The organism is Deinococcus marmoris (genome assembly GCF_001949125.1).
Taxonomy (GTDB): domain Bacteria; phylum Deinococcota; class Deinococci; order Deinococcales; family Deinococcaceae; genus Deinococcus; species Deinococcus marmoris_A.
Genome location: NZ_MSTI01000057.1, coordinates 1 through 53997 on the forward strand (window position 1 = coordinate 1; position 53997 = coordinate 53997).

Genomic DNA, 53997 nt, shown 5'->3' on the forward strand with positions numbered 1-53997 from the left:
GGGGGGGAGGGTGGGTTGATTCATGGAATGAAGATCAGCGTAGCAAATGTGAAGTACTTTTCACTGTCACACACGTTGGGAGAACTTTATTGATCGGGGGCGCTGGGGTGAAAAACCCTGTCTCAGGCTTCCACGCTCCGGGGAGGGGTCACGGCGGCGGCGTTGATCGGGGCGGCAGCCACCTGGGCGGCGGGCTGGGCCACGGTCACGGGCTGCTGAACCACGGGCGTGGCGACGATGTTCGCGCCGTCCAGTTCGTCCTTGAGACCCTGGGTACTCTTGCGGAATTCGCGCAGGCCGTGGCCCAGGCTCTTGCCCAGTTCAGGCAGTTTGCGGGGGCCGAAGACCACCAGGGCAACCAGTAAAATCACGATCAGTTCTGCGGGGCCGATGTTGGGCATGGTGAAAACCTCCATTCAGGTGAGCGGGCGGGGGAACAGAACAGGGGACGGGCCGCCCAAAGGCTGACCTGCGTCCCCTGAGGACGAAGATATTGAAATGGTGGGTTTAGATCACTTGACGATCAGCGGTGCAACGATTTCCAAGACCTCTGCCATGCTCAGCGGTTCCCACAGGGCGGTGGGCATGGGGGAGAAGTCGGGGTCGAAGTCGCCCACGTTGGTGCTGTTGGGCTTGGCATCGCTCTGGGGCGTGCGGGCAAACATCCGGGTAGGCTTCTTGTTGTAACCCAGGAAGACGCGGAGCTGCTGGATGCCGCTCACATGGTTGGCTTCCACGGCCAGGACGCTGGCAGCGGCGGTCAGCACGTCGGCGTTCATGATGCTGGTGGCCTGGCCCAGGTAGGCGCGGGTGCCCACCGGCTCAAAGGTCACGGCCAGTTGCAAGAACACTTCGTCGTTCAACTTGCTGGGATCGGGAATCAGAGGAGCAAAGGTCAGGTTGGGTTTGGCAACCGGAGTGCCGCCCAGGCTCTTGATCGTGGAAATCAGGTAGTCAACGTGGCCCTGTTCCTGCGAAGCCAGTTCCTTGGCGTATTCCTTGACGCGGGCATTGCTGAGCTTGCTGGCGTATGCGCCGCCCACATCAAACGCAGCGTAGAACGCAGCTTCGATGTATTCCAGGGTGAGGGCGTAGTTCAGAATCGCGAGATCCTGGGCAGCGCTCTTGGTGGTGGGGCTGGTGTCGGCGGCGAAGGCGGACAGGTGCAGTCCACCGAGCATCATTGCGCCCGTACCAACTCCGGCGTATTTCAGGAAAGAACGGCGATCAGGGGTAGTCATGTGAAATTCTCCTCTCGTGTCTTGGTTGGATAGCTCTGGGCAAAAGCTCAGCCCAGCTTCAGAAACTCTGTAACGGCACTGTGTTGCTATATCTCAGGAACACTGCGCGCGTTTCAGACCTTACTTGACGATCAGTGGCCCAACGATCGCCAGGGTCTGGGCCATCGTCAATGGCTTCCACAACAAGGTGGGCGTCGGGGAGAAGTTGGGATCGAACGAGGACGCAGCGGTGTTGTTGATATCCGTTTGCGGCGCAATGTCGGTCATGCGGGTGGGCTTGGTGTTCAGACCCATGTCGGTGCGGAGTTCCTGAATGGCCGAAACGTGGTTGGCTTCCACGGCCAGGATGGCGGCAGCGGCGGCCAGCAAGGCAGGGTTGGTCAGTCTGTTCGCCTGGCCCAGGTAGGCGCGGGTGCCGACTGGCTCGAAGGTCACGGCCAACTGCAAGAAGAATGCATCATTCAGCTTGCTGGGATCGGGAATCAACGAGGAGTAGTCGAACTTGGGCAGGGCAACGGGCGTAGCGCCCAGGCTCTTAATGGTGCTGATCAGAGCGTCGACATGTGCCTGCTCCTGCACGGCCAGTTCCTTGGCGAATTCTTTGACTCTGGCGTCGCTGAGCGTGCCCTTGAGGTCACCCGTATCAAAGCGGCGGTAGAAATCGGCTTCCAGATACTCCAGGGTCAGCGCGTAGTTCAGGATGTCGAGATCCTGCGCCGCAGCCTTTTCGGCAGGGGTCAGACCCTTGGGCGGGGCGGGCTGATCCTGGGGGCTGCACGCCACCAGCGCTGCGCCTGCACCAGCAAGACCGATATAGCCCATGAACTTGCGGCGTGACGTTGCCTGGCCTCCACTGATCTCTGCGTTCGTCATTTCCACTTTCTCTGGCATGAAAATCCTCCCTTGAGCGGCGTTGGTCGCCTCTTCGTCCTTCCAGACCTTGGCAATCTGAAAGGGGTCCAGTTCTCGCGGATGACCGCTGGGATCGTCCGCATGAACATTGCTCAATGGGGTATATGCACGCCTGCGGGGATTGGATCACCCCTGCCCGGACCCTAAAGGCCACATGAAGACCCACCCGGCAATCCAGAGCGAAATCCAGGGCAGCGCCTAGAATGCCCGGCGTGAACGCTTTCCCCCCCCCTTCCCCGCTGCATCTGGAGGCCACGCCTGGGCGTCTGGACGCCGTGCTGGCCGCACTCACCGACCACAGCCGCTCGCAGGTGGCGGGCTGGATCGCGGGCGGCCATGTGCAGGTGGACGGCGGCGCGGCCCTCAAATCCAGCCTGAAACTGCGCGGCGGCGAACAACTGACGGTGCAGGTGCCGCCCCCGCCCGAAGCGGCAGTCGAGGCCGAACAGGTGCCGCTGGACGTGCTGTTCGAGGACGACACCCTGATCGCCGTCAACAAGCCCCCCGGTATGATCACCCACCCCGCGCCAGGGGTCCGCAGCGGCACGCTGGTCAACGCCCTGCTGGGCCGCATGGAATTGCCCCGGCAACTGGACTTCGACGGCGAGGGCGGCTACCGCCCCGGCATCGTCCACCGGCTGGACAAGGACACCAGCGGCGTGATCGTGGTGGCCAAGACGGTGGAAGCCCACGCCCGGCTGGCCGCCGCCTTCAAGGACCGCGACACCCGCAAGAGCTATCTGGCGATTGCCGCCGGAAGCTGGAAGGCTGCTGGGCCGATCCAGGTGGACGCGCCCGTGGGCCGCCACCCGGTACAGCGCCAGCGCATGACCGTGGGTGGTGGGGGCGCCCGCGATGCCCAGACCCTGTTCACGCCGCTCTCGGCCCACCCGGACGGGCATGGGCGCACGCTGGCGCTGGTCCGTGCCCAGCCGCGCACAGGGCGCACCCACCAGCTCCGGGTGCATCTGGCGCACCTGGGCAGCCCGATCCTGGGCGATACCGTCTATGGCCGCGCCAGCGAGGTGATCTCCCGGCAGGCCCTGCACGCGCAGTTCCTGGAATTGCCGCACCCGATGACGGGCGAAACGCTGCATCTGCACGCGCCCGCGCCGGACGATCTGCTGAGCGCCTGGATAGCACTGGGCGGAGTCTTGCCGGACAACCTCGAAACGCTGGACTGAACTGGGTTTCGATGATCCTGTCGGCCAGCGGCAGAATTCGGGGCAGCGCCGCTTCCTGCACCCCAAGCCCAGAACCCGTTTTTCTTCCTGGCAGGCTGATCTGCTGTCGGGTCAATGCCCTCTGGGCAGATCCAACTGAACACATCAAAAAGAGAGGGAGAGAGGACATCGCTGCCCGCCTCTCCCCCCCTTTCTACTGGGTCTGCGCTCAGTGACTCTGCGCTTCGGTCAGGGTGCCCGAGGGGTAGCGCACGCTTTCCACCAGATCCTGCACATGCTGGCTGGGGGCGGGGGTCAGGCGGCTGACCGCAAAGGCCACCACGAAGTTGATCACCATGCCCACCGTACCGATGCCGGTGGTGCTGATGCCCAGGAACAGGTCGGCGGGTGCGCCGCGTCCGCCCAGGCTGGGCGTGAAGTTGATGATGTAGATCAGCGTGAAACCCAGGCCCAACAGCAGCCCGGACATCGCGCCCTGCCAGTTCATCCGCTTGTCGAAGATGCCCAGCACCAGCAGCGGGAAGAAGGACGCGGCGGCCAGTCCGAAGGCCAGGGCGACGACCTGCGCCACGAAGCCCGGCGGATTGATGCCGAAATACCCGGCGGCAATGGCGGCCACCCCCACCGTGATTCGCCCGGCCAGCAGCCGCGCGCCCTCGCTGGCGTTGGGATTGATCAGCTTGTAATAGATGTCGTGCGCCACCGCCCCGGAAACTGTGATCAGCAGTCCCGAGGCTGTGGAGAGTGCGGCGGCCAGTCCCCCGGCGGCGACTAGCGCAATCAGGAAGGGGCTGAGATTGGCGACTTCAGGCGTGGCCAGCACCAGAATGTCGTTGTCGATGTACAGCTCGTTGGCGTTGGCCGGGTCCGGCTTGGCAAAGTCGTTGCCGCCCGTCGGGGTCTTGAGGAAGGCGGCCCCCGGCTTGTACTGCATCAGGCCGTCGCCGTTCTTGTCGGTGAAGACCACCAGCTTGGTTTTTTCCCAGTTTTTGAACCATGCCGGGGCGCTGGCGTAGGGCTTGTTTTCCAGGCTGTTGATCAGGTTGGTCTTGGCGAAGATCGCCAGGGCAGGCACGGTGGTGTACAGGATGGCGATGAAAACGATGGCCCAGATGGCGCTGGTGCGCGCGCCCTGCACGGTGGGCGTGGTGTAAAAGCGCGTGATGACGTGCGGCAGCCCCGCCGTGCCGACCATCAGGGCCATGGTGATGGCGAAGATATCGGTGTTGGTCTTGTTCTGCGCCGTGTAGGCCGCGAAGCCCAGATCCCGTTGCAGGCTGTCCAGATCACCCACGATGTTCAGGAAGCCCAGTTGCGGAATCGGGTTGCCGCTGAGTTGCAGGCTGATGGCGGCGGCAGGAATGATGAAGGCCAGGATCAGCACGATGTACTGCGAGACCTGCGTCCAGGTGATGCCCTTCATGCCCGACAGGCTGGCGTACAGGAAGACCAGGAACACGCCGATGATCACCCCGGTGGTGATGTCGGTGTTCAGGAAGCGGCTGAAAACCACGCCCACACCGCGCATCTGCCCGGCCACGTACACGAACGAGATCAGGATGGCGGTCAGTGCGGCCAGCGCCCGCAGCGCCTGCGAGCCGTAGCGGTCCCCCACGAAATCCGGCACCGTGAATTTGCCGAAACGGCGCAGGAAGGGCGCGATCAGCAGGGCCAGCAGCACGTAGCCGCCGGTCCAGCCCATCAGGTACACCGAGCCGTCATAGCCGCTGAAGGCGATGATGCCCGTGATCGACAGGAAACTGGCCGCGCTCATCCAGTCGGCGGCGATGGCCATGCCGTTCCACAGCGGCGGAATGCCCTGCCCGGCGATGTAGAAACTGCGCGTGTCGCGCACCCGCGTGGCCAGCGCGATGCCGATATACAGACTGAAGGTGATGGCCACCAGAATGTAGGTCCAGACCTGAACCGACATCAGCCGTCCACGCCGGTGGCCCGGTCCAGTGCATTCATGCGGAAGGCGTAAATGGCGATCAGGATAATAAAGACGTAGATCGATCCCTGCTGCGCGATCCAGAAGCCCAGCGGAGCCTGCACCAGCTTGACGGCGTTCAGATTGGTGGAAAAGATGATGCCGAACAGGTAAGGAACGACGAACCAGACCGCCAGCAGCGACAGGGTCAGGGTCAGGTTGCTGCGCCAGTACCCCAGGCGCTGCTCAGCCGTGAGGCCGCTGTGGGCGGGGCCGGGTGGGGCGGTAGACGTGGAACCGGGCGGCTGGGTCATGTCTTTCTCCTCTTGGGGCGTTTCGGACCTCAGGGGAACGGACGGCAATAGAAATAGAAAAGTCTTCCGCACGCTGGGTCAGACGCTCGCCGTCTCCTGTGCAAACGGGCCAGAACCCGACCGCCGACGCTTCACCAATCCTTCGTTTTGTCCGTGGCGACACAATACCTGTTTTTTACTAATGGTCAGGGCTGTCACTGGTCAGGGGACGCATTGCCTGGAGTGGGTCTATTTTGATGTGCAAAGTCCCGTGCTGCTCGCCGTAGCGGATGACAGGCCAGCAGGACCGGGCCTGACCCATCTGCTAGACTGGGTCACCACATGACATCCCAGCCCACCCCCCGTTGGCCGTCCCTGCTGCCGCTGTTGCGTTTCTGGCTGGGTCTGAACGTCGTGCTTCTGGCATTCACGTTACTCTCACGCGCTTTCACGCCGGGTGCGGACTCGCTGTCGCCGGGCGGCGTCCTGCTGTGTTTGCTGCTGACCGCGCTGGGCTTCGCGCTGGGCCTGATGTACACCCGCTACTGGCCGCTGCCCGAGGCGTCCTTTCAGCGGCTGGTCCGCATGGCGCTGCTGGCGATTCCGGCGATGGGGCTGGCGATGGCGCTGGGCCTGCTGCTGCGCCCGGACATCTCGGCGCTGGTGCTGGCGCTGGCGGCTTTTCTGGGGGCGCAGTGGCGGTTCGGCACGGCGCAGCCTAGAACAGTACAGCCTGGAACGGTGCAGCCTGCTGCTCCAAAGTCCACGCCCGCACGGGCAACGCCCCGGCCAGCCGTCTCCAGGCAGGTCATCAGGCAGGCGGCCCGCAGCAAGCGCTGACCCCTGCAACTTAAACTCTGCAACTTAAACCGGGTCCAGTCCTGCCCCGGTGACAGTTTCCCGGCCCAGTCGGCATGCGGCGCTACAGTGGACGGCAGCCACAACCCACAGCACTGCCCGCCCTGCCGGGCCACGTTCCCGCATTTTTTTTGCCCCGGAGGTTTTTCCCGATGACGCACCCCACATCCAGCGACCACATCGACAACGTGCTGCACGAAACCCGAGTGATCCAGCCGCCCGCCGATTTCGCGGCCCAGGCGAAGGTCACGCGCGAGGAATATGACCGCCGCTACCGCCAGAGCCTGGATGACCCCGATACGTTCTGGGGCGAGGTGGCCGGGGAACTGACGTGGATGAAGCCCTGGGATCAGGTGCTGGACTGGCAGGAGCCGCACGCCCGCTGGTTCGTGGGCGGCCAGACCAACCTGGCCTACAACGCGCTGGACCGTCAGGTGGAGCGCGGCCTGGGGAACAAGCGCGCCTTTATCTGGGAGGGCGAGGACGGCGAGGTCCGCACCTTCACCTATTGGGAATTGCTCTCGCAGGTTAAGCGGGCTGCCAACGCCCTGCTGGCGCTGGACGTGCAGAGCGGGGACCGCGTGACGCTGTACCTGCCGCTGATCCCGGAGGCCGCGATTGCCATGCTGGCCTGCGCCCGGATCGGGGCCGTGCATAGCGTGGTCTTCGGGGGCTTCAGCGTTTCGGCGCTGGCGGACCGCATCAACGACTGCCAGAGCAAGCTGCTGATCACCGCCGACGCGGGGCTGCGGCGCGGCGGGCTGGTGAATCTCAAGGCCAATGCCGATGACGCTGCCGCAAAGGCTCCCGGACTGGAACACATGCTGGTGGTCAACCGCGCGGGCAGCAATCCGCCCATGAAACAGGGCCGCGACGTGTGGTGGTCTGAAGCGCTGACCGCCGCCAGTGACGAACACGAGGCCGTGGCGCTGGACAGCGAACACCCGCTGTTCGTGCTCTACACCTCCGGCAGCACGGGCAAACCCAAGGGCGTGCTGCACACCACGGGCGGTTACATGGTCAGCACCTACCTGACGATGGAGACGGTCTTCGACCTGAAAGACGACGACGTGTTCTGGTGTACCGCCGACGTGGGCTGGGTCACCGGCCACAGCTACAGCGTGTACGGCCCGCTGCTGAACGGCGCGACGGTGGTGCTGTACGAGGGCGCACCCAACCACCCCGACTGGGGCCGCTTCTGGGACATCGTGCAGAAGCACAAGGTCACGATTCTATACACCGCGCCCACCGCCATCCGCGCGCTGATGCGCCAGGGCGACGAGATTCCCGGCAGGTACGACCTGAGCAGCCTGCGCCTGCTGGGTTCGGTGGGCGAGCCGATCAACCCGGAGGCGTGGATGTGGTACGCCCGCGTGATCGGCGGGGACCGCTGCCCGGTGATCGATACGTGGTGGCAGACCGAGACCGGCTCGATCATGCTGACCACCCTGCCGGGGGCGCACGCCGCCAAACCCGGCAGCGCGGGCCTGCCGATGTACGGCATCGAACCCGCCATCATGACCCGCGACGGCCAGGAACTGGGGCCGGACGACGGCGGCCTGCTGGTCATCAAGCGCCCGTGGCCCAGCATGCTGCGAACGGTCTACGGCGACGACGAGCGCTACCGCAAGAGCTACTGGGGCGAGATTCCGCACGTCTATTTTGCTGGGGACGGCGCACGCCGCGACGCCGACGGCTACATCACCGTGATGGGCCGCGTGGACGACGTGCTGAACGTGTCGGGGCACCGCCTGGGCACGATGGAGATTGAATCCGCGTTGGTGGCCCATCCCAGCGTCTCCGAGGCCGCCGTGGTGGGCCGCCCCGACGACATCAAGGGCGAGTGCGTGGTGGCCTTCGTGCTGCCGCAGGGCGATCAGACCATCGATCCCAAAGAACTGCGCGCCTATGTGACCCGCGAGATCGGCGCGCTGGCCCGCCCGGACGCCATCTACATCGCCGACGCGCTGCCCAAGACCCGCAGCGGCAAGATCATGCGCCGCTTTCTGCGCCAGATCGCGGCAGGCAAGGCCATCGAGGGCGACACCAGCACCCTGGAAGACCCTGGCGTGCTGGAGCGTCTGGCCGAGACGGACGCCGTTTAAGCGGGCTGAAGATGGCCCCCTCCTTTCTGCTGGCCGCGCTGCCGCCCCCCCAACTGGCCGCGCGAATCCAGACCTTTCGCGCTGCCCACCAGCTCAGGGACGCCGCTGCCGTGCCGCACATCACCGTCAAGGCCCGCAGCGGCCTCCTAACGGAACTGGACTGGCAGGAAAAGTTGCGGGAGGTGGTGGCCCGGCACACGCCCCTGCCTATAGCTGTCGGCGGGCCACGCCTGTTCAGCAACGGGACCGCCGTGTATCTGGAGGCAGGCAGTTCGGAGGCCGTACAACTTCATCTGGCCCTGCTGGACGCCCTGAAGCCTGCACGTTTCTTCGGCTACGAGGGGCCGGGGCTTCAGCTTCACCTCTCGCTGGTCCTGCAACGGCGGGGGGTGGAGTTGTCGGAACTGCTGACGGCGGCCCAGACCGAATTCGCCGATCTGAAGCGCAAACCGCTGGCCTTCACAGTACGAAGCATCACCCTGATGCGAAAGCCGGGGCCAGGGGGCATTTACGCACCTCTGGAAGAGTGGCCGCTGCTGGGCTGAGGGCCGCGAACGTGCCCTGAACACTTCATCCCGCCCCGCGCGCACAGAAGTGTCCGACAATGGGGCATGCAAGAGAACGGCATGCCAGAAATCAGAGTGAACGGCCTGAGCATCCGTCCCAGACGGAAAAGGATGGCGCTGCCGGACCTGGGCGGGTTTTTCATGTTCTTTGGGGTTTCCGGCACCGATCATGGCCGTGCGGCCTGGCTGGAACGCCGCTTCGAGCTGGAACACTTCTCGAATGTGGTCACGCTGGACCTCGCCTCGCCGCTGGGGCCAGGGCACTACCAATTGCACGGCCTGCCCCACGAGGCCAACAAGCGCGGCTGGACGGTGGAAGGGGGCGGCTCGGCCACCGGCCACCTGAGTGACGATGGGCTGGAGGAACTGCGGGCCTGGATGGGTCAGGGAAACCGGCGGGTGCAGGCCGAGGCCATCGCTCCGCCATCCTGAGCAGCCCCCGCGTTCTGGGCCGCGCATCCGTACCGCCCCGTACCGACAGGCACGCCCGCCTCGGCTAGTGTGAGGTATGAACACTCTGATTCTGGGAGCCACCGGCGGCATCGGCGCGGCGACGGCGCGGGCACTGGCTGGGGCCGACACCACCCTGACCCTCAGCGGGCGCGACGAGGAAAAACTCTCGGCCCTGGCGGCCGAACTGGGCGCGGCCTCCAAAGTCGCGGACCTGGGGTACGAGAGCCACGTCAAGGCGCTGTTCGACGGTCTGGAGAATCTGGACACGCTGGTCTACGCGGCGGGGGCGGCCATGCCCGAACCCCTCAAGGACGCGGACCCCGGCAAGGTGCGGGCCGTGTGGAACGCTAACTACTTTGGGGCGCTGTGGGTGCTGAAGCACGGGCTGGGGCGCATGAACAAGGGCGGGCGGGTCTACCTGCTGGGCGCACGACCGGAACTGGTCACGGCGCGCGGCTTCTCGCAGTACGCCGCCAGCAAGGCCGCCCTGGCCCGCGCCGCCGAGATCGCCCGCATGGAGGCGCGCGGCGTCACGGTGGCGCTGGTTCTGCCCCCGGCCGTGGACACCGAACTGTGGGCGCAGGTGGGCAAAGCTCCCAAAGGTTCCATCTCGCCGGAAGAGGTGGCCAAGGCCATCGCCGCAGACCGCGCCGGAGCGGGCGAACTGGAAATTCGCGTCTCGGGCTGAGCGTTTTTCTGCGATAGAACGCCGGGCGCAGGCTGCTTTACTCTGAGCGAATGTCCCTCACTTTCCTGCGTCCAGCCCGCCTTCCTCCCGGCTCCCGTATCGCGGCCCTGAGCCTGTCCAGCGGTTTCGTGACCGAGGTGATGGGCCGTTACCACGCTGGAGTGCGTCAGGTGGCCGACGAATTCGGCTGGGAGGTGGTGCCCGCGCCGAATGCGCTGCGTGGCGCGGAGTACCTGTACGCCCACCCGCAGGCCCGCGCCGATGACTTGCACTGGGCGCTGGAAAATCCAGAGATAGATGGCCTGCTGAGCATGATCGGCGGCGACGACAGCGTGCGCCTGCTGCCCTTCCTCGATCTGAACCTGATTCGCGCCCATCCTAAGCCGTTTCTGGGCTTCAGCGACAGCACCGTCACGCTGCTGGCCTTTCTGCGCGCTGGGGTGATGGCCTACCACGGTCCCGCCCTGCTGGCCGATCTGGCTGAAAACGGTGGAATGCATCCCTTCACGGTGCAGGGCATTCGCCGGGCGCTGGTAGACAAGCCGCAGCCCTTTGATCTCTCCCCCGCCCCGGAGTGGAGCGAACATTTCAGCGATTGGGCCGACGAAGGCTTGCAGGAGATTCGCCGTCCCTTTCAACCCGGTGATGGCTGGCAGTGGCTTCAGGGCGACGCGCCCGCGCAGGGCCACCTGATCGGCGGCTGCCTGGAAGTGTTGGACATGCTGAACGGCACCCCTGGCTGGCCTGCCCCGCAGTTGTGGCACGGCGCGGTGCTGGCGCTGGCGCTGGAAACCAGCGAGGATATTCCCGCGCCGAATCAGGTGGGCTACTGGCTCAGAAACTACGCCGCGCAGGGCATGTTGACCCACGCCGCCGGGCTGATGCTGGCCCGTCCCAGGGGCTACACGCCCCAGATGGTGCAGGACCTGTACGGCTGGGTCCGCCGCGTGCTGCACGAGACCGGGCGTGAGGACCTACCCGTGGTGGCGAACGTGGACTTCGGCCACACCAGCCCGCAACTGACATTGCCACTGGGCGCGCAGGTGCGGCTGGACCCGGCGGCAGGGCGGATCACGGTCCTGCCCTGAGATTCAGTCTCCCAGCGCCAGTTCTGCCGTCTGCACATTCAACCCTTCGAGCGGCAGGGCCAGCCCCAGCATCGCGTGGACCGAGGCCGTCCACCCCCCGTTGTCCAGCGTGCGGTAATGGTGCGCCCACTGCCAGCGGCGGTAGGCGTCGGCGGCACGGGCCATGTGGGCCTCGTCTGCGGTGGCGTCGGCCAGCGGGTTGGCGGGGGGGGCACTCAGGTGGTGGCGGGTCAACGCGCCCTCCAGCTCGGAGAGGGTCTTCGGCCCTAGTGCGAAAGCCACTGCTCCGCCTGTCAGCAGCCAGCGGCACAGATCGTCCTCGGTGGGCAGGGCGTAGAGGATCAGTTCTTCCCCAGACCAGAGTTCGCCCGCCTCTACCAGCCGCACGCCCGGCACGTTGTCGCGCAGATAATCGGCTACCGCTGGCGTGGCGTAGGCGCTGGCTCCGGCAGTCAGGCGCTGCATGGCGTCTTTGGGGTTCAGGCGGGGCAGGTCCAGCCCATCAGGCACGGGAAGGTCCAGCGATACCTGGGCGGGCGGGCGCAATGCCTGCGCGTGGTATTCCAGCCGGGTCTGTCCGCGCCACTCGCTGACCACCAACCCCGTGGCCAGATCACGTTCCCCCGGCGTGGCGTCGTGTTCGCCGTATTTGATGCCGCGCAGCGCCCCCACGCGAAATTGCAGACTGTCGCCGCGTTTGCCCACCAGCCGCGTCTCGGTCAGTTCGTCCCGCACATGCCACAGCGGGGGCAGATGGCCCTCACCGAACGGTTCAAAGGTACTGGCCCCGTCCACCAGTTCCAGCGTGGCCCCCAGTGTGGGCAGCGCCGCGTCCAGCCGCACACGCGGCACGGGCGACGGAAACTGCTGCACGTAGGCGTGGATGCGCTCACGGAAGGCCCCGAACTGTGATTCGTCCAGCGAGAACCCCGCCGCCCCGGTGTGACCGCCGTAGCGCTTGAGCAGATCCCTGCTGTAGGTCAGCCCATTCACCGCGCTGATGCCAGGGGTGCTGCGGACCGAACCCTTGCCCTGCGCGACGATAAACACGGGCTTGTGGTAGGTCTCCACCAGCTTGCTGGCCACGATGCCCATCACGCCCGCGTGCCACTCCGGGTGCGTGACCACCAGGGCAGGGTCACTGGGATCGGCGATCTGCAACGCCTGCGCGAACATCTCGTCCTGCAATTTGCGCCGCTCCACGTTGCGGATTTCCAGGTACTCGGCCAGCCTCGTGGCCTCGTGGCGGCTGGGCGTGGTCAGCAGGTCCAGCGCGACATCCGCCTCGCCCAGCCGCCCGGCAGCGTTGATTCTGGGGGCGAGGACAAAGGCCACATCCCGCGCTGTGGGCCGCTGCACCCGCCCGGAATCCAGCAGGGCACGCAGACCGGGCAGTTCCGTCTCCCGCAATGCCTCCAGGCCAGCGCGCACCAGAGCGCGGTTTTCACCGATCAGCGGGGCCACGTCCGCCACGGTGCCCAGCGTCGCCAGGGCGGACAGCGCTCTCGGCTCGTCCAGGCCCAGGTCGGCATGGATGGCCCACAGCAGGTGGTAGGCCACCCCCGCGCCGGTCAGGTTGTGCAGGGCCGGGTCATAGTCGCCCGTGAGGCTGGGGTGAACCACCAGCGCCGCCGGGAAGTTGTCGCCCGGCGTGTGGTGATCGGTGACAATCACCTCGGTTCCCAGACCCAGCAGGGCGGCCACCTCGTCCACATTGCTGACGCCGCAGTCCACCGTGACCAGCAGGTCGCAGCTCTCGGCATGTTCCGTGACCTTGTCGGGATGGACGCCGTAACCCTCGTTCAGGCGGTGGGGAATAAAGCCGTGGACATTCGCGCCCAGCGCCCGCAGCCCCAGCACCAGCACGGCGGTGGCGCTCACGCCGTCCGCATCGTAGTCCCCGTGGATGCGGATGCGCTTCTTGCCGCGCACCGCGCCCACGATGCGACGGGCCGCCTCACGCAAAGCCGGATTGGGCGTCAGGACCAGCGGCGGGTCCAGCAGCGCCGGGGTCAGGCCGCGCCCATGCAGCACCTGTGCCAGCGGCGGCGACACGCGCCACTGCCGCATGGTCGAGAGCAGTTCCTCGCGGCTGGCAGGGGGGGCCAGCAGCCAGCGGGCAGCAGGCACGGCAGTCGGGGAAACGGCCTTCATAGAGGCTGCCTCTCGTCCGAACCGGGCGCAGGAGTGGTGGCCAGAAGTGCCGCTGGCATGGCCCCCAGCCGCGCTTGCAGGGTGGCGGTCAGCCGCTCTTCCACCGCGCGGCGCTCCCGGCGTTCATGGCGGCGGCGCAGCCGCTCCTGCCAGACCGGGGGGACCAGCAACAGAGCCGCGTAGGCCGCCCCGATCAGCGCGAACAGGGCCACCGTCACACCCACCGACAACGACAACTCGCCCCGTCCAAACGGCAGCGGCAGACGCACCAGCGCCGGGTTTTCCAGCGTGAACAGGGTCAGGTAAGCCAGGATTGCCAGCAGCAGCAGCACCTGAAGAAAGGAGACGAGGCGCATGGGAAACAGTCTAGCGCTGCCGGTGGGAATGAATGGGCATGGGCAGGCGGCACCGCCATGCCGATACACAGGCACGAAAAAATAAACACGAAAAAACTGGCCCCCACATGGGAGGCCAGCTTCAGGAACTCAGGGAGAGGTTTAGAAGTAGAACTTCAGGCCGGCCTTGACCGCGCCGCCAAAGCCCTTGGTGGTCTTGGCCGCGTCGGTGCTGCCGTTGTTGAAATCAGTGCCGGAGCCGTCGTTACGGACGTTGCTCAGACCCGTGCCGAAGCCCTTGTTGGTCAGGTAGTAGCGCCCGTTGCCTTCCACGAAAGCAGCAATGCTGTCGGTGACGCGGAAGTCCACACCCACCAGCGCGTTGATGTAGGTATCGGTCGCGTTGGTGTTGCTGACGGTGGTGCGCGACTTGCTGCTCGTCAGACCCAGGCCCGCGCCCACGTAGGGGTGCAGGTTGCCCGCGCTCAGGTTGTAGGTCGCGTTCACGTCAGCGTGAATGGCGTTGTAGCCGGGCTGGTACTGGGCCGCCACACGCGCGCCGACCGGGCCGATCACGCTGGTGGAGCCGATCATCGCGCCGGCGGTGACGCACAGGTTGATCTGGGAGTTGGTCTTCTGCAACTTGTTGATGCAGTTGCTGGAACCGTCCACGAAGTTCGCACCGCCGCTGATCCCGGCGTACAGGGTCTTGGCGCTGGCCATGCTCATGTCGGTGCTGGGTTCGCCGATCACGACGGTGGTGCCGGGAGCAGGCGTGGGGGTGGGCGCAGGGGTGACCGTGGTGGTCGTGCCCGCAGCGCCAGCAGTTCCGGCAGGACCCGCAGGACCGGCGGGGCCAGCAGGACCCGCAGGACCGGTTGCGCCAGCAGGACCGGCAGGAATGTTCTGCACAGCGGCTTCAAGCGCGTCGATGCGGGCGGTCAGGGCGGCGGTGTCGGCACCGGCGCTCATGTTGCCCATCTCGTTGATCTTGGCTTCCAGCGCGTCGATGCGGGCCTGCTGGTCAGCGTTCAGCTTTTCTAGGTCGGTCACGCGGCCAGCGATGGCGGCCATCTCGGTGCTGACTTCCTGCATGCCGTTGGCCACAGCAGCCATGCCTTCCTGATCCATGCCGCAGTTGCTCAGCGCGCCGGTCTGGAGGAGACGGTAGAAAATCAGGGCGGCCTGGTAGCGCGTCAGGTTCTCGTTGCCACGGAAGGTGCCGTCGGGGAAGCCCTGGATCAGGCCACACTGCACGATACGGTCCACGGCGTCCTTGGCCCAGTGCCCGGCGGGCACGTCGGTGATGGTCACGGGGACAGGGCTGGTGGCGGGCGCGGCGGTCTGCGCGCCGGCAACGCCGAGGCTCAGGGCGAGGGTGGTGATCAAAATAAGGGGTTTACGCATGTGAAGATCTCCTTGAAACTGGGCAGAGCTGAGGTTCTGAATACAGAGCAGTCCTCCTGTTTCCTACGACCACCGTAGGCACAGGACGTGAGTAGATTGTGAAATTGGCAACTTTCCCTCTTGCCATTTCCATCAGAAGTGAGTTAGATAAGGATTCTAACATCATAGATGAGTACTGAGTAAGCAATCAATCACCGTTCATATCTGCCAGGAACGCCGTCTCACACTCTTCTTGAGAACTTTGCGCCCGATCCCAATAGACCAGCCAGAATACAGAAACAGAATCCATCTCATGAGAGAATGCTGGTACGTAATAATGAGATTCGGCACGTCAAACCTCAGTTCCTGGCACGGTGAAGACGTCCCCCCAGGATGACCGTCATTTCAGGCTTCTGGTTCTCCATCAACTCTTCAGATTTCCCACAACTTTCCAGATCGCAGCCCCTTCCCCAGCCGCTTCCGTCAGGAAAAGCAGACCTGAAGCGCGGTCTTCACCCGGCCTGCCGTGTCAAAGTGGGGCCATGACGCAGCCGGATACGCAGTTGGATGAAATGGAATTCGAGAATGTACAGATCGACCGCCACGGCCCGATTGCGGTTCTGACGGTTAACCGGCCCAGGGCGCTGAATGCCCTGAACGCCGAGACCCTGGGCGAGATCAGCGCGGCGGTGGATCTGATCGTGGAGGACGCCGAGGTCGGTGCGCTGATCATCACCGGCGGCGGGGACCGCGCCTTTGTCGCAGGGGCCGATATCGCCGAGTTCAAGACGCTGGACGGTGTGTACGCGGGCCGCGAGCTTTCGCTGGCCGGGCAGGACGTGATGCACCAGATCGCCACCCTGCCCATCCCGGTGATCGCGGCCATCAACGGCTTTGCGCTGGGCGGCGGGCTGGAACTGGCGCTGGCCTGCGACATCCGCGTGGCCTCCACCCACGCCAAGATGGGGCTGCCCGAAGTGACGCTGGGCCTGCTGCCCGGTTTCGGCGGCACGCAGCGTCTGGCCCGCCTGATCGGAGCGGGGCGCGCCCTGGACATGATGCTCACGGCGCGTCAGGTGGAGGCCGCCGAGGCTTTTGGCATGGGCCTGGTCAACTACGTGGCCGACGACGCCCTGAGCAAGGCGCGCGAGGTGGCCGAACAGATCCTGAAGAACGCGCCGATTGCCCTGTCGCTGGTCAAGGAAGCGGTGCGCCGGGGGCTGGACACCACGCTGGAAGCCGGGCTGGAGGTCGAGGCGGATCTGTTTGGTCTGCTGGTGGCCACCAAAGACTTTGGCGAGGGCGTGGACGCCTTCCTGAACAAGCGCAAGGCAGATTTCCAGGGTGAGTGACAACACCCGGCCCAACCAGAAACTGTCACGCAGGCCCGATCAGAAGTTCAAGCTGAGCGTGCAGGCAGGCAACGTGCAGGACGTGGCCGGCGTGCAGACCGAGCCTCCAATCGTCGCTGGGCAGACGGGCCGCGTCGTCGAGTTCACCACCCCGCGCTCCAAGATCATTCAGGAGGCCGACGCCGCCATCCGTGACGATCTGGAGCATTTTCCGCGTGCGCTGGCCGCCTACACCGCCCTGGCCACCGATCCTGAAGCGCTGGCCTGCTGGGACATGGCGAACTACATCACCATGCGCAAGCTGGGCTACAACGATCACGGGCGGGTGCATTCGTTTATTACCGGAGCCGCCAGCCTCGCCATCACCGAATTGCTGCTGGAAGGCGGCGTCAAGCCCGACATCATGGATTCGGGCATAGGCGACGCCGACGACGTATATCTGGCCGTGATCCTGGGCACCATGCTGCACGACATCGGCAACCAGATTCACCGCGTCAGCCACGAGCAGCACGGCGTGGCGCTGGCGCTGCCGATTCTGGACCGGATCATGGGACCGCTGTACGCCGATCCGTTCAAGCGGGCCAAGGTGCGCTCGTTCATCCTGGGGTCCATCAACTGTCACGATCTGAACCCACCGCCGCTGACTCTGGAAGGCGGCATCACCGCCGTGGCCGACGGCACCGACATCACCAAGGGGCGTGGGCGCAAGGCCTTTAGCCTGGGCAGCGTGGACATCCACTCGATCAGCGCGCTGGCCGTGGATGAGGTCGTGATCGAGCGGGGCCGCAACGCCCCGGTGCTGATCAGCGTGACCATGAACAATTCCGGCGGCATCTTTCAGGTGGAAGAAATTCTGGCCCCCAAGGTCATCCGCACGCCGATGCGCCGCTACGTGGAACTGCGCGCCGCCACCCGCCCGGAAGGCGAGGAACAGATCCTGTCGCGCGTGCGGCTGGACGGGGACCATTTCGTGATGGACCTGGAAAACGGCCAGCAGGTGGCCGTGGAGGTAGACGACAGCCAGAAGCGGGCGCAGGAGGCGCTGGCCTCCGCGCTGGATACCGGGGTGGAGCGGCGCTGACTGGGTTGTGGGCTGTGGGTTGTAGGAGGTGGGAAAAGCAGGAGAGGCGGCCCCGATCAACCTTGCGGGGCCGCTTCTTTTCTGATCTCTACTTCTTGTCGCCCGGCAGCGGTTTGCTGCGCGCCGGGCCGCCGTCCACGCCGCCGCTGTGGGCCGTGCCCTCGCCGCCGCGCTCATCGCCTTCCAGATCGCCGCCAGTCAGGTTGTTGGGATCGCCCTGGCGCACCTCGCCGTCCCAGTCACCCTGGATGCCGTCCATGAAGCCGGGCTGGTCGTTGGGGTTGCGGCGGTCCGCCTTGGTGTCCTGCCTCAGCACGTCCTCGGCCACCATCTTGTCTTGCAGGATCTCGCGGTCCACGCCCTCGTCCTGCACCTCGCCTCTAATTTCGCGGTCATCGTCGTATCGGGTCATGTCCGGCAGCCTAGGCGCGTGGGGCGGCCCGGCGCTGAACTGGGCCTTTACGAAACACTGGCGAACCCTGATGGCGGGATTTGACCACAACGCCGTATAGTGGAAGTTCTATGACTCAGGAACGTATCACCATGACCCAGCGCGGCTACGACAAGCTGGCCGAAACCCTGCACCAACTGAAGACCGTGCGCCGCGAGCAGATTTCGGAGTACATGGGCATCGCCATCGCCGACGGGGACCTGAGCGAGAGCGCGGCCTACGACGAGGCCCGCATGCAGCAGAGTGAGAACGAGACCCGTATCGTCGAGATCGAGAACCAACTGGAACGCGCCGAGATCATCGCGGGCGACGCCAGCAAGGGCGCGGGCCTGGGTGCAAAGATCAAGGTGCGCGACGAGAAGGGCAACGAGCGCCAGTTCGAGCTTGTCGGCACCTACGAGGTGGACGTGCCCAAAGGCCGCGTCAGCGACGCCAGCCCCTTTGGTCAGGCCCTGGCGGGCAAGCGTGAGGGCGACAAGGTAACGGTGCAACTGCCCAAGGGAACGGCCAAGTTTGAAGTGCTGTCGGTGGAATACGACTGAAGATTGGGCTATGGGGTGTGGGTTGTAGGAAAAGATGGAGGGCGTTGCGCGGGACGCGATGAACTCCTTTAGCCCTGTCCCAGCACCAGATCCAGCGTCGCCACCCGCAGCATTCCCTCGCCCGTGTAATGCACGCCCGCTGGGCCGGGAATGAGGTTGATAGGCCGCGCGAAATCCGGGCCGTCCACCAGAACGGTGTGATACTCGCCGTTCTCGCCGCAGGCATCGGCCCCCAGACCCTCGATCTCGGCCACCAGTTCGGCGTTCAGCGCCCTGCCCAGCAACCGTGCGGGCAGGGCGTCTTCCTTGACGGCAACGATCAGGGCGCAGAAGCCCAGGCCCAGCAGTTCGTCCACCAGCGTGCGGCGCGGTTCGAGCCACAGGGGCAAACTGACCCGCAGGCCCGCTGACTCACAGACCTTTTCCTCCCATTCGCGGTGGGCGGCCAGATCGATATCACCGAAGACGGCAGCGGTTGCGCCGTCCACCACCGCACCAGCCAGCAGCGCCGTGAACTCGCTTTCGTAGGTGGCCCAGGAGGCGTGCGCCGTTCTGAGTGGCACACCCAGCGCCGAAGCCTGCGCCGCCAGGACTTCCGGGCGCAGGCCATGCGAGCGCGAACGCTGCCCCGCCTCGTCCAGCATGTTGATGACGGCGAGGGGAACGCCCCCGCCCCGTTTGGCGCGGTGAAACGCCAGGGCGCTGTCCTTGCCGCCGCTCCAGGAGGTGACGAACTTCTCTGTGTCCACGGGCAAGTTATGGTTCACGGGCGAGGCTTCAGGGCGGGAATCCGCAGGCCGCCGCGTCCGTCCCAGCCCTTGAAAGCGTAAAAGCGGCCCGGCTCCCCGGTTTTCAGGAAGTCGCTGAGGGGTTCGCGCATGGGCGGGGATTCCAGCTTTTCCAGCGCCTCCTCGGTGGTGCAGAAGCGGGCCTCGACGATGAAGCCGTCGGGATCGGCGGGATTCAGCAGACCTTCCCAGGTGGCCTCGAACGCCACGGCGATGGCGCGTTCGCCCCGGCGCTCGTCCTCGATATGCACGGTGTAGGCCATGTGCAGGATGCCGGTCAGGCGCAGCCCGGTTTCCTCCAAGATTTCGCGGTACAGGGCCTCGGGCAGCGTTTCGCCGTTCTCCACGACGCCGCCGGGCAGGGTGTGGCGCACGCGCCCGTGGCCCTGCCAGTCGTTGCCGACCAGCAACACCCGCCCGAACCGGTCCCGCAGGATGCCTGCCGCCACCAGCAGGTCACGCCGCGCCATACTGCCCGCCCCGGCCCGTGCCCTCGTCCTGATCGGTCCCGTCCTGATCTGCCATCTCCATCAACTGCCGTTCCTTCTCGGCGCGGGCCAGTCCCGCCACCACGGGCACGAGCGCGCCGTTGATCACGCTGTCCAGCGGGTGGTTCTTATCTTCGCCCTCCAGCCGGTGATCGGTGACACGGTTCTGGGGGTAGTTGTAGGTGCGGATCTTCTCGCTGCGGTCCCCGCTGCCCACCTGCGAGGCGCGCTCGGTGCGCTCCAGCTCGTCACGCGCGGCGCGTTCGCGTTCGGCCAGACGCGAGGCCAGGACCACCAGCGCCTTCTCACGGTTCTTGATCTGCGAACGCCCGTCCTGACAGATCACCATGATCTCGTCCGGGGTTCCGGCGCGGTACACGGCGCGCACAGCGCTGTCGGTGGTGTTCACGCTCTGCCCACCCGCACCCTGCGAACGGTACACGTCGATGCGAACTTCCGAGAGGTCCAGATGAATCTCGTCCTGCTCGACTTCCGGCAGCACGGCCACCGTTACGGTACTGGTGTGGATGCGGCCCGCCGACTCGGTGGCAGGCACGCGCTGGACACGGTGAACACCCCGTTCCCACTTGAAGGCGCGGAAGGCGGAGTCGCCCGTCACTTCCGCCACCACCTTGCTGGCCCCGCCCAGATCGCTCTCGTTGGCGTCCATAACATTGACTTTGAGGTTGAGTCCCTCGGCGTAACGGGTGTACATCCGCAGCAGATCGGTGACGAACAGCCCGGCCTCCGCGCCGCCCGCGCCCGCGCGCAGTTCCAGAATCACATCTTTGGCGTCATCGGGATCGGTGGGCAGCAGCAGGACTTCCAGCTCGGACTCGATTTCTGCGAGGCGGGCGTTGATGGTCTTGACCTCGCCTGTCGCCAGCTCTTTCATGTCGGGGTCAGCAAGGAGTTCACGCGCTCCGGCCAGATCGGTTTCCAGGCCGTCTCGCTCGCGCAGCAGGGTGACGAGTGGGAGGAGTTCGCGGTGACGGCGGGTCAGCTTGCCGTATTCGCGGCCATTGGCCAGGGCCGCCGGATCACCCAGGCGACGCTCCACCAGCCCAAATTCAGACTGGAGTTCTCGCAGACGCGAACTCATACCGACTCCGATTGAAAGGTGTTGGAGACACCTGGAAATCCGAACGAAGTGAGTGGGAGAAAAACGGGTTCCGGGCATGTAGTGCGGGAATCGGCGCTGTCCCGATTTCTGCACGAAATAGACGGAATCCGTCTCATAAGACAGACGCAGCACGCGGCGCACAGGGGCGCGGCGGACTTTCAGCCGTTGGACAATCCAACAACAGACAGAATTTAGACACAGGTAACATGCGGCGCAGTCTAGCGTTCCCCCGGCTAGACGACTTGGAGCGAGGTCACAGGGCTGCGTTCTTCCCATGCCCGGCCCCACACCTAACCCGGCCCGGCCCCGCCCGCACGCCCCGCGTTAAGGTTGGAAGCATGAGAACTGTTACCGTGGGCGTTCTGGGCAGCGGCACTGTCGGCCAGGACGTGCTGAACCTGATCGAACGCCGGGAAAGCGTGTTTAGCGATCTGGGCGTGAAGATCGAGATTTCGGGCGTGCTGGTGCGCGACGTGAACAAGGTGCGCGACGTGCCGCCAGGAACGCGCGTGACCACCGATCCGGGCTTTTTGCAGGAGTGCGGGGTGGTCATCGAGGCGATGGGCGGGGTGGACCGCCCGCTGGAAATGCTGCTGCCGTACCTGCGCTCGGGCCGCCCGGTCATTACTGCCAACAAGGCGCTGCTGGCCGAACGCTGGGACGTGCTGCGCGAGTACGCCTTGGCCGGATCTCTGTATTACGAGGCCAGCGTGATGGCCGGAACCCCGGTGATCGGCCCGATGAGTACCGTCCTGCGTGCCAGCACCTTCACCCGCCTGCAAGCCGTGCTGAACGGAACGTGCCTGTACATCCTGAACCAGATGGAAGAGGGTAGAGACTACGCCGACGCGCTGGCCGGAGCGCAGGCGCTGGGCTACGCCGAGACCCCGCCCACGCTGGATGTCGGCGGCTTCGACACCGCGCACAAGCTGGCGGTCCTGGCCCGCTTCTGCGCCGACGGCAATTTCCCGTACAGCGCCGTGGAGGTGCAGGGCATCGAGAACATCACCCAGAAAGACATTCAGGACGCCCGCGCGGCAGGCGAGCGCATCAAGCTGGTGGCCGAGCTGGAGCGTCAGGGCGGCGCAGGACAGACCGGGCAATGGAAGGCCACGGTCGCGCCCCAGCGCCTGCCCGAGAGCCATCCGCTGTGTACCGCTGGCGCTGGCCGCAACGCGCTGGTGTACGAGGGTGAGGAATGCGGAATGCTGATCTTTGCCGGGGGCGGCGCGGGCGGCATGATCACCGCCAGCGCGATGGTGGGCGATCTGCTGGACTGGGTGATCGGTTTCCCCGGCCACGTTCCCCTGCACTGAGGGGTCATCACGAGGCGTTGTGATGTTCAAGTCAAAAGTGGACTTAAGTCCACTTTTGACTGATTTGCAGTTTGAGCCTGGACTGTTTGGAAAGTCAGGAGATGAGTGCGGCCGAGTAAACCTGCAAATCTTGTCATTTTCTGTTTGAGCCCAGTCCGGGTTTGAAATGAAAACGGGTGATGAAGTCCGCTTTCAAACTGAAAAAAATCCGCTTTCAAACTGAAAAAAGAGGCCGTGGCCTCGTGTTCCAGTCCGCTTTTAGTTTGAACGTCACAGGCGTTTAAAAATCGGACCCTCTGACCACAGAAGACTCGAAAATCTTCTGCGGTCAGAGGGTTGAACCTTCAGACGATCAGTAGCCCACCGTGTAATACGCCGTATCGCTGATCCAGTCGGTCTGGGCCACGGGCTGCGTCACGGGGCTGGGCACCGGGTCCACCACGATGCTCAGCGCCTGCGCCAGACCCTGGCTGGTTTTGGGCTTGACCACGGCGAAGTTGCCACCGTTCTGATAGCTGCTCAGTTCATTCAGGTTCAGGGCGCGGCGGCTGGCGATGACCAGCACCCGGTTCAGGCCGTAAGGACCAGCCACATCGAAGGTGAACTGATCGCCGCTGGCGGGAAAGGCGCGGGTCTGCCCGGCGCGCACATAGTTGCTGGAGCTGATGCGGTTGGGCAGAATCTGATCGGTGCTGCCGTCCGGGTTGACGTTGAACAGGTAGACGTAGGCGTTCTCGTTGACGCTGGTGTACAGCGTGATGTGTTCGCCGATGCGGTAGCTGGGATTCTGCGTGCCGCTGCGGTCACGGTCCACCCACACGCGGGCGCTGAGGTTGGTGGCCACCGGATTGACGATGATGCTCTGAGCGCTGATCTTCGGCGCGGCGAAAGCGGGCGCGGCCAGTCCCAGCAGGGCGGCGGAAACGGCGAGCAGCAGAGCGGGCTTCTTGAAGGATGCTGTTTTGGAGAATGCAGTCATGTTGGAGCCTCCGGGGATAAGCAGCCGTCATCCGTCACGCCCACAGAGTTCCCTGGGCGCGTTCGCGGTGCGTCTCTGCTTGTGTCCCCACGCTACGCCCCCGCATCTGACGCCCGGTGAACGCAGGCTGACTGAAGGTGAGGAAGCTGACGTTCAGTTTCATGAGGCGTGCCCGCCACGGAACAAATGAAAAAGCAGCCTCCCGGTGACGCGGGGGCTGCCTCTCTTTGCTGTTCTCTTCTTTACTGTGGCAGGGATACCAGGATTCGAACCTGAACAAACAGATCCAAAATCTGTTGTGCTGCCATTACACCATATCCCTAGAGTTGTTCCGCCTTTGCAGTGCGGCGGTCAAGAGTATAACGGTGGCGGGCACGGGGGGTCAACTGCCGTCTGCACGGCTGGACGGCCTTCACCCGGCCTCCACACTGTAGGGACGGCAACGGGCGGCGCGTCTGACGGATGCCACGCTGGCAGCATGACCTTCAACAAGGGCGATCAGGTGAAATGGAGCAGCCACAGCGGCGAGGCCAGTGGCAGGGTGGTCCGCGTGGCCCACGAGGACGGCGAGGTCAGCGGCTTTCAGTACCGTGCCACTCAGGACGATCCCCGTTACATCATCGAGGTGGAGGGCGGCAAGCATGTCGCGCATACGGCGGACGCCCTGTCGAAAGCCTGAGCCGGGGCCGTTTGCCGTAGCATGGCGGGCGTGAGTATTCTGCCCGACTGGCGTATCCGCGAACTGGCCCTCGCGGGCATGATCGACCCCTTCGAGGACCGCTTGGTCCGCACCGCCGAGAACCAGCAGGTGATCAGCTACGGCCTCAGCAGCTTCGGCTATGACCTGCGCTGCGCCAACGAGTGGAAGATCTTTACCAACGTCAACAGCGCCATCGTCGATCCTAAGCACTTCGACGAGCGCAGTTTCGTGGACATCACGGCCAGCGAGATCATCATTCCGCCGAACTCGTTTGCGCTGGCCCGCAGCCTGGAATACCTGAAAATTCCCGATAACGTGATGGTGGTGGCGCTGGGAAAATCGACGTATGCACGTTGCGGATTGGTCGCAAACGTAACTCCTCTGGAACCCGGCTGGGAGGGACACGTCACTCTCGAATTCTCCAACACCACGCCGCTGCCCGCCAAGATGTACGCCTTCGAGGGCTGTGTTCAGCTTCTCTTCTTTGAAGGCGAACGCCCCGAAGTGACTTACGGGGACCGCAAGGGCAAGTACCAGGGCCAGCGGGGCGTGACGCTGCCCAAACTTTGAGCGCCGTGGACATTCGCCCGCGCACCGATGCCGACTTCCCCGCGCTGGCAGAAGCCCTGCGCGGAACACACCGCGCCGACGCCTACCCCTCGGTGTGGCCTGCCGATCCCGCCGCCTTCCTTGCGCCGCCACTGACGCTGGGGGCCTGGGTGGCCGAGGTCAGGGGCGTGCCCGTGGGTCAGGTGGTCCTGCGGGCCGCGCCGGAGCCGGTGCCGGAATGGATCGCGGCCACCGGATTGCCAGCGCGGAAAGTCGCCTTCCTCTCACGGCTGCTCGTCGCACCGGAATCTCAGGGACAGGGGCTGGCACGTCAACTCTTCCGCGCCGCCTGGGGAGAGGCGCGGCGGCTGAATCGGCGGGCCATTCTGGATGTTCAGGCCGACGCCCCTGCCCCCATTGCCTTGTACGACAGCGAGGGCTGGGTGCGGGTGGCCACCCTGCCCGCACCCTGGACCGGGGCCGATGGCCGTCATCCGCAGATTTATGTCTACGTCTCGCCCGCCTGAGTCTGCTTAGTCCCGTCTTCATCTCTGAACGCGGCTTGAGACTTCTCTCTCCCCAGTAGGCCAATGAGCTGTCAGCCTTGCTCCATGCCAGACAAAGACGACAAGAACAGCGGCCACACCAGCCTGCCCGAGCAGTACGAGCGCAGCAAGGACGAGGTCAAGGAAATTGAAGACGGCCACAAGCCCTCTTTCAAGGGCAACAATGACCGCGAGGCGACTGCGGGCCGCAACACCGAACACGACAGCCTGAAGGAAAAGAAGGACGTGGAGGAAGCGCGTTCGGTGCCAGCCACCAAGCAGGGCTGAACACAGCAGAAAGAGAACACAGCAAAAAGAGCGGGGCCAGGAGGCGAGACTTCCTGGCCCCTTGTCATGCCTGCGCCGCTACAGTGGGCCATGTCCGAAACCGCCCGCCCTACCCTCAGCGTCATTGTGCTGGCCGCCGTGTTCACCGCCGCAGGTATCACGCATTTCGTCGCGCCGCAATTCTTTGATCGGATCGTACCGCCGGGCCTGCCCATGTCGGCGCGCACGGCCACGCTGATCAGCGGCGCGGCAGAGTTGGCAGGCGGGCTGGGTCTGCTGCACCCCGCCACCCGGCCTGCCGCCCGCCTGGGCCTGCTGGCGCTGCTGCTGGCGGTCTTCCCCGCCAACATCTACATGGCGCAGGAGCCGCAGAAATTTGGCGTGCCAGCGTGGGTGGCCTGGGGCAGATTGCCGCTCCAGCCGCTGCTGATGTGGCTGGTCTGGCGGGCGGGGCGCGGAAGAGACTGATCTCTCTGCCGACCAGGACACGTATACTCCGCAGGTAAACAAATTCTAAAGGAGCGGTTCTGGCACGAGTCGCAAGGCAGACCGTTCAAAGAGAGGTAGGGATGCCAGCACTGCTGGGACTTGCACGCGCAATAGACCGTTTTTCATCCTGGCTGGGCATCCTGATCGGCGGAGTGACGCTGCTGATGATCGGCGTCGGCCTCTTCAACGTGTTCGGGCGTTTTGCGGACCGGTATCTGGGCACCGCGTTTTCCAGCAATTCCCTGCTGGAACTCCAGTGGTACCTGTTCAGCGTGATCTTTCTGCTGGGCGGCGCGTACGTGCTGAGCCTGGACGAGCATGTGCGGGTGGACGTGCTGTACGGGCGGCTGGCCCCCAAACGCCGGGCGCTGATCAACCTGCTGGGCACGCTGCTGTTTCTGCTGCCGTTCTGCGTGATCGTGCTGTGGGTGGCGATTCCGTGGTTCCAGCTCAGTTACGGCATTCAGGAAACCAGCTCCGATCCGGGTGGGCTGCTGCGCTGGCCGATCAAGCTGTTGCTGCCCATCGGCTTCGTGTTTCTGTTTATTCAGGGCATCAGCGAGGCCATTAAGGCGGCAGGCGCGCTGACTGGCCACTACGAATACCGCACCCAGGACGAGTTGGACGAGGTGGCTGCCCTGGCCGCCGACGTGCAGTTGGACCGCGCCGGACTGGACGGCCTGCTGGTGGGCATCCCCGACGAGGCAGAAGAACAGATGAAGAACAACCAGAGGAAGAAATAGTGGACGCCATCGGCCTGTGGATGTTTTTCGGGGCGTTCATTCTCATTTTCAGCGGTTTCCCTGTGGCCTTCTCGCTGGCTGGAACCGCCATTATTTTTGGCCTGATCGGGCTGAGTACCGGGCACTTTGACGCCCTGCTGCTACGTGCCATTCCAGACCGCATTTTCGGCACCATGAGCAATTTCACGCTGCTGGCGATCCCGTATTTCGTGTTCATGGGCGGCATCCTGGGCAAGAGCGGGCTGGCCGAGGACCTGCTGCGGACGGCGGGCCTGCTGTTCGGGCGGCTGCGCGGCGGCATCGCGGTGGCCGTGGTGCTGGTGGGCCTGCTGCTGGCCGCCACGACGGGTGTGGTGGCCGCCACGGTGGTCACGATGGGCCTGATCAGCCTGCCGATCATGCTGCGCTACGGCTACGACAAGGGCCTCGCCAGCGGCGTGATCGCGGCGTCGGGCACGCTGGGACAGGTGATTCCGCCCAGCGTGGTGCTGGTGGTGCTGGGCAGCGAACTGGGCGTATCGGTGGGCGATCTATTTCTGGGATCGCTCGTGCCGGGGCTGATGCTGGCGGCGCTGTACATCGTGTACGTGATCGTGCGCTCGGCCATGAATCCCAAGCTGGCCCCGGCCATGCCTGCCGCCGAACTGAACATCAAGCCCGCCGCGATGGCCCTTCAGGTGTTGCGGGCCATGATTCCGCCGCTGCTGCTGATCTTCGCGGTGCTGGGGTCCATCTTCTTCGGTCTCGCCACCGCCACCGAAGCCGGGGCCGTCGGGGCGCTGGGCGCGGTGCTGCTGGCCCTCGCCAACCGCAAGATGACGCGCGCGGCGTTGTGGGAAGTGACCCTCTCCACCGCCCGCCTGACCACCTTCGTCATCTTCATCCTGATCGGCTCCACGTCGTTCTCGCTGGTGTTCCGGGCGCTGGACGGCGATCTGTACATGCAGAATATCCTGGCCAACCTGCCAGGCGGGGTGCTGGGCTTCCTGATCGTGACCAATCTGGCCATCTTCATCCTGGGCTTCTTTCTGGATTTCTTTGAAATCGCCTTTATCCTGCTGCCGATCTTCGCGCCCGTTGCCCGTGATCTGGGCGTGGACATGATCTGGTACGGCATCCTGCTGGGGATCAACCTCCAGACCAGTTTCCTGACGCCGCCGTTTGGGTTCTCGCTGTTCTACCTGCGCGGTATCGCGGGCAAATATCTGGCCACCACCGACATTTACCGGGGGGTGGTGCCGTTCATCTTCATCCAGATTTTCGTACTGGTGCTGTGCGTGGCCTTCCCCGGCCTGACAGGACTGCGGGCAGCGGGGCCGTGAAAAAATGGCAGAGGTGGAGCGCACAAAAGGCTCCACCTCTTTCCCAGATTGCCTCGCTTCCAGATTGCTATAGAACAGAGGCCCGCACAAATTCAGTGCGGGCCTCTGTTCTGTTGAGGGGCTTTAGCTGGTGAAGTCAATCATGGGGCGGTCATTGACCTGATGCCAGGCGCGCACATCGCGGCGGAAGGCGTTCCAGGGCGTGTACACCTTCTTGTAATCGGCATTCTTGGCCGAGTTCTCGGCGTGCAGTTCCTGGGTGGCCTTGTTGCCCGCCTTGAGGATGTCGCTGGAGTAACGGCGGATCAGGGTGCCGCCCTTCTTGAGGCGTTGCAGCGCAGCCTGGTTCTTGGCGTCGTAGTCGGCGGCGACGGCCAGGTTGGCCTCGGCACAGGCACTCGCCAGGATTTCCTTGTACGCCTTGGGCAGCGCGGCGTAGGCCTTCTTGCCCACCATCAGATCAAAGGCCGCGCTGGGTTCCCACCAGCCGGGGGCGTAGTAGAACTTGGCGGCTTTTTGCAGCCCCAGCTTCTCGTCGTCGTATGGCCCGACCCACTCGGCGGCGTCAATCGCGCCACGGTCCAGCGCCAGATAGATCTCGCCGCCGGGCAGCACCTGCACGTTCACGCCCAGCTTGGCCATGACCTGCCCGCCGATGCCGGGAATCCGCATCTTGAGGCCCTTGAAGTCCGCCGCTGTCTTGACTTCCTTCTTGAACCAGCCGCCCATCTGCGCGGTGGTGTTGCCCGCTGGAAACTGGATGATCCCGAAGTCGTCATAGACGGCGCGCATCAGCTCCAGGCCGCCCGCGCTGTAAATCCAGGCGTTCTGCTCGGAGGCGGTCAGGCCGAAGGGAACGCCAGTGGCAAAACCCAGGGTGGGGTTCTTGCCCACGTAGTAGTACCCGGCGCTGTGGCCGCACTCCACGGTGCCCTGCTGCACGGCGTCCAGCACCTGCAAGCCGGGGACCAGTTCGCCCGCCTCGTAGGCCCGGATGGTGAACTTGCCGTCGGTCATGGCGCTCACGCGGTCCGCGATCATCTGCGCGCCGCCGAACAGCACGTCCAGGCTCTTGGGCCAGCTCGTGGCGCATTTCCAGCGCACGTTGCCGGTCTGGGCAAAGCTGTGGGGCGAGAAGACGGTGCTGGCCGCAGCGGTGGCGGCGGCTCCTTTCAAGAACTTACGGCGGTCAATTCCCATGAATACCCTCCTGTGAACGCCCGTGAACCTTATGGCACACGACGTTTTTTCCGGTTGAAGATGGGAGCAGTATAACGGGCAATCTTGATCTGGTCTTCACACAGAAGAATCAGCCCAGTCTCATACGGATTCCGTCTGTTTCGCGCAGAAATCGGGACAGCGCCGATTCCTGCACTCCACGCCCGGAACCCGTTTTGCTCATGCTCACTCCGTTCGGATTTCCAGGTGTTTCCAACACCTTTCAATCGAATTCAGTATCAGCCGATCTTCAGGGATTCCAGCGCCACCCGCAGAACCGGGGGCAGATCCACCGGACGCCGCGAGGCCCGGTCCACGTAGACATGCACGAAATGGCCCTGTGCGGCAGCTTCCTCTGCCCCCTCCTGAAACACCGCCAGCTCGTAGCGCACGCTGCTGCGGCCCAGCTTTGCCACACGCACACCCACGCTCAAGGCTTCGGGAAAGGCGACGGGCGCGAAGAAGGCGCAGCCTGTTTCCACCACCAGACCGATCACCTCTCCCCCACGGATGTCCAGCGCGCCCTGAGCGGACAGGTAGGCATTGACCGCCGTATCAAAGTAGGCGTAATAGGTCACATTGTTGACATGGCCGTACACGTCGTTGTCGGCCCAGCGGGTCTGGATCGGGTGGTGGTATGGGTAGGCCGCGCGGGGCTGGGGCGTGGGACGGGGCGCAGAGCTGACGTTCACAGAGCCGGAGTTCATAGAGTCAGAGTAGAGCCGCCCGCTACACTCGTGCCATGACTCAAAACGCAGCTCAGAACAGCGCAAAAATCGTGATCGTGGCGGCGCGGCGCACGCCGATTGGCAGTTTTATGGGCGGACTGAAGAACGTATCCGCCGCTGAACTGGGCGTGGTGGCGGCGCGGGCGGTGGCCGAAGGGCTGCCTGGCGGCGATATTGCCGACGTGATCGTGGGTAACGTGCTTCAGGCGGGCAACGGAATGAACGTGGCGCGTCAGGTGGCGCTGGGCGCGAGACTGGCGGACCATGTGCCGGGATTGACGGTTAACCGCGTGTGCGGCAGCGGTCTCCAGGCGGTCATCAGTGCCGCGCAGGGGTTGAAGTCGGGGGACGGCAGGCTGTATCTGGCAGGCGGCACCGAGTCCATGAGCCGCGCCCCGTACCTGTTGCCGCGCGCCCGCGAGGGCTACCGCCTGGGCCACGCGACGGCGCTGGACAGCATTCTCAGTGAGGGGCTGACCGATGTGTTCAACGATTACCACATGGGCATCACGGCGGAGAACATTGCTGCCCAGTGGGGCATCACGCGCGACGAGCAGGACGCCTTCGCGCTGGAAAGCCAGAACCGCGCCGCCGCCGCGCTGGCGGGTGGGCATTTTGCCGACGAACTGGTGGCCGTGGAAGTGCCGGGCAAGAAGGGGCCGACGATATTCGACACCGACGAGTATCCGCGCACCACCTCTGCTGAAGCTCTGGCAAAGTTGCGCCCAGCCTTCAAAAAAGACGGCACCGTGACGGCGGGCAATGCCAGCGGTCTGAACGACGGCGCGGCCATGCTGGCAGTGACCACCGAGGACTACGCAAAAGCCAATGGCCTGAGCATTCTGGCCGAGATCAGCGGGTACGCGGCGATTGGTGTCGATCCCAAAGTCATGGGCATCGGCCCAGCCAGAGCCGTCCCCATCGCGCTGGAGCGGGCCGGGCTGACCCTGGCGGACGTGGATCTGCTGGAGCTGAACGAGGCGTTCGCCGCGCAGTCGCTGGCCGTGCTGCGCGATCTGGGAGCGGACCCGGCGAAAGTGAACATCACTGGGGGCGCAATCGCACTGGGCCACCCCATCGGCGCGAGCGGGGCGAGGGTGCTGGTCACGCTGATTCACGCTTTACGGCGCACCGGCAAGGAAACCGGGGTGGCCAGCCTGTGCATCGGCGGCGGCATGGGCATCGCCGTGGTGGTCCGGGCGCGGGACTGAGAGCGGGGGTCCGTATGAACACCATCGTCCATATCACCACCCGCACCGACTGGCAGGCCGCACAGCGGGCGGGGGAATACCAGCATCCCAGTCTGACCACCGACGGCTACATCCACTGCTCGTTGCCCACCGAAGGGCAGCTTCTGATGGTGGCCAACGCGTACTTTGCCGGACAACCCGATCTGGTGCTGCTGGTGATGGACCGTCAGCGCCTGACCGCCCCGGTTCAGGACGAGGAGTTTGAAAACAGCGGGCTGTTCTTCCCGCACGTTTACGGCTCCATCAATGCTGCGGCAGTGCTTCAGGTTCTGGACTTTTTGCCGCAGGCGGACGGGAGCTTCACTCTGCCCACCGCTCTTTCAGGCACGCATAACACGGCGGAGCAGGAGAAGCACCCCCTGCCGCGTACCCTGGTCCCATGACCACAGAGGCCGAGAAAGAACTGTTCCTGGCGATCCGCGCCAATGATGCCGGGGCCGTGCGCGAGCTGGTGGGGCGGGACCGCGCCCTGCTGACGGCGCTCAGCCCGATGGGCGTATCCCCGGTGCTGTTCGCCGCCTATTACCGCCACCCCGAGATGGCCCGCGTGCTGGTGCAGGAAGGCGCGGCGCTGGACATCTTCGAGGCGGCGGCCATCGGGGAAACAGAGCGCGTTCGGGAGATGCTGGACGCCGATTCCGCACTCCTCAACGCGGTCAGTCCAGACGGCTTTTCCCCGCTGGGCCTGTCTGCTTTCTTCGGTCAGGAGACGGTGACGGCGCTGCTGCTTTCGCTTGGGGCAGACGCGAACGCGGTCAGCCAGAACGCCATGCGGGTTCAACCGCTGCATTCGGCAGTGACGGGAAACCACGCCAGCCTCACTCTGAAGCTGCTGGAGGCCGGGGCAGATGTAAACGCCGTGCAGAACGGGGGATTTACCCCACTGATGGGCGCGGCACAGAACGGCAACGCGGAGCTGGTCAGGCTGTTGCTCTCGCACGGGGCGGGAACCGGGGCCGTGAACGAGGAGGGCCTCAGCGCCGCCGATCTGGCGCAGGAGGAAGGCCACGGCGAGGTGCTGATTCTGCTGGCGGGTCCTCCGGCGCGTTCATAAACCCTCAAGAAACCGGGAAGGCGGGCCGTATCCGCCTCAGCCTGCCACGGCACACACTGAGACATGAGTGACGAGCGCAGAACAGACGCACCGAACCCCAACGTGATCGGCCCCGAAACCGACGGGCAAACGGGCGCAGTGACAGGCTTTAGCACGCCGGACCCCAAGGACCACCACACGGTTGTGTATACCACCACGCCCGGAGATGACCGGGTGGGCAGCGCGGACCACGGCGAGAATGCGCCGCCAGAGATGGAGTCCGCGCATGAGATCACCGGCAAATATGACCACCTGGCCACGCGGGACGTGGAAGCGATGGAACATGACCCGGAAGCACCCGAGTTCGCCGGGGCGCAGACGGTGGCGGGCCTGGGCGGTGACGCACTGGGCGAGGTGATCCCCACCGGGGGTCTGGGCATCAATCCGGCAGCGGTGCTGGACCGTGGCCCCGTGGTGGGCCGCGCCGATCAGAACCCCGGCTACACGCCCCCCAGCGAGAAGACCGTGCCGCACGTCCGCGAGCAGCCTGGCGATCTGCTGCCCGGCCAATCCGAGGAGCTGGAAGACGAGATCAGCGGCAACACGCGCTGAACCGTAACTTCATTTGAAGAGGCCGCACGGAGCTGATCCGGCGGCCTTTTATGCTGGCAGTTCCTAGAGAGGCGAGACGTACACCACGCCGTCCTCGACTTCAGTTCTGAACAGCCTGACGGGCTTTACAGCAGGTAGCGATTTGGCCTTGCCTGTCGCCAGCTCAAATTTTGCACCGTGCTTCTGGCAGGTGATCCGGCCCATCTGAACCTCGCCGCCCAGCAACGGGTAATCCTGGTGGGTGCAGTTGTTGCGCAGGGCATAGAATACGCCCTCGTAATTCACCACCAGTACGCTGATGCCGTCCATCTCCACGGCGGTCTGGTGGCCCTCGGGCATCTCGGCTTCTGGACCCACGCGGACCCGCTCACTGCTCGTTGCTGCGCTCATTGCTGCAAGTTTAGAGCAGTTGGAGCAGTGGACAGGCGAACGCCACCAGAGGACCTGCCATCAGTTCATTCGATGTGTTCTACAGCAGGCCATCGCAGCCTCTTGATCAGCAATCGAAAAAGGGTCCGGTGGGCTGTTCGTGCCCCCACAGACCCCTCGATTTTTAGACGGTCAGGCGAAATTCGGCTGCCGCCCCAGCGCCCGCAGGCGCATCATGCTGCCGATAAAGACGGCGGTGGTCAGACCAGTCAGGGCCAGCAGGACGATAAATGCAGCCTGTGCGCCCAGCGTGGGCTTCAGGGCCGCGAAGATCAACGGCAGGAAAAAGCCGCCCAGTCCGCCCAGCAGGCCCACCAGGCCGCCCACCGTGCCCATCTGGCCAGGGTGCCACTGCGCCACCAGCGTGTAGGTGCTGGCCTTGCCGATGCCCATGCCCAGGCCCACCACGGTGGTCAGCAGCAAAAAGGCGGTCAGGGGCAGTTCTCGGGTTAAGAACAGCAGGCCCAGCAGCATCACGGCAAACGCCGTCACGGTAACGCCGCGCGGGCCGAAGCGGTCACTCAGGTGGCCGCCGACGGGCCGCAGCAGGCTGGCCGGGAAGATGAACAGCGCGGTCAGGAGTCCGGCCTCCGCGAGTGGGACGCCGTAGTGATCCACATAATATTTGGGCAGAAACAGGCTGAGGGCCACATACGCGCCGAAGAACACCACGTAGTACAGCCCGAAGCGCCAGACCTGTGCCTGGGCCAGCGGACGCAGCCAGTCGGCCAGCGTGCGGATACCGGGTGTGGCAACATCGGCGGGAGTCAGGGCGGCAGTCAGCGCAGCACAGACCAGCAGCGCCAGCGAGAACACGAAGGGCACGAACTGCCAGCCGCCCGGAATCAGCAGGCCCAGCGGCACCACGCCGATCAACGCGGGGGCCAGCAGCTTGGTGATGCTCGCGCCCGCGTTCCCGGCCCCGAAGGTGCCCAGCGCCAGCCCCTGACGCGCGGCGGGCACCCACTGCGCGATCCAGGCATTGCCCACCGCGAAGCTGACCCCGGCCAGCCCCACGCCCAGTGCCAGCACCAGCAGCAGGTTGTAGCTGCCCGCGCCGTCTGTCTTCACGAAGGCCAGCGCGAGGGAGAACGCGGCGGTCAGCAACGTGTTGGCGATAAAGACCTTCTTGCCACCGTAACGGTCTGCCCAGATGCCCGCAGGCAGGCGCAGCAGCGAGCCGGTCAGCACCGGAATGGCGGTCAGCAGCGCAAATTGCGCGTCGCTCAGGCCCAGTTCCTTACGAATCGGCAGGCCCAGGATGGCGAACATCAGCCACACGGCAAACATCAGCGTGAACCCGGCGGTACTCCAGGCCACGACTTTGCGGGCGTCGGCGGACAGGGCGGGCGTGGAACTGCTGGAAACGGGAGCGGTGTGGGTCATGGGCGAACCTCTGGGGGAGTGGGGGCGTGTGGGGGGCGAAAAGAAACCCCTCAGTCCTCTTGGCGGCCAGCTCCCCTCAAAAGGGAGCCAGGAGTGCGCTGCTGGCTGGGCAATTCCGAGACTCTTGCCTCCCTTCTAAGGGGAGGTGCCCCGTAGGGACGGACTCGCAGAGCTGCGAAGCAGAGGGGTTAAACGGGCATGGCATCCCAGAACCACGAAATCTCCAATAGAGCGCCGTCAAATCTTCAAACTCACCCCAGAACCACCTCCAGGCCACTACGCGCCGACGGGAATACCGCCGCGTGGGCCGGGAGCAGGGTCACCGCCGTCGCCTTGAACGCGGGCATCTGCGAATGGGGGTCCAGGGTGTGGGGATCGGTCAGCAGATTGGCCGCTCCGGGCCAGTGGAAGGGCAGAAAAACCGTGTCGGGGCGCAGACCGGGGTTGAGGGTCAATGGCAGCGTGACCTGCCCGTGCGCCGTGCGGAGGATGACCTCCTCGCCCACGCGCAGGCCGTAGTCGCGGGCCGTTTCAGGGTGGACCTGGACGCCGTGATCAGCCCCGTTCTTAGAGAGCAGGGCGGTATTGCGGCGGGTCTGGGTGCCGCTCTGGTAGTGGTGGCCCAGCCGCCCAGTGGTCAGGGTCAGTTGGCGGGCCGGGGCCGGGGCGGGCAGTTCGGGAACGTGCAGGGTGGCCCAGCCGTCGGCGGTGGGATAGGTGGGCGCGTAGGCGTGGGGCGTGTCGGGGCCGTCTGCGTGGCGCACCGGCCACTGGACGCTGGCACGGTCCAGCCTTTCGGCGCTGAGACCGCTGTAATCGGCCTTGCCGCCGCGTGTGGCGCGGAAGAACTCATCTTGCAACTCGCGGAAACTGGCGTATTCAAAGCCCTGCGGGCGTCCCACCGCTGCCGCCAGATCGCACAGAATGCGCCAGTCCTCGCGGGCCGCGCCGGGGGCGGTGATGGCCTTGCGGCGGCGCTGCACCCGGCCTTCCAGGTTGGTGGTGGTGCCTTCCTCCTCGCACCACATGCCGCCGGGCAGGACCAGCGTGGCAAGTTTGGCCGTCTCGCTGGGCAGGAAGTCAATGACGATCAGGTGTTTGAGGGCTTTCAGGTTCTCCGTGATCTGCCCCGCCCCCGCCGCGCTGACCACTGGATTGCTGCCCAGTACGATCAGGGCTTCAATACCGCCGTCCTGGCCGCAGGCGTTCAGCAGGTTCTGGGCGCTCAGGCCCGGCTGGGGCAGATCATCCGGCGCACAGCCCCACAGGGCGGCCATCTCGGCGCGGTGGCGCGGATCGCGCAGGGAACGCGCGCCGGGGAGCTGATCGTTCTTCTGCCCGTGTTCGCGCCCGCCCTGGCCGTTGCCCTGGCCGGTCAGGGTGCCGTAGCCGCCGCCGGGTTTGCCGAAGTGCCCGGTCAGATACGACAAGTTCAGCCACGCCTGCACGGTGTCGGTGCCGTGGGCGTGCTGCTCTGCGCCGCGTCCGGTCAGGATCAGGGGTTTGGTGGCCTCTGCGTAGCGCTTGGCCAGCAGCAGCAGTTCGCTTTCAGGAATGCCACATTCGGCGGCCACGCGCTGCGACGGGTACGCAGTGGCCTGCGCCAGCACCTCGGCCAGCCCGTGGGCAGGGGCGGTGGGGCGAATCTTGCCCCAGCGTTTCATCAGGTGGATCAGGCCCAGCGCCAGCACGCCGTCACTGCCGGGGCGCACCGCCAGATGGTGCCCGGCGACTTTTGCGGTGACGGTGGCGCGCGGATCGATGCTGTACACCGCGCCGCCCCGGTCCTTGGCGGCCTTCAGGTACTGCATGATCGGCGGCAGGGTTTCTGCGATGTTCGCGCCCACCAGCAGGATCAGGTCACTGCCCGCCATCTCGCCCAGCGGAAAGCCCAGTCCCCGGTCATAGCCCACCGTGCGGTTCAGCGCCGCGCTGGCCGAGGCCATGCAGTAGCGCCCGTTGTAGTCGATGTTGGGCGTCTTCAGGGCCAGCCGCGCGAATTTGCCCAGCAGATACGTCTTCTCGTTGGTCAGGCTGCCGCTGCCGTACACGCCCACCGCCGCCGGATTGCTGTCCAGCAAAGGCGTCAGCGCGTCACGCACGTAGGCCAGCGCCTCGGCCCAGGACACCGGGACCAGTTGACCGTTCTTCCGCAGCAACGGATCGGTCAGGCGTTCGGGATGACGTAGATCGTTCAGCGCTGCCAGCCCCTTCTTGCAGACCGTGCCGCGCGCCACCGGGCATTCCTTCGTGGGCATCAGCTTCACGGCCAGCCCGTTTTCCACATGAACATCAAAGTTGCACTGCACCGCGCAATACGGACAGGTGGTGCGGACGACGCGCGGGCCGGGTGACGGAAGGGAGGGCGCAGTCATGCGGTTGAGCCTGCGGGAGAGCTTGCAATCTGTCAAGATCAAATTTGATCAAACGGATAAAAAGCTGGATCATTTAGCACAAGATATCTAGAAACTCTGCATTCTGCTCAAAAGTCTCTTGACAAACTGCCTAGAATCGGTCCCAATAGGGAGCAGGTCTGGTCCCACGCCAGCCCGACTCCCCCGCCTCCAACCGTGGAGGACGCTTCAGGAGCCTTGCTATGCCACAGCCACAGAACCAACCTGTAATTTCGTCCGCCCCAGCACACCCGCCCCGGATCGTCGTGATCGGCAACGGCATGGTGGGCCACCGCCTGGTAGAGCAAATGCAGAGCCAGGCGAACGGCGCTGGCCTTCAAATCACCGTTATTTGCGAGGAATCGCGGCTGGCCTATGACCGCGTTCACCTGTCCAGCCACTTTGATGACCCGGCCCCCGATCTGGCGCTGGCGACTGCCGAGGGCTATGGGGAGAGCGGCGTGCAAGTGGTTTACGGCAAAGCCGAGGTGGTGGACACCGCGCAGAAGACGGTTCAGGTCAACGATCAGACCATCACTTACGACGCCCTGGTGTTCGCCACCGGCAGCTTTCCCTTCGTGCCGCCCATTCCCGGCAAGGATGCGCCCGGCTGTTTCGTGTACCGCACGCTGGACGATCTGGAGCAGATTCGGGATGCGGCTCGGGGTGTGAAAAGTGGCGTGGTGATCGGCGGCGGCTTGCTGGGGCTGGAAGCGGCGGGCGCACTGCAAAAGCTGGGGCTGACCACGCATGTCGTGGAATTTGCCCCGCAACTGATGCCCGCCCAACTGGACCCGGAGGGCGGCCAGACGCTGCGCCGCACCATTGAGGACATGGGAATTGGCGTGCATGTCGGCAAATCCACCTCTGAAGTGACGCTGAGCGATTCCGGGCGCGTTTCGGGTCTGGCTTTTGCCGATGGCAGTACGCTGGAGGCCGATCTGGTGGTCTTCTCGGCGGGCATCCGTCCGCGCGACGAGCTGGCGCGGGCCTGCGGGCTGGCGCTGGGCGAACGCGGCGGCATCGTCATTGACGACACTTGCCGGACCAGCGCGCCGGACGTGTACGCGGTGGGCGAATGCGCGCTGCACGACGGGCGCATCTACGGTCTGGTGGCCCCCGGCTACGGCATGGCGAAGGTGGCGGCGGCGAATATCTTGCACGGTCTGGGCCTGCACGGTCTGAATCTGTGCGATGGTCCGGCGACGTTCACGGGCGCGGACCTGTCCACCAAACTCAAGCTGCTGGGGGTGGAGGTGGGTTCCTTTGGGGACGCCAGGGGCATCACCGAGGGCTGCCGCACCGTGTCCCTGAGCGACAACGTGCGCGGCACCTACAGCAAACTGGTGCTGTCTGCCGATGGCCTGCGCGTGCTGGGCGGCCTGCTGGTAGGCGACACCGCGCGTTACAACGATCTGCTTGATCTGGCGCTGTCTGGCACGCCGCTGACCGTGCCGCCCGAAACGCTGATCGTGCCGCCGCTGCCGGGTGGAGCTGCTCTGCCCGCCCCCACCAACGCCCTGATCTGCTCGTGCGAGAACGTGCGCGCCGACGCCGTATGCGCCGCGATTGGGGATGGGGCGCGCGATATCAAGGCGCTGAAAAGTTGCACCGGGGCCGGGACAGGCTGCGGCGGCTGCGTGCCCAGCCTGCACGGCCTGCTGCAAAGCGAACTGCGGCGGCTGGGCGAGACCGTCAGCAACCACCTCTGCGAACACTTCGCGTACTCGCGCCAGGAGCTGTTTGACCTGATCCGGGTCAGGGGATACCGCGCCTGGGATGAGGTGCTTTCCGCGCACGGCACGGGCCTGGGGTGCGAGGTCTGCAAGCCCGCCGTGGGCAGCATCCTCTCCAGCCTGCACGGCGAATACGTGCTGAAGCCGCAGCACGCGCCGCTTCAGGACACCAACGACGCCTTCCTGGCGAATATCCAGAAGAACGGCACGTATTCGGTGATGCCGCGCGTGCCGGGCGGCGAAATCACGGCGGACGGCCTGATCGCCATTGGCGAGGTGGCGCGCAGATACAGCCTGTACTGCAAGATCACGGGCGGGCAGCGCATCGATCTGCTGGGCGCACAGCGCGACGACTTGCCCGCCATCTGGGCCGAACTGATCGCGGCGGGCTTCGAGAGCGGTCACGCCTACGGCAAGAGCCTGCGGACCATCAAGAGCTGCGTGGGTTCGGCGTGGTGCCGTTACGGCGTGCAGGACAGCACCACGCTGGCGATCCGGCTGGAACTGCGCTACCGGGGCCTTCGCAGCCCGCACAAGCTGAAAAGTGGCGTGTCCGGCTGCACCCGTGAATGTGCCGAGGCCCGCAGCAAGGACTTCGGCATCATCGCCACCGAGGCGGGCTGGAACCTGTACGTGGGCGGCAACGGCGGCGTGACCCCCAAACACGCCCTGCTGCTGGCCGAGGGACTGGACGAGCCAACGCTGACCCGCACGGTGGACCGTTACCTGATGTTCTATATCCGCACGGCAGACCGCCTCCAGCGCACCAGCGCGTGGCTGGAAGGGCTGGAGGGCGGGCTGGAGTATCTGCGCGGGGTGATCATGGACGACTCGCTGGGCCTGTGCGCCGATCTGGACGCCGCAATGGATCAGCACGCCCTCAGCTACGAGGACGAGTGGGCCGCCGCCCTGGCCGATCCCGCCACCCCTGCCCGTTTCCGCACTTTCGTGAATGCCGACACCCGCGACACCGGGTTGCAATGGGTGGAGGAACGCGGCCAGTTGCGCCCGGCGTTCGCCCATGAGATGACGCAGGGTCTGACGCCGCTGCCGATGGCGGGCGGGGACGACTAGCGAACAGCCTTCAGACCCCCAGCCCCTTCAGCCTTTTTAACGCTTAGACCACTCCAAAGGAGTTCCCCATGACCCTCAACCTCAACACCCATTCCACCCCTCCCCTTCCCTCCTGGCAGCGCATTTGCGGACTGGCGGACATTCTGCCGGGCCTGGGCGTCTGCGCGCTGGTGGACGGGCGGCAGATCGCCGTGTTTCATGTGGCTGGGCAGGTCTACGCCCTGGGCAACCGCGATCCCTTCACCGGGGCGGACGTGATCTCGCGCGGGCTGACCGGCAGTTACCGCAGCGGAGAGGCAGAGGAACGGCCCAAGGTGGCCTCGCCCTTGCTGAAACACGCCTTTGATCTGGAGACAGGGCAGGCGCTGGACCACGCGGACATGACCTTGCCCACCTACCCTGCGCGGGTTGAGGGAGGTGAGGTATGGATTGGTTTGGTGGACTGAAGGTGCTGAGTCTGGAATCGCGCCGCGCCGAGGAAATGGCGACGTTGATCGGCAAATACGGCGGCGTGCCCGTGGTGGCCCCCAGCATGCGCGAGCAGAAGCTGGACCTGACCCGCGCGCTGGACGCCTTTGAGCGTGCTTTGGCCGCCGGGGACATCCACGCGCTGGCCTGCATGACCGGCGTGGGCACCCGAATGTTCCTGCGCGAGCTGGCCGCCCGTGACCCGCGCCATCTGGACACCCTGCGCGGTATTCAACTAGTGGCACGCGGCAACAAGCCCATGCAGGCGCTCAAGGAATTCGGTCTGGTGGGCGTGAATGTCGCCAAACCCCACACCTGGCATGAGGTTCAGGCCCACCTGCTGACCACGCTGGAGGCCGGACAGCACGCGGTTCTGCTGGAATACGGCGAGGCCATGCCCGCCCCGATGCTGCGCGAACTGTCTTTTGCAGGCCTGCGCGTGACCAGCCTGCCGGTGTACCGCTGCGCCTTTCCACTGGACACTGGCCCGCTGGACCGGGCGGTGCGCGACTGCGTGCTGGGCGGCCCGGACGTGCTGCTGCTGTCCAGCGGCACCCAGGCCCTGCACTTCCTGAAATACGCCGAGGGGCTGGGGCTGCTGGCCCACGCCCGCGAGGCGCTGAACCGTCTGGTGATTGTCAGCATCGGCCCGGCGTGCAGCGAGGCCGCCGCCGATCTGGGGCTGCGGATTGACCTGGAAGCCAACCCCCACAAGATGGGCATTCTGGTGCGACTGGCCGCCGAACACGCGCCGGGCATTATTGAGAAGCGGCGGCTTTTGCGGGCAGGTTAGGGAACGCCACTCCCCACCCCCAACCCCTCAACACAGCAGGCGGATGCCGTGCCAGGGGCGGGGGATGGGGATTTTTTTACAGCAACCGCCCGTCATCCCCCGCATCCGGCGTCTGCACGGGCACGCCGCGCGCATTCAGGGCCTCGCGCAGCATGGGGATGTTCTTGAGGGCGTGGCCTTTAGTCGTATTCTCAAAAAAGATATAGATTTCCGATAAGTCCTCGGCCACCAGCGCGATTTTCTCGGCCCACTCGTCCATCTCGGCGCGGTTGTACAGGTAGTCGTGGCGTTCGGCAGCGCTCTTGCCCTCCCACCAGCTTCCCTCGTTGCGCCCGTGCAGGCGCAGGTAGCCCACGTCCCCGGTGACATGCACCTGCGGTTCGGGCATGCCGCCCACCGGGGGGTAATCCGGGCTGACCCAGATCAGGCCAAACTCGCCCATGCCCTCGCGGACCTCGGGCCTGTCCCAACTGCCGTGGCGCAACTCCACGGCCAGTTCGTGTCCGGCAAAGCGTTCAGACAGCGCCAGCAGGTACTTGCGGTTGTCGGCGGTGCGGTGAAACGAGTACGGAAACTGCGCCAGATACGGCCCCATCAGCCCGGCGTCGCGTAGCGGTTCGGGGCTTTGCAGCATGCGGTCATAGTCGGCGTCAGTGGGGGCACGGTCATGCGTGAATGCCTTGTTCAGCTTGACGGCAAAGCGCGTGCGCCCGCCGGATTTGCGGGCCATGCCCTCAAAGGCTTTCAGGCCGGGAATGGCATAGAAGGAACTGTTGAGTTCCACGGCGTCAAAGTGCCGGGCGTAGGCGTCCAGATAGCCGTCTTTTTTCACGCCCTCGTAGATCAGGCCAGGGGCCGTCCAGTCGTCGTTGCTGTAGCCACCGCAGCCGATATACACACGCATAGCTTCAGGGTAAAGCGTGGCCCAGACCGGAGAGGCGGGGATGAAGGCGGGTTCAAGGCGGAAAGCAGAAGAAGAGGCGCGGAACACCGTCCACGCCTCCCATTCCAGCAAATCCGTCAGCGCGTCAGTACAGGCGCGGATGCCGGTTCAGGTTGGTCCAGAACGCCTGGATGGTGTGCATGGCCTCGCTGAACTGGGCGAAATCCAGCGGCTTGATCACGTAGGCGCTCGCGCCGTGCGCGTAGGCGTCGCGGATATCGCGGTCCTCGCCGCTGGTGGTCAGCATCACCACCGGGATATCGCGCAGGTCTCCATCGGCGCGCACGGCGTCCAGCACCGCCAGACCGTCCATCTGCGGCATCTTGAGGTCCAGCAGGATCAGGTCCGGCAGGGGCCGCCCGCACTTGACCGCGCAGCGCAGCAGCTTCAGCGCTTCCTGACCGCCCCCGGCCACCACGACCTCGGGGTGGGACTCGCCCACCTTCTCACCGCCAATGGCGGACAGGGCCAGTTCCAGATCATTGGGGTTGTCGTCTACGAGCAGGATTCGGTGGGTGATCACGGCATTCTCCAGTCAGGCATGGCCGGAAGACCGCCCTATTCAAAAAGAGGTCGATCAGAGGTGACTGGCTTGGCCTGGGGAAGCCACCAGATGACCCGAGCTTAGCATAGAGAATGAAGAGAACTTAAAGATTGGGTGGCATTGTGAGATAGTGCGCAGTAGACAAATACTGTGTGCAGAAGGACACAATCTGGGTTTTTTAGTAAAGAGATCGACTCTCATCTTTGCGCCAAAAGATGTGTTTTGCAGGCAGTACAGGAGGAGGTTGATCCCGGACTCCAGAACAGACACAGACGCCCTTCAGCGAGGGCCTGGGCTGCGGCATCGAAATGAAATAGCCCTGCTCCGATCAACGCCCGCACCATCCCGCACCCGGCCCTCGCGTAAACTCCTGGGCATGTTGACCAAGCGCATCATTCCCTGTCTGGACGTGCAAAATGGCCGGGTGGTCAAGAACGTCCGTTTTTTCGAGGACCACCGCGATGCGGGCGATCCACTGGTGCTGGCGCAGGCGTACGAGGCGCAGCAGGCCGATGAACTGGTCTTTTACGACATCACCGCCACGCACGAGGGCCGGGGCCTGATGCTGGACGTGGCCGCGCGCGTGGCCGAGCAGGTCATGATGCCGCTGACCGTGGGCGGCGGCGTGAACGCGCTCTCGGACTTCCGGCAACTGCTGATGGCCGGGGCCGACAAGATCAGTGTGAATAGCGGCGCACTGTCGCGCCCCGAACTGATCCGTGAGGCCAGTGACCACCACGGCGCGCAGTGCGTGATGCTGTCCATCGACGCCAAGCGCCGCCCGGACGGCAGCGGCTGGAACGTGTTCCGCGCGGGCGGACGGGTGGATACCGGGCTGGACCTGCTGGAATGGGCTGTGCGCGGGCAGACGCTGGGCGCGGGGGAGATCTGCCTGAACATCATGGACGCCGACGGCACGCGGGCGGGCTTCGATCTGGAGGCCACCCGCACCATCGCCCGCGCCGTGGACCTGCCCGTAATCGCTTCTGGCGGGGCAGGACAACTTTCCGACTTCTATGACGTGCTGACTGCCGGGCAGGCCGACGCCGCGCTGGCCGCCAGCGTCTTTCACTTCGGGGAACTGACCGTGCCGCAGGTCAAGGCGTATCTGCATGGACGGGATGTGGCGGTGCGGCCCGAGTGGCAGGACACGGCCCTTCAGGAAGCCGCGCTGCAAGGCGGCACCCGATGAGCGGGGCACCACTGCCGGACCTCTCGGCCCTGAAATTCGGCGCGGACGGCCTGATCCCGGTGGTCACCCAGGACGCGCGCACCGGCGCGGTGCTGATGCAGGCCTATGCGGACCGGGCCGCGCTGAAACGGACCCTGACCACCCGCGAGGCCACCTATTACAGCCGTTCACGCGGCGAACAGTGGATCAAGGGGAAAACCAGCGGGCATACCCAGCGCATTGTGGGCGTCTCCGTGGATTGCGACGGCGACAGCGTGCTGTACCGCGTGGAGCAGACCGGGGCCGCCTGCCACACCGGGGAATACTCCTGCTTTTACACGCCGCTGCTGGAAGAAGCCACTCCGGCGTCTGGCCTGGACGGCACGCTGGAACGCGTGTACGCCACCATCACCGAACGCCTCGCCACGCTGCCGGAGGGCAGTTACGTGGCCCGCCTGCACGCCGGGGGTCTGGACCGGGTCCTGAAGAAGATCAGCGAGGAAAGCGGCGAGGTGCTGCTGGCCGCCAAGAACAATGACCGCGCCGAACTGGCGACCGAGGTGGCCGATCTGCTGTTCCACACGCTGTTTGCGATGGCCGAGGTGGGGGTCTCGCCAGGGGACGTGGCCGCCGTCTTGCAGATGCGCGAGGGGAAAAGTGGCTTGAAGGGGCCAAAAGAAGCCGGTTGACCAAACCACCAACCTTTGATGAGGCGGGCCTAAAGATTGAGCCAAGACTGGGGAGTGATCCACCTGGCCAGATCCTGCTTATGCCTGTCTGAAGCCCCCGTCCCGACGTTGTGCCACATGTTCGTCCAGATCATGTGGGACTTTTTCTATCCCTTTTGGAGGATTCACCATGAAGAAAATGATTGCTCTGGCCGCCGTTTCCGCCCTTCTGCTCAGCGCGTGTAGTCAGGGACCGGTCGGCCCGGCGGGTCCTGCTGGCCCGGCAGGACCCGCTGGCCCGTCTGGCCCCACCGGACCTACCGGACCCGCCGGTTCGGACGCGCCCCTGGGCCGCACCGCATATGGCCTGGACGCTGGCGGCAGGCTGGCCTCCTTCGGGCTGGACAACCCCGCCATGAGCTATAAGACCCTGGCCCTGACCGGCCTGGGCGCAGGTCAGACGCTGGTGGACCTGGATTTCTGGAACAAGGACGGCGCGCTGTACACCATGTCCAACACCGGCGCGCTGTACCGCGTCAACACGGCGACTGGCGCACTGACCCTGGACACTCCCAGCACCGTCGGCACCCCCGCCGCCATCGACTTCAACCCGGCGGCCTTCCGCCTGCGCGTGTTCAACACCACCGACGACAACTTCCGCCTGACGCCCATGACCGGCGTCACGACGGCTGACGGCAAGCTGGCTTATGTCGCCGGCGACGCCAACGTGGGCAAGAACCCCAATCTGGTAGCGGCGGCCTATACCAACTCGGTAGCCAACGGCGTGGCACCCGTCGGCGGTACCGTCCTGTACAGCATGGATGCCGACACGGACCAGCTTGTGATGCACAGCGGCCCCGCAGCATTCAGCGAGCTGAACACCGTCGGCAAGCTGGGCTTCGACGCCGTGGCCGGAGCCACCGGTTTCGACATTGCCGGAGGCACCGAGGCCTACGCCACGGTGAATGTCGGCAACACGGTCACGCTGTACACCGTCAACCTGACCAGCGGCGCGGCCAACGTCAAGACCACCTTTCCCGGCAGCATCAAGAATCTGGCCGTGACCCTGCCCACCAATTAAGATGGACTCCGATTAGAAGGTGTTGAAAACACCTGAAAATCCGAGCGGAGCGAGCAGGAGACAAACGGGTTCCGGGCGTGGAGTGGAGGGATCGGCGCTGTTCCGATTCCTGCACGAAACAAACGGAATCCATATAAGCTCCCAACTGGGCGGGCGCGCTGAACTGAACGTGAACACAGGACAGGTCATGGCTGAAAAGCGTGGCCTGTCCTGCTTTGCGTTTGTGCTGCCGCCCGCGCCATGAAAAGGCCACGCCGTGAAAAGACTGCGCCATGAAAAGAAGATGAAGCCCTGACATGATCCAAAGCCGACGCCGCTGCATATGGCTGTTCAGGAGCGCGTGTCCACCTGGGGAGGCATGCGTTCCCCTTTTTTTTGCTCCGGTCCATCACGGCCTTAAAATAAGTCCATCTTGTCTCCACTGATGCCTACCGACAAAGCCGAGTGGCGCACCTGGGCGCGTGAGGAGCGGCAGGCACTCCCCGATCATTCGGCAGCGGTCACCGCCCACCTCGGTGCATTTCTGCGGCAGATGGGCGCGCGGCGGGTGCTGGCCTACCGCGCCCTGCCCGGTGAAATAGACGTGTCCGCACTGGCCCAGGGGTTCGAGCTGCTGGCCCCACGCGCCCGCTTTAAGCCCACGCCGCGCCTGACGCTGCACCCCTGGGACACCGCCACCGAGATGAGCCGCTTCGGGGCCTTGCAGCCGCCCGCCGACGCTCCCGAAGTCCCGCTGAGCAAGGTGGACGCGATTTTGCTCCCTGGCCTCGCCTTCGACGTGCAGGGTGTCCGGCTGGGCTACGGCGGCGGCTTCTATGACCGTCTGCTCCCTGGGTTTGGCGGCCTGACCGTGGGTGTTATTCAAAGTGAGCTGGTTGTTCCCCGGTTGCCCGCCGATCTCCACGACTGCCCGGTGGAGTGGCTGGCGACAGAGGATGGAATGAAGCGCACGCAGCGCTAGCCCCCTTTCACGAACCGCGCTGCGGGTGAGGCAGCCGCTCAGACGGATTCCCGAAATCGATCTCGAAGAAGAGGAAGCCCTCCTGCCCGGCGTCGTCGGGGCGGTAGCCCATGCGGACGTAGGCGGGGCCAGCCTCATGGGTGTTGGCGTACCAGAAGACATAGCGCAGAGGCCGCGCCCGCGCCCAGTCCTCCACCGCGCGCATCAATAGCCGGGCCACGCCGCGCTGCCGCCACACCGGAGCGGTGTAGAGGTCTTCCAGTTTGGCCGTGCGATGTGAGTTGCCTGGACGCAGGGAGATGCCGTAATCGTGGAGCGCCGCGTAACCAGTCAGCTCTCCTCCGTCCGCCCCGGCCACCAGCAGGGGCCGCAGCAGATCGCCGCAGAACGAGGGAAAACGGGCTTCCAGCGCCGCCTCATCGTCCACGAAGCCCATATCCAGCAGCATGGGTTTCAGGGCCGGGAAATCGGCGGGGACGGCGGGGCGCACATGCATGGCCGTAGTTTGCCGCGCAGGGTCTTGAGCCACGTCAGTCAACTGGCTTACTGGAAAGGACGGGCTTGTTACAGAGTGGGGCGCTCAGCGAAGGCGGCTGGGCTGGCACCCACTGCTGTTGCATTCGCGCAGGCGGTCATTCAGGAAATTCAGGCGCTCGGTGGTGGTATCCACGGCACAGCCGGTATACACCACGTCGCCCCGGCTGGCGTCGTACTCCACGCAGTCACGGTCTCGACGGACCAGCCATGCCCGCTGGGTTTCGCGCAGCCGTCCCTGCGCCGCCGGGGCCAGTTTCTTCAGCAACAGCGTGTAGGCCACGTTCAGATCGGCGTCGGCCCGCGTCAGCACCTTCATCTGACAGTAGACCTGATCGAAGGAGCCATTCGGGCGGTCACAGTTGTTCTGAGCGCCCGCCTGGGATGTCAGGGCCAGCGCAGTGCCGAGAAAGAGCGCGACTTTCAGGATGGGTTGCATGGGAACCTCCGGCCCAAGCGTACCGCAACCCACCTCTTGACACTTTGACGCCACACCGTAACGCCGCGCCCGCCCACGCGCATCCGCCATCTGTAGCATACGGGCATGTCACGCCGCCTTCTGCCTCTGCTGGGTTTGCTCCTGTCTGCCTGCGCCCCCGCCGTCAGCGGCCCGGTCCGTTCCCTGCCAGACGTGACCGCCACGCTGGGCGTCCCCGATCCCGAACACCTGCGGGTGGTGGTCATGGGCGATCAGGGCACCGGAGACGGGGTTCAGCGGCGGGTGGCGGCGGCTATGGGGGCGGTCTGTCAACAGCAGGGCTGCGATCTGGGCGTGGGCCTGGGCGACAACTTCTACCCGGCGGGACCGAGGGAAGCCAGCTCGCCCCTCTTCAAGACCCGCTTTGCAGACATCTATGGCCCGCTGAACATCCCCTTCCTGATGGTGCCCGGCAACCACGACGAGAGCGGTCTTTTTGGCGGCGACGGGACCGATGCGCGCGGCGCGGAGGCCGAGGTCGCCTACAGCAAACTGAACCCGCAGTGGGTCATGCCGGGCCGCACCTACCGCGCGCCCGTGAGTGCGGGACAGGGGGGAAATCTGGCCGAATTCTTCGCGGTGGACACCTCGCCGCTGGCCGCCTATCTGCCCGTGCACCGTGCCAGTGAGCGGCCCGGCGGCCCGTGGGACGCCGCCCAGCGTGCGTGGCTGACCGGGGCGCTCCAGAGCAGTTCCGCGCGCTGGAAGCTGGTCCTGGGCCACCACCCGCTGTTCTCCAACGGCAAACATGGGGACGCCGGGCACTACGACGGTCTGCCCTTCGCCTTCCAGCGCGGGGACGCGGTGCAGGACCTGTACGGGCTGGCCTGCGGCAAGGCGGATGTGCTGCTCAGCGGCCATGTCCACGCGCTGGAGGTCTTCGCGCCGCAACCCGAATGCCCCGGCACCTGGACCGCCGTTTCGGGCGCGGCGGGCGAGATCGGAGGCGGCAAAGTCGGCACCCGGAAAGCCGCCGCCGGGTTCTTCGGACAGCCCGGTTTCATGTGGCTGGAGATAACACCGCAGATGCTGACGATCAACATTTACACGGTGGCCCCCGACGGCGTGCCGACGCTGGCCGCGACACAGGAAATCAGGAAGTGAGACAGGCCGTCACACATGCGGATCGCCACCGGGAGCAGACTTTTCCCCGCTCCCCTGTCCGCGTGTCCCGTGGGAAACCGAGTCTCAAAGCGTGCGGTCTGCTGATCTGGAGTTGTGGCGTGGCCTGGGCAGCCCCCGCCTCTGCCGGTGCCTGCGACAACGCACTGAATCCGGTGCAGGCGGGCTGGGTCTGGACCTACCGGACCACGCCGGGCGACACCAGAAAGCCCACCTCTACCTACACCCTGGGCCGGGCGGGGGCGGGCGCAGAATTTCAGGAGCAGTCCACGGGTGCCGGAAAGCCAGTGAACACCACCAGATTCAGTTGCGCCGGGGGCGCGCAGACCAGCCTGACGCCCCCGCAACTGGGCGATATCAAACTGACCAGGGCGGCGGTCAGCGGGGTGGGCATCGCCGCCGCGCCGGACTGGAAACCGGGTGCGTCGTGGAGTCTGGTGTGGGATCTGGAGGGGCGGCAGGGCCTGCTGAGCGGCAAGGCCCTCATCACGGCGCGTCGGCAGGTACTGATCCGCGAGAAGGTCACGGTTCCCGCCGGAACCTTCGACGCCTGGAAAGTCAGGGGAAACCTGCGCGTGGTGGGCAAGCTGGGGCCGGTGCCCCTGAACCGCGATCTGGGCGAGTTCGAGGAATGGTACGCCGAGGGCGTGGGGCTGGTGAAATCCAGCAGCAGCTACAGCGTCACGGAACTGATGACCCTCAAAAAGTAGCAATCATCAAAAACGGTGCGGCCCTGCAATGGACCGCACCGTTTTTGCTGGGGACCAAATTTACAGTCCGGCTTCCGCCAGGAACGCGTCCAGCTTCTGTGGGCGAAAGCCGCTGAGGCTGTGGGCCACGTCGCCGCTGACCAGGGTGGGCACGCTGCGGCGGCCCCCGTTGACGCTCATCACGTACTCGGCGGCCTTGTCGTCCTGCTCGATGTTGATTTCCTCGAAGTCCAGGCCCTTGCTGGTCAGGGCGCGCTTGGTGGCGGTGCAATCGGGGCACCAACTGGTGGTGTACATCTTGATCATGGAAGATTCCTCCTGTGGGTGATGCAGACGAGAAGTAGGAACTACCTCTGTCCGGTACTGTAGTTTACAAAATAAAGCAGAAATAACAAATGGGCCAGTTCAGCAAAAGCGAACGGCCCACCGCAGGGGCAGGCCGCCTTGCGCCTTTGGGATCAGAAGCCGCCAGCGTTACGCCGGGGTGGATGCTTCGGCGGGAGCGTCTGCTTTGGGGGCCTGGGCTTCCGGCTGAGCAGCAGCCTCGGCAGGAGCAGCCGCAGCGCCAGAGGGGGCAGGCGCGGCCATCTCGCCGTCGTCTTCACGCTCTTTCTTGGGGGTAGGCGCGACACGGGGGGTCATGATCATGTTCATGTCCATGCCCATCATGCTGGGGTTGCTTTCCGGCACGCCGATGTCGGCCAGCGTCTCGGCCACACGCACCAGAATGCGTTCGCCCAGTTCCGGGTGGGTGCGTTCACGGCCACGGAACATAATGGTGACCTTGACCTTGTGGCCCTCTTCCAGAAAACGGCGCACATGCCCGGTCTTGGTGTTGAAATCGTGCCCGTCGATCTTGACCCGGAACTTGATGGCCTTGACTTCCTGACCACGCGCCCGCTTGCGGTTTTCTCGTTCGTTCTGCTGCTGCTCGTAGCGGAAGCGGCCATAGTCGAGCAGACGGCAGACGGGCGGCACGGCCTGTGGACTGACCATCACGAGGTCCATTCCCGCCTCACGCGCCATGTTCATCGCGTCGCGCGTGTCGATAATGCCCACCTGCTCACCTTCCCCGCCAATCAGACGAATCTGACGGACGCGAATCTGCTCGTTGACCTTATGATCTTTCGCTATATTCATCACCTCCGCGCGCCCCCTGCACGCTGGCAGCGTCATTTCTGACGGGTTAGGGCGGCTGAACCCGCATTCACGTTGAAAGCTGTGGCGGGTAAACATGTCAGTTTACCACGCAGCCCCCCTGTCTTTTTGTGGGCATGAACCTTCTGTCAACAGCGCGCCCACCTGCCGGGCAACCCGCGTCTTCTGCCATGCTTCCCCTATGGACCGTTCCCTCCCCCCTGTGGCCCCCGCCCACACCCACCGTTACGGCCCCCTGTCGGCCCGCAACCCCGATCTGGAAGTGCTGCTGACCGATGGCCTGGGCGGCTTTGCGCTGAGCAGTCTGGCCGGGGTGCCGACGCGCTGTTACTCGGGTCTGGTGGTGAGCGGGTTGCCGCCCGTGCAGCGCTTCACGCATCTGGTCTCGCCGCTGGAGATTCTGGAAGTGGGCGGCCAGAGGCACAGCTTGCACGCCCTGGAACTCGCGCCGGGCGTCTTCGAGGGACGCGGACTGGAGATTCTGAGCGACGTGACCCTGCGCGATCTACTGCCCGAACGGGTGCAGATGGTGGGCGGTGTGCGGGTTTCCCGGAAAATGGTCAGCCCGGCCCACGCGGGCGCGGCTGTCTACCTGTACACGGTGGATTCGCGTGAGGCAGTCACGCTGACGCTGGGCGGCTATTTCGTGGACCGAGACATGCACCACGTCCACCCGCAGGCTCCCGAACTAGCTTTTCAGGCGAACGGTGATGAGGTGCTGGTGCGCGGCGAACGGACCACGCGAGTTCAGATTCACGCTCCAGACGCACCGATCACGTCTCTCGCTCCCCAGCCCTTCCCCCAGCGTGTCTACTACCGCCACGACGCGGCGCGAGGCGAACCCGATCACGAGTACACGCGCGGCGCGGTGCTGTGGGAGGTCCACTTTCCAGCGGGCGGCGGGCAGGTGGCGCTGGTAGTCCAGGGAATGACCGACACCATCCCCGACATCCCCGATCCCTGGCTGGCTTACGGGCAGGAAGCGACGCGCCGCCGGGAACTGGCCGAGCTGGCGCAGCAGACCTGCGGCGTGTCCGACGATCTGGTGGCGACGCTGGCAGTGGCGGCGGACGCCTACCTGGTCCAGCGGAACAACCCGGCGGGGACCAGCGTGATCGCGGGCTACCCGTGGTTCGCCGACTGGGGCCGCGACGCCATGATCTCGCTGACCGGTTTAACGCTGCTGACCGGGCGCTTTGCCGAGGCCCGCGACTTGCTGCACACCTTTTTAAGCACCCTACAACGTGGCCTGATTCCCAACCACTTCCATGAGGACGGCCAGGGCGCGGGATACAACACGGTGGATGGGGCGCTGTGGCTGGCGGTGGCGCTGGAACGCTACGTAACGGCCAGCCACGATCTGGACTTCGCGCGAGAAGCCCTACCTCAATTGCGAGAACTGCTGATCTGGCACCTACGCGGCACCGATCACGGCATCCGTAGCGATCCAGCAGATGGCCTGCTGCTGGCCGGGGAGGCAGGGGTGCAACTGACCTGGATGGACGTGAAGATCGAGGACTGGGTGGTCACGCCGCGCCACGGCAAGCCGATTGAGATTCAGGGGCTGTGGATCGCGGCACTGGGCGCGGAAACACAGCTCTCGGAAACGCTGGGAGAATCACCGGAACTCGCGGAAGCATGGGCGCAGGCGCGCGGCAGCTTCGGGCAGTTCTGGGATGGGCAGGCGTTCGCCGACACCATCGGGCTGGACGGTACCCTGGACCTCAGCGTGCGCCCCAACGCCGCGCTGGCGCTGGCGCTGCCGGACACGCCCACCACGCCCGAACAGGTGGAGGCCGCCGTCCGCCAGACCGAAACTGAACTGCTGACGCCGCTGGGGCTGCACACCCTCTCGCCACGCGATCCGCGCTACCGGGGCAATTACGGCGGGCCACAGGTGCTGCGCGACGCGGCCTACCATCAGGGCACGGTATGGCCGTGGCCGCTGACCGCGTATCTGGAACTGCTGCTCTCACGCGGCGAGGTGGCCCAGGCCCGCGCCGCGCTGGACAGCCTGAGCGGTCACGTCTGGGAGGCGGGCGTCGGCCACGTCTCGGAGGTGTTCAGCGGGGACGCGCTGCTGCCGGGGGGATGCCCCTTCCAGGCGTGGAGCGTGGCCGAACTGTTGCGCGGGCAGGTGCTGGTGTCGCGGGCCGAGGCGAAAGAGGCCGCCCAAAAGTCAGGTTAAACCATGTCTCAGAGCTGATTTCTCCCGAGACTACATCACACTTATGGCTAGACACCCCCACTTGACGTACACCTGACACTAACCCTAGGATCACGGCTATGACTGGCCTCGCCCTTCCACCCCAGGCCACACAGGTGGGGCTGGCGGTGGACATCGCGGCCTTTGCCATGCACGGCGGCGAATTGAATGTTCTGCTGGTGCAGCGCGGCCAGTTGCCGCACGCCCGCGACTGGGCGCTGCCCGGCGGCTTCGTGCAGCCCGGCGAGGAACTGCACGAGGCCGCCCTGCGCGAATTGAGGACCGAGACCACCGTGCAACTGGAACCGCGCCACTTAGAGCAGTTCTATACCTTTGGCGAGGTGGGCCGCGATCCGCGCGGGCGCATCGTGAGCGTGGCGCATCTGGCGGTGCTGCCACACGGCACGGTCAGCGTCAGCGGCGGCGGCCATACGCTGGAAGCCGAGTGGCTCAGCGCACACCGCCCGCCCCGGCTGGCCTTCGATCATCAGGCGATCCTGACCCGCGCCCTGCTGCGGCTGCAACTGCGGCTGGAGTACGCCAATCTGGCGCTGGAATTTTTGCCCGACACCTTTACCCTGCCCGAACTCCAGGGCGTCTACGAGGCGATTCTGGACCGCCAACTGGACAAGCGCAACTTCCGCAAACGCCTGCTGGCCCAGAGCATCCTGACCCCCAGCGGGGAGCGCAGAAGCGGTGTGGGACGGCCCGCACAGTTGTACCGGCGTGCGAAGAATGTGCGGGTGGCGGCGCTGTAGACGGGGAGACTTACCCTCCGTAACTGGCCCAGACTCTCTTCAATCCCTGCCGCAGCCCGATGCGCCGCATGGGCAGTTCGGTCAGGGGGACGGCCTGCAAGCCGCGCTCCTTCAGACCATCCAGCACAAGCGTCAGTAATTCAGGCGTGACTGCCGGGCCGTCGTGCAGGAGGACCACGCTGCCGGGGCGAATGCGGGCCAGGGTCTGCTGTGCCAGGGTGGGCGCGTCGGCGTCGGTCCAGTCGCGGCCCTCCACGTCCCACAGGGCGATCTGACGTCCAGCCAGCCGCGCCAGGGGACGGGTCAGCGGACTGTGGCCTCCGTAGGGTGGGCGGTACAGCAGCAGGTCAGTCTCTGGCAACCCCGCCTCTCCCCCACGCGGATGCCACACGATCTGCGCCCACTCCTGCCACGGCGTCAGCAGCAGCGCGTGCCGGTGCCAGCGCCCGTGCGCCTCGATCTGATGCGGGCTGTCCAGCATCTTTTGCAGGAGTTCAGGATGCGCCGCACATGCAGGCGCAGTGACGAAGAAGGTGGCGCGGGCGTCGTGGCGCTCCAGAATCGCCAGCAGTTCGGGCGTGCGCGGCGAGGGGC

Annotated in this window: 58 protein-coding genes and 1 tRNA gene (1 of these 59 only partly in view); 33 read left to right on the top strand and 26 right to left on the bottom strand. The window is 65.3% G+C overall.

Features of this window, described 5'->3' with window-relative positions; all coding sequences use genetic code 11:
• Positions 1-122 precede the first annotated feature (122 nt).
• The 3 genes from BOO71_RS07920 to BOO71_RS07930 all read right to left on the bottom strand — a co-directional run bounded on the left by BOO71_RS07920 (position 123) and on the right by BOO71_RS07930 (position 2132).
• Complete coding sequence (locus BOO71_RS07920) at positions 123-401, bottom strand: Sec-independent protein translocase subunit TatA/TatB (protein ID WP_075831410.1); 279 nt, start codon at positions 399-401, stop codon at positions 123-125.
• Positions 402-512: 111 nt separating this feature from the next.
• The gene (locus BOO71_RS07925; protein WP_075831411.1) at positions 513-1241 is read right to left on the bottom strand and encodes a ferritin-like domain-containing protein; all 729 of its coding nucleotides are present in this window, start codon (positions 1239-1241) and stop codon (positions 513-515) included.
• Positions 1242-1361: 120 nt separating this feature from the next.
• Positions 1362-2132: a ferritin-like domain-containing protein gene (locus BOO71_RS07930; RefSeq protein WP_254843082.1), complete on the bottom strand. Its 771-nt coding sequence runs from the start codon at positions 2130-2132 to the stop codon at positions 1362-1364.
• A gap of 224 nt (positions 2133-2356) precedes the next feature.
• On the opposite strand from BOO71_RS07930, the gene BOO71_RS07935 reads away from it, so the two are divergent.
• On the top strand, positions 2357-3337 hold the full coding sequence (locus tag BOO71_RS07935; protein WP_075831412.1) for an RluA family pseudouridine synthase: 981 nt from the start codon (positions 2357-2359) through the stop codon (positions 3335-3337).
• A 208-nt stretch (positions 3338-3545) separates the two neighbouring features.
• Here the strand turns inward: BOO71_RS07935 and BOO71_RS07940 are convergent, their stop codons facing one another.
• On the bottom strand, positions 3546-5270 hold the full coding sequence (locus BOO71_RS07940) for a sodium:solute symporter family protein (RefSeq protein ID WP_075831413.1): 1725 nt from the start codon (positions 5268-5270) through the stop codon (positions 3546-3548).
• The gene (locus tag BOO71_RS07945) at positions 5270-5581 is read right to left on the bottom strand and encodes a DUF4212 domain-containing protein (protein WP_075831414.1); all 312 of its coding nucleotides are present in this window, start codon (positions 5579-5581) and stop codon (positions 5270-5272) included. Before BOO71_RS07945 ends, BOO71_RS07940 begins: the two co-directional genes overlap by 1 nt.
• A 321-nt stretch (positions 5582-5902) precedes the next feature.
• Between BOO71_RS07945 and BOO71_RS07950 the strand changes: the two genes are divergently transcribed.
• The 6 genes from BOO71_RS07950 (at position 5903) to BOO71_RS07975 (ending at position 11318) form a co-directional block, all read left to right on the top strand.
• Positions 5903-6400 (top strand): hypothetical protein, encoded by a 498-nt coding sequence (locus tag BOO71_RS07950; RefSeq protein ID WP_075831415.1) that lies wholly within the window; start codon positions 5903-5905, stop codon positions 6398-6400.
• Between the two features lie 170 nt (positions 6401-6570).
• Positions 6571-8523 carry an acetate--CoA ligase gene (gene acs / locus BOO71_RS07955; protein WP_075831416.1) on the top strand — a complete coding sequence of 651 codons (1953 nt, stop codon included), beginning with the start codon at positions 6571-6573 and terminating at the stop codon, positions 8521-8523.
• A gap of 11 nt (positions 8524-8534) precedes the next feature.
• On the top strand, positions 8535-9068 hold the full coding sequence (locus BOO71_RS07960) for a 2'-5' RNA ligase family protein (protein WP_075831417.1): 534 nt from the start codon (positions 8535-8537) through the stop codon (positions 9066-9068).
• An 81-nt stretch (positions 9069-9149) separates the two neighbouring features.
• Positions 9150-9521 (top strand): hypothetical protein, encoded by a 372-nt coding sequence (locus BOO71_RS07965; protein WP_075831418.1) that lies wholly within the window; start codon positions 9150-9152, stop codon positions 9519-9521.
• A 76-nt stretch (positions 9522-9597) separates the two neighbouring features.
• Positions 9598-10230, top strand: coding sequence for an SDR family NAD(P)-dependent oxidoreductase (locus BOO71_RS07970; RefSeq protein ID WP_075831419.1), 633 nt, complete (start codon positions 9598-9600; stop codon positions 10228-10230).
• A 50-nt stretch (positions 10231-10280) separates the two neighbouring features.
• On the top strand, positions 10281-11318 hold the full coding sequence (locus tag BOO71_RS07975) for a S66 family peptidase (RefSeq protein ID WP_075831420.1): 1038 nt from the start codon (positions 10281-10283) through the stop codon (positions 11316-11318).
• 3 nt (positions 11319-11321) lie between these two features.
• Here BOO71_RS07975 and BOO71_RS07980 read toward each other — a convergent pair whose 3' ends face one another.
• The 3 genes from BOO71_RS07980 to BOO71_RS07990 form a co-directional block, all read right to left on the bottom strand.
• Positions 11322-13472: a single-stranded-DNA-specific exonuclease RecJ gene (locus BOO71_RS07980; protein ID WP_075831421.1), complete on the bottom strand. Its 2151-nt coding sequence runs from the start codon at positions 13470-13472 to the stop codon at positions 11322-11324.
• Complete coding sequence (locus BOO71_RS07985) at positions 13469-13828, bottom strand: lipopolysaccharide assembly protein LapA domain-containing protein (RefSeq protein ID WP_075831422.1); 360 nt, start codon at positions 13826-13828, stop codon at positions 13469-13471. Before BOO71_RS07985 ends, BOO71_RS07980 begins: the two co-directional genes overlap by 4 nt.
• 141 nt (positions 13829-13969) lie before the next feature.
• A complete protein-coding gene (locus BOO71_RS07990) occupies positions 13970-15214 on the bottom strand; it encodes an S-layer homology domain-containing protein (protein WP_075831423.1) in 1245 nt (414 codons plus the stop codon).
• Positions 15215-15735: 521 nt separating this feature from the next.
• Between BOO71_RS07990 and BOO71_RS07995 the strand changes: the two genes are divergently transcribed.
• Positions 15736-16545, top strand: a complete 810-nt coding sequence (locus BOO71_RS07995; protein ID WP_083653219.1) for an enoyl-CoA hydratase/isomerase family protein — start codon at positions 15736-15738, stop codon at positions 16543-16545.
• The gene (locus BOO71_RS08000) at positions 16538-17626 is read left to right on the top strand and encodes a phosphohydrolase (RefSeq protein ID WP_075831425.1); all 1089 of its coding nucleotides are present in this window, start codon (positions 16538-16540) and stop codon (positions 17624-17626) included. Before BOO71_RS07995 ends, BOO71_RS08000 begins: the two co-directional genes overlap by 8 nt.
• Positions 17627-17714: 88 nt before the next feature.
• Here the strand turns inward: BOO71_RS08000 and BOO71_RS08005 are convergent, their stop codons facing one another.
• Complete coding sequence (locus BOO71_RS08005; RefSeq protein ID WP_075831426.1) at positions 17715-18038, bottom strand: hypothetical protein; 324 nt, start codon at positions 18036-18038, stop codon at positions 17715-17717.
• 110 nt (positions 18039-18148) lie between these two features.
• Between BOO71_RS08005 and BOO71_RS08010 the strand changes: the two genes are divergently transcribed.
• Positions 18149-18619 (top strand): transcription elongation factor GreA, encoded by a 471-nt coding sequence (locus BOO71_RS08010; protein ID WP_075831427.1) that lies wholly within the window; start codon positions 18149-18151, stop codon positions 18617-18619.
• A gap of 68 nt (positions 18620-18687) precedes the next feature.
• Here BOO71_RS08010 and BOO71_RS08015 read toward each other — a convergent pair whose 3' ends face one another.
• From BOO71_RS08015 to prfA, 3 genes are read right to left on the bottom strand one after another with little or no spacing between them, the layout of a single operon-like run.
• Positions 18688-19386, bottom strand: coding sequence for an adenine nucleotide alpha hydrolase (locus BOO71_RS08015; protein ID WP_217694864.1), 699 nt, complete (start codon positions 19384-19386; stop codon positions 18688-18690).
• Positions 19383-19877, bottom strand: a complete 495-nt coding sequence (locus BOO71_RS08020) for an NUDIX hydrolase (protein ID WP_075831428.1) — start codon at positions 19875-19877, stop codon at positions 19383-19385. The genes BOO71_RS08015 and BOO71_RS08020 overlap by 4 nt, the downstream gene beginning before the upstream one ends.
• Positions 19864-20997 carry a peptide chain release factor 1 gene (prfA, locus tag BOO71_RS08025; RefSeq protein WP_075831429.1) on the bottom strand — a complete coding sequence of 378 codons (1134 nt, stop codon included), beginning with the start codon at positions 20995-20997 and terminating at the stop codon, positions 19864-19866. The genes BOO71_RS08020 and prfA overlap by 14 nt, the downstream gene beginning before the upstream one ends.
• A 359-nt stretch (positions 20998-21356) precedes the next feature.
• Here prfA and BOO71_RS08030 point away from each other — a divergent pair, with 359 nt between their 5' ends.
• Positions 21357-22334 (top strand): homoserine dehydrogenase, encoded by a 978-nt coding sequence (locus BOO71_RS08030; protein WP_075831430.1) that lies wholly within the window; start codon positions 21357-21359, stop codon positions 22332-22334.
• 352 nt (positions 22335-22686) lie between these two features.
• Here the strand turns inward: BOO71_RS08030 and BOO71_RS08035 are convergent, their stop codons facing one another.
• Together BOO71_RS08035 and BOO71_RS08040 are read right to left on the bottom strand one after the other, a co-directional pair.
• Positions 22687-23313 (bottom strand): DUF4384 domain-containing protein, encoded by a 627-nt coding sequence (locus BOO71_RS08035; protein ID WP_075831431.1) that lies wholly within the window; start codon positions 23311-23313, stop codon positions 22687-22689.
• Between the two features lie 248 nt (positions 23314-23561).
• A tRNA-Gln gene (locus BOO71_RS08040) sits at positions 23562-23635 on the bottom strand.
• 156 nt (positions 23636-23791) lie between these two features.
• On the opposite strand from BOO71_RS08040, the gene BOO71_RS08045 reads away from it, so the two are divergent.
• The 7 genes from BOO71_RS08045 to BOO71_RS08075 all read left to right on the top strand — a co-directional run bounded on the left by BOO71_RS08045 (position 23792) and on the right by BOO71_RS08075 (position 27949).
• Positions 23792-23992 (top strand): DUF2945 domain-containing protein, encoded by a 201-nt coding sequence (locus BOO71_RS08045; RefSeq protein WP_075831432.1) that lies wholly within the window; start codon positions 23792-23794, stop codon positions 23990-23992.
• 30 nt (positions 23993-24022) lie between these two features.
• Positions 24023-24583 carry a dCTP deaminase gene (gene dcd, locus BOO71_RS08050; RefSeq protein ID WP_075831496.1) on the top strand — a complete coding sequence of 187 codons (561 nt, stop codon included), beginning with the start codon at positions 24023-24025 and terminating at the stop codon, positions 24581-24583.
• A gap of 5 nt (positions 24584-24588) precedes the next feature.
• Positions 24589-25089, top strand: coding sequence for a GNAT family N-acetyltransferase (locus BOO71_RS08055; RefSeq protein WP_254843084.1), 501 nt, complete (start codon positions 24589-24591; stop codon positions 25087-25089).
• A gap of 84 nt (positions 25090-25173) precedes the next feature.
• Entirely contained in the window at positions 25174-25395 is a 222-nt protein-coding gene (locus BOO71_RS08060) for a hypothetical protein (RefSeq protein ID WP_075831434.1), read from the top strand.
• 138 nt (positions 25396-25533) lie between these two features.
• On the top strand, positions 25534-25863 hold the full coding sequence (locus BOO71_RS08065) for a DoxX family protein (RefSeq protein WP_439823020.1): 330 nt from the start codon (positions 25534-25536) through the stop codon (positions 25861-25863).
• Positions 25864-25964: 101 nt separating this feature from the next.
• Positions 25965-26627 (top strand): TRAP transporter small permease subunit, encoded by a 663-nt coding sequence (locus BOO71_RS08070; protein ID WP_075831435.1) that lies wholly within the window; start codon positions 25965-25967, stop codon positions 26625-26627.
• Entirely contained in the window at positions 26627-27949 is a 1323-nt protein-coding gene (locus BOO71_RS08075) for a TRAP transporter large permease (RefSeq protein ID WP_217694865.1), read from the top strand. The genes BOO71_RS08070 and BOO71_RS08075 overlap by 1 nt, the downstream gene beginning before the upstream one ends.
• A gap of 123 nt (positions 27950-28072) precedes the next feature.
• On the opposite strand, the gene BOO71_RS08080 is transcribed toward BOO71_RS08075, so the two are convergent.
• Complete coding sequence (locus BOO71_RS08080; RefSeq protein ID WP_175607397.1) at positions 28073-29149, bottom strand: TRAP transporter substrate-binding protein; 1077 nt, start codon at positions 29147-29149, stop codon at positions 28073-28075.
• A 257-nt stretch (positions 29150-29406) separates the two neighbouring features.
• On the bottom strand, positions 29407-29874 hold the full coding sequence (locus BOO71_RS08085; RefSeq protein WP_075831437.1) for an acyl-CoA thioesterase: 468 nt from the start codon (positions 29872-29874) through the stop codon (positions 29407-29409).
• Positions 29875-29909: 35 nt separating this feature from the next.
• Here BOO71_RS08085 and BOO71_RS08090 point away from each other — a divergent pair, with 35 nt between their 5' ends.
• From BOO71_RS08090 to BOO71_RS08105, 4 genes are all read left to right on the top strand, one after another.
• Complete coding sequence (locus tag BOO71_RS08090) at positions 29910-31106, top strand: acetyl-CoA C-acetyltransferase (protein WP_075831438.1); 1197 nt, start codon at positions 29910-29912, stop codon at positions 31104-31106.
• A gap of 14 nt (positions 31107-31120) precedes the next feature.
• A complete protein-coding gene (locus BOO71_RS08095) occupies positions 31121-31528 on the top strand; it encodes a DUF952 domain-containing protein (RefSeq protein ID WP_075831439.1) in 408 nt (135 codons plus the stop codon).
• Positions 31525-32199: an ankyrin repeat domain-containing protein gene (locus tag BOO71_RS08100; protein ID WP_075831440.1), complete on the top strand. Its 675-nt coding sequence runs from the start codon at positions 31525-31527 to the stop codon at positions 32197-32199. Before BOO71_RS08095 ends, BOO71_RS08100 begins: the two co-directional genes overlap by 4 nt.
• 63 nt (positions 32200-32262) lie before the next feature.
• Positions 32263-32790 (top strand): hypothetical protein, encoded by a 528-nt coding sequence (locus BOO71_RS08105; RefSeq protein ID WP_075831441.1) that lies wholly within the window; start codon positions 32263-32265, stop codon positions 32788-32790.
• Between the two features lie 63 nt (positions 32791-32853).
• On the opposite strand, the gene BOO71_RS08110 is transcribed toward BOO71_RS08105, so the two are convergent.
• The 3 genes from BOO71_RS08110 to BOO71_RS08120 form a co-directional block, all read right to left on the bottom strand.
• On the bottom strand, positions 32854-33180 hold the full coding sequence (locus BOO71_RS08110; protein ID WP_075831442.1) for a non-heme iron oxygenase ferredoxin subunit: 327 nt from the start codon (positions 33178-33180) through the stop codon (positions 32854-32856).
• A 171-nt stretch (positions 33181-33351) separates the two neighbouring features.
• Entirely contained in the window at positions 33352-34605 is a 1254-nt protein-coding gene (locus BOO71_RS08115; protein WP_075831443.1) for an MFS transporter, read from the bottom strand.
• Between the two features lie 251 nt (positions 34606-34856).
• Positions 34857-36980 (bottom strand): molybdopterin oxidoreductase family protein, encoded by a 2124-nt coding sequence (locus tag BOO71_RS08120; RefSeq protein WP_075831444.1) that lies wholly within the window; start codon positions 36978-36980, stop codon positions 34857-34859.
• 221 nt (positions 36981-37201) lie between these two features.
• Here BOO71_RS08120 and nirB point away from each other — a divergent pair, with 221 nt between their 5' ends.
• The 3 genes from nirB to BOO71_RS08135 all read left to right on the top strand — a co-directional run bounded on the left by nirB (position 37202) and on the right by BOO71_RS08135 (position 41069).
• Positions 37202-39808 carry a nitrite reductase large subunit NirB gene (gene nirB / locus BOO71_RS08125; protein WP_075831445.1) on the top strand — a complete coding sequence of 869 codons (2607 nt, stop codon included), beginning with the start codon at positions 37202-37204 and terminating at the stop codon, positions 39806-39808.
• 68 nt (positions 39809-39876) lie between these two features.
• Complete coding sequence (gene nirD / locus BOO71_RS08130; protein ID WP_075831446.1) at positions 39877-40254, top strand: nitrite reductase small subunit NirD; 378 nt, start codon at positions 39877-39879, stop codon at positions 40252-40254.
• Entirely contained in the window at positions 40233-41069 is an 837-nt protein-coding gene (locus tag BOO71_RS08135; RefSeq protein WP_075831447.1) for a uroporphyrinogen-III synthase, read from the top strand. The genes nirD and BOO71_RS08135 overlap by 22 nt, the downstream gene beginning before the upstream one ends.
• A 76-nt stretch (positions 41070-41145) precedes the next feature.
• Here BOO71_RS08135 and BOO71_RS08140 read toward each other — a convergent pair whose 3' ends face one another.
• Positions 41146-41973, bottom strand: coding sequence for a DUF72 domain-containing protein (locus tag BOO71_RS08140; RefSeq protein WP_075831448.1), 828 nt, complete (start codon positions 41971-41973; stop codon positions 41146-41148).
• Between the two features lie 124 nt (positions 41974-42097).
• Complete coding sequence (locus BOO71_RS08145; RefSeq protein ID WP_075831449.1) at positions 42098-42535, bottom strand: response regulator; 438 nt, start codon at positions 42533-42535, stop codon at positions 42098-42100.
• 397 nt (positions 42536-42932) lie between these two features.
• Between BOO71_RS08145 and hisF the strand changes: the two genes are divergently transcribed.
• From hisF to BOO71_RS08165, 4 genes are all read left to right on the top strand, one after another.
• The gene (gene hisF / locus BOO71_RS08150; RefSeq protein ID WP_075831450.1) at positions 42933-43748 is read left to right on the top strand and encodes an imidazole glycerol phosphate synthase subunit HisF; all 816 of its coding nucleotides are present in this window, start codon (positions 42933-42935) and stop codon (positions 43746-43748) included.
• On the top strand, positions 43745-44416 hold the full coding sequence (gene hisIE, locus BOO71_RS08155) for a bifunctional phosphoribosyl-AMP cyclohydrolase/phosphoribosyl-ATP diphosphatase HisIE (protein ID WP_075831451.1): 672 nt from the start codon (positions 43745-43747) through the stop codon (positions 44414-44416). The genes hisF and hisIE overlap by 4 nt, the downstream gene beginning before the upstream one ends.
• 169 nt (positions 44417-44585) lie before the next feature.
• A complete protein-coding gene (locus tag BOO71_RS08160) occupies positions 44586-45476 on the top strand; it encodes a DUF4394 domain-containing protein (protein ID WP_075831452.1) in 891 nt (296 codons plus the stop codon).
• A 424-nt stretch (positions 45477-45900) separates the two neighbouring features.
• Positions 45901-46437, top strand: a complete 537-nt coding sequence (locus BOO71_RS08165; protein WP_075831453.1) for a 5-formyltetrahydrofolate cyclo-ligase — start codon at positions 45901-45903, stop codon at positions 46435-46437.
• Between the two features lie 7 nt (positions 46438-46444).
• Here BOO71_RS08165 and BOO71_RS08170 read toward each other — a convergent pair whose 3' ends face one another.
• Positions 46445-46933, bottom strand: a complete 489-nt coding sequence (locus BOO71_RS08170; protein ID WP_075831454.1) for a GNAT family N-acetyltransferase — start codon at positions 46931-46933, stop codon at positions 46445-46447.
• Between the two features lie 84 nt (positions 46934-47017).
• The gene (locus BOO71_RS08175; protein WP_083653221.1) at positions 47018-47410 is read right to left on the bottom strand and encodes a lysozyme inhibitor LprI family protein; all 393 of its coding nucleotides are present in this window, start codon (positions 47408-47410) and stop codon (positions 47018-47020) included.
• Positions 47411-47515: 105 nt separating this feature from the next.
• On the opposite strand from BOO71_RS08175, the gene BOO71_RS08180 reads away from it, so the two are divergent.
• Positions 47516-48553: a metallophosphoesterase gene (locus BOO71_RS08180; RefSeq protein WP_075831455.1), complete on the top strand. Its 1038-nt coding sequence runs from the start codon at positions 47516-47518 to the stop codon at positions 48551-48553.
• A 119-nt stretch (positions 48554-48672) separates the two neighbouring features.
• Entirely contained in the window at positions 48673-49281 is a 609-nt protein-coding gene (locus BOO71_RS08185) for a TapB family protein (protein ID WP_075831456.1), read from the top strand.
• Between the two features lie 60 nt (positions 49282-49341).
• Here BOO71_RS08185 and BOO71_RS08190 read toward each other — a convergent pair whose 3' ends face one another.
• Positions 49342-49587 carry a glutaredoxin domain-containing protein gene (locus BOO71_RS08190; RefSeq protein ID WP_075831457.1) on the bottom strand — a complete coding sequence of 82 codons (246 nt, stop codon included), beginning with the start codon at positions 49585-49587 and terminating at the stop codon, positions 49342-49344.
• 168 nt (positions 49588-49755) lie between these two features.
• Complete coding sequence (gene infC / locus BOO71_RS08195) at positions 49756-50424, bottom strand: translation initiation factor IF-3 (protein WP_075831500.1); 669 nt, start codon at positions 50422-50424, stop codon at positions 49756-49758.
• 196 nt (positions 50425-50620) lie between these two features.
• On the opposite strand from infC, the gene BOO71_RS08200 reads away from it, so the two are divergent.
• Positions 50621-52627, top strand: coding sequence for an amylo-alpha-1,6-glucosidase (locus BOO71_RS08200; protein WP_075831458.1), 2007 nt, complete (start codon positions 50621-50623; stop codon positions 52625-52627).
• Between the two features lie 98 nt (positions 52628-52725).
• Positions 52726-53403: an NUDIX hydrolase gene (locus tag BOO71_RS08205; RefSeq protein WP_075831459.1), complete on the top strand. Its 678-nt coding sequence runs from the start codon at positions 52726-52728 to the stop codon at positions 53401-53403.
• Between the two features lie 10 nt (positions 53404-53413).
• Here BOO71_RS08205 and BOO71_RS08210 read toward each other — a convergent pair whose 3' ends face one another.
• Positions 53414-53997, bottom strand: partial view of a polysaccharide deacetylase family protein gene (locus tag BOO71_RS08210; protein WP_083653223.1) — the 3' portion only. The gene runs 172 nt beyond the window's last position; the window shows 584 of its 756 coding nt (coding positions 173-756); its start codon lies off the right edge, out of view — the gene reads right to left on this strand; its stop codon occupies positions 53414-53416.

Excerpts from the sequence above, each read along its gene's own strand:
- BOO71_RS07920 (WP_075831410.1), bottom strand. The coding sequence starts at position 401 with ATGCCCAACATCGGCCCCGCAGAACTGATCGTGATTTTACTGGTTGCC.
- BOO71_RS08035 (WP_075831431.1), bottom strand. The coding sequence starts at position 23,313 with ATGACTGCATTCTCCAAAACAGCATCCTTCAAGAAGCCCGCTCTGCTG.
- BOO71_RS07970 (WP_075831419.1), top strand. The coding sequence starts at position 9,598 with ATGAACACTCTGATTCTGGGAGCCACCGGCGGCATCGGCGCGGCGACG.
- BOO71_RS08095 (WP_075831439.1), top strand. The coding sequence starts at position 31,121 with ATGAACACCATCGTCCATATCACCACCCGCACCGACTGGCAGGCCGCA.
- BOO71_RS08200 (WP_075831458.1), top strand. The coding sequence starts at position 50,621 with ATGGACCGTTCCCTCCCCCCTGTGGCCCCCGCCCACACCCACCGTTAC.
- BOO71_RS07995 (WP_083653219.1), top strand. The coding sequence starts at position 15,736 with ATGACGCAGCCGGATACGCAGTTGGATGAAATGGAATTCGAGAATGTA.
- BOO71_RS07985 (WP_075831422.1), bottom strand. The coding sequence starts at position 13,828 with ATGCGCCTCGTCTCCTTTCTTCAGGTGCTGCTGCTGCTGGCAATCCTG.
- BOO71_RS08205 (WP_075831459.1), top strand. The coding sequence starts at position 52,726 with ATGACTGGCCTCGCCCTTCCACCCCAGGCCACACAGGTGGGGCTGGCG.
- BOO71_RS07950 (WP_075831415.1), top strand. The coding sequence starts at position 5,903 with ATGACATCCCAGCCCACCCCCCGTTGGCCGTCCCTGCTGCCGCTGTTG.
- BOO71_RS08030 (WP_075831430.1), top strand. The coding sequence starts at position 21,357 with ATGAGAACTGTTACCGTGGGCGTTCTGGGCAGCGGCACTGTCGGCCAG.
- BOO71_RS08115 (WP_075831443.1), bottom strand. The coding sequence starts at position 34,605 with ATGACCCACACCGCTCCCGTTTCCAGCAGTTCCACGCCCGCCCTGTCC.
- nirD (WP_075831446.1), top strand. The coding sequence starts at position 39,877 with ATGACCCTCAACCTCAACACCCATTCCACCCCTCCCCTTCCCTCCTGG.
- BOO71_RS08070 (WP_075831435.1), top strand. The coding sequence starts at position 25,965 with ATGCCAGCACTGCTGGGACTTGCACGCGCAATAGACCGTTTTTCATCC.
- BOO71_RS08010 (WP_075831427.1), top strand. The coding sequence starts at position 18,149 with ATGACTCAGGAACGTATCACCATGACCCAGCGCGGCTACGACAAGCTG.
- BOO71_RS08085 (WP_075831437.1), bottom strand. The coding sequence starts at position 29,874 with ATGAACTCCGGCTCTGTGAACGTCAGCTCTGCGCCCCGTCCCACGCCC.
- BOO71_RS08100 (WP_075831440.1), top strand. The coding sequence starts at position 31,525 with ATGACCACAGAGGCCGAGAAAGAACTGTTCCTGGCGATCCGCGCCAAT.
- BOO71_RS08170 (WP_075831454.1), bottom strand. The coding sequence starts at position 46,933 with ATGCATGTGCGCCCCGCCGTCCCCGCCGATTTCCCGGCCCTGAAACCC.
- BOO71_RS08090 (WP_075831438.1), top strand. The coding sequence starts at position 29,910 with ATGACTCAAAACGCAGCTCAGAACAGCGCAAAAATCGTGATCGTGGCG.
- BOO71_RS08080 (WP_175607397.1), bottom strand. The coding sequence starts at position 29,149 with ATGGGAATTGACCGCCGTAAGTTCTTGAAAGGAGCCGCCGCCACCGCT.
- BOO71_RS07990 (WP_075831423.1), bottom strand. The coding sequence starts at position 15,214 with ATGCGTAAACCCCTTATTTTGATCACCACCCTCGCCCTGAGCCTCGGC.
- BOO71_RS07925 (WP_075831411.1), bottom strand. The coding sequence starts at position 1,241 with ATGACTACCCCTGATCGCCGTTCTTTCCTGAAATACGCCGGAGTTGGT.
- BOO71_RS08165 (WP_075831453.1), top strand. The coding sequence starts at position 45,901 with ATGCCTACCGACAAAGCCGAGTGGCGCACCTGGGCGCGTGAGGAGCGG.
- BOO71_RS08135 (WP_075831447.1), top strand. The coding sequence starts at position 40,233 with ATGGATTGGTTTGGTGGACTGAAGGTGCTGAGTCTGGAATCGCGCCGC.
- BOO71_RS07980 (WP_075831421.1), bottom strand. The coding sequence starts at position 13,472 with ATGAAGGCCGTTTCCCCGACTGCCGTGCCTGCTGCCCGCTGGCTGCTG.
- BOO71_RS08120 (WP_075831444.1), bottom strand. The coding sequence starts at position 36,980 with ATGACTGCGCCCTCCCTTCCGTCACCCGGCCCGCGCGTCGTCCGCACC.
- BOO71_RS08060 (WP_075831434.1), top strand. The coding sequence starts at position 25,174 with ATGCCAGACAAAGACGACAAGAACAGCGGCCACACCAGCCTGCCCGAG.
- BOO71_RS08140 (WP_075831448.1), bottom strand. The coding sequence starts at position 41,973 with ATGCGTGTGTATATCGGCTGCGGTGGCTACAGCAACGACGACTGGACG.
- BOO71_RS08045 (WP_075831432.1), top strand. The coding sequence starts at position 23,792 with ATGACCTTCAACAAGGGCGATCAGGTGAAATGGAGCAGCCACAGCGGC.
- BOO71_RS08190 (WP_075831457.1), bottom strand. The coding sequence starts at position 49,587 with ATGATCAAGATGTACACCACCAGTTGGTGCCCCGATTGCACCGCCACC.
- BOO71_RS07930 (WP_254843082.1), bottom strand. The coding sequence starts at position 2,132 with ATGCCAGAGAAAGTGGAAATGACGAACGCAGAGATCAGTGGAGGCCAG.
- hisF (WP_075831450.1), top strand. The coding sequence starts at position 42,933 with ATGTTGACCAAGCGCATCATTCCCTGTCTGGACGTGCAAAATGGCCGG.
- hisIE (WP_075831451.1), top strand. The coding sequence starts at position 43,745 with ATGAGCGGGGCACCACTGCCGGACCTCTCGGCCCTGAAATTCGGCGCG.
- BOO71_RS08175 (WP_083653221.1), bottom strand. The coding sequence starts at position 47,410 with ATGCAACCCATCCTGAAAGTCGCGCTCTTTCTCGGCACTGCGCTGGCC.
- BOO71_RS07965 (WP_075831418.1), top strand. The coding sequence starts at position 9,150 with ATGCCAGAAATCAGAGTGAACGGCCTGAGCATCCGTCCCAGACGGAAA.
- BOO71_RS07935 (WP_075831412.1), top strand. The coding sequence starts at position 2,357 with ATGCCCGGCGTGAACGCTTTCCCCCCCCCTTCCCCGCTGCATCTGGAG.
- BOO71_RS07960 (WP_075831417.1), top strand. The coding sequence starts at position 8,535 with ATGGCCCCCTCCTTTCTGCTGGCCGCGCTGCCGCCCCCCCAACTGGCC.
- BOO71_RS08180 (WP_075831455.1), top strand. The coding sequence starts at position 47,516 with ATGTCACGCCGCCTTCTGCCTCTGCTGGGTTTGCTCCTGTCTGCCTGC.
- nirB (WP_075831445.1), top strand. The coding sequence starts at position 37,202 with ATGCCACAGCCACAGAACCAACCTGTAATTTCGTCCGCCCCAGCACAC.
- acs (WP_075831416.1), top strand. The coding sequence starts at position 6,571 with ATGACGCACCCCACATCCAGCGACCACATCGACAACGTGCTGCACGAA.
- prfA (WP_075831429.1), bottom strand. The coding sequence starts at position 20,997 with ATGAGTTCGCGTCTGCGAGAACTCCAGTCTGAATTTGGGCTGGTGGAG.
- BOO71_RS07945 (WP_075831414.1), bottom strand. The coding sequence starts at position 5,581 with ATGACCCAGCCGCCCGGTTCCACGTCTACCGCCCCACCCGGCCCCGCC.
- BOO71_RS08005 (WP_075831426.1), bottom strand. The coding sequence starts at position 18,038 with ATGACCCGATACGACGATGACCGCGAAATTAGAGGCGAGGTGCAGGAC.
- BOO71_RS08160 (WP_075831452.1), top strand. The coding sequence starts at position 44,586 with ATGAAGAAAATGATTGCTCTGGCCGCCGTTTCCGCCCTTCTGCTCAGC.
- BOO71_RS07940 (WP_075831413.1), bottom strand. The coding sequence starts at position 5,270 with ATGTCGGTTCAGGTCTGGACCTACATTCTGGTGGCCATCACCTTCAGT.
- BOO71_RS07975 (WP_075831420.1), top strand. The coding sequence starts at position 10,281 with ATGTCCCTCACTTTCCTGCGTCCAGCCCGCCTTCCTCCCGGCTCCCGT.
- BOO71_RS08110 (WP_075831442.1), bottom strand. The coding sequence starts at position 33,180 with ATGAGCGCAGCAACGAGCAGTGAGCGGGTCCGCGTGGGTCCAGAAGCC.
- BOO71_RS08105 (WP_075831441.1), top strand. The coding sequence starts at position 32,263 with ATGAGTGACGAGCGCAGAACAGACGCACCGAACCCCAACGTGATCGGC.
- BOO71_RS08020 (WP_075831428.1), bottom strand. The coding sequence starts at position 19,877 with ATGGCGCGGCGTGACCTGCTGGTGGCGGCAGGCATCCTGCGGGACCGG.